Source organism: Streptomyces odontomachicola (assembly GCF_039605595.1).
In the GTDB taxonomy this organism is placed as follows: domain Bacteria; phylum Actinomycetota; class Actinomycetes; order Streptomycetales; family Streptomycetaceae; genus Streptomyces.
Window position 1 is genome coordinate 1 of sequence record NZ_JBCFOK010000005.1, and the last position, 57,671, is coordinate 57,671.

Annotated in this window: 43 protein-coding genes and 4 tRNA genes (1 of these 47 running past the window's edge); 42 read left to right on the top strand and 5 right to left on the bottom strand. The window is 71.8% G+C overall.

The window, feature by feature from the left end:
* Positions 1 to 99: 99 nt before the first annotated feature.
* A tRNA-Gly gene (locus ABEE00_RS10090) sits at positions 100 to 173 on the bottom strand.
* Between the two features lie 127 nt (positions 174 to 300).
* Between ABEE00_RS10090 and ABEE00_RS10095 the strand changes: the two genes are divergently transcribed.
* The 5 genes from ABEE00_RS10095 to clpX all read left to right on the top strand — a co-directional run bounded on the left by ABEE00_RS10095 (position 301) and on the right by clpX (position 5,131).
* Positions 301 to 377, top strand: a tRNA-Pro gene (locus tag ABEE00_RS10095).
* Positions 378 to 512: 135 nt separating this feature from the next.
* Positions 513 to 1,937 carry a trigger factor gene (tig, locus tag ABEE00_RS10100; protein ID WP_345744998.1) on the top strand — a complete coding sequence of 475 codons (1,425 nt, stop codon included), beginning with the start codon at positions 513 to 515 and terminating at the stop codon, positions 1,935 to 1,937.
* A gap of 358 nt (positions 1,938 to 2,295) precedes the next feature.
* Complete coding sequence (locus ABEE00_RS10105) at positions 2,296 to 2,901, top strand: ATP-dependent Clp protease proteolytic subunit (RefSeq protein ID WP_345745412.1); 606 nt, start codon at positions 2,296 to 2,298, stop codon at positions 2,899 to 2,901.
* A 62-nt stretch (positions 2,902 to 2,963) separates the two neighbouring features.
* On the top strand, positions 2,964 to 3,647 hold the full coding sequence (locus tag ABEE00_RS10110; protein ID WP_345744999.1) for an ATP-dependent Clp protease proteolytic subunit: 684 nt from the start codon (positions 2,964 to 2,966) through the stop codon (positions 3,645 to 3,647).
* Between the two features lie 194 nt (positions 3,648 to 3,841).
* Entirely contained in the window at positions 3,842 to 5,131 is a 1,290-nt protein-coding gene (gene clpX / locus ABEE00_RS10115) for an ATP-dependent Clp protease ATP-binding subunit ClpX (protein ID WP_345745000.1), read from the top strand.
* 89 nt (positions 5,132 to 5,220) lie between these two features.
* On the opposite strand, the gene ABEE00_RS10120 is transcribed toward clpX, so the two are convergent.
* Positions 5,221 to 6,189: a hypothetical protein gene (locus ABEE00_RS10120; RefSeq protein WP_345745001.1), complete on the bottom strand. Its 969-nt coding sequence runs from the start codon at positions 6,187 to 6,189 to the stop codon at positions 5,221 to 5,223.
* A 156-nt stretch (positions 6,190 to 6,345) separates the two neighbouring features.
* Here ABEE00_RS10120 and ABEE00_RS10125 point away from each other — a divergent pair, with 156 nt between their 5' ends.
* The 17 genes from ABEE00_RS10125 (at position 6,346) to obgE (ending at position 31,935) form a co-directional block, all read left to right on the top strand.
* Positions 6,346 to 8,988: a valine--tRNA ligase gene (locus tag ABEE00_RS10125; RefSeq protein WP_345745002.1), complete on the top strand. Its 2,643-nt coding sequence runs from the start codon at positions 6,346 to 6,348 to the stop codon at positions 8,986 to 8,988.
* Between the two features lie 312 nt (positions 8,989 to 9,300).
* Positions 9,301 to 10,827, top strand: a complete 1,527-nt coding sequence (gene folC, locus ABEE00_RS10130) for a bifunctional tetrahydrofolate synthase/dihydrofolate synthase (protein WP_345745413.1) — start codon at positions 9,301 to 9,303, stop codon at positions 10,825 to 10,827.
* Positions 10,828 to 10,829: 2 nt separating this feature from the next.
* A complete protein-coding gene (locus ABEE00_RS10135) occupies positions 10,830 to 11,207 on the top strand; it encodes a DUF4233 domain-containing protein (RefSeq protein ID WP_345745003.1) in 378 nt (125 codons plus the stop codon).
* Positions 11,208 to 11,335: 128 nt separating this feature from the next.
* A complete protein-coding gene (ndk, locus tag ABEE00_RS10140) occupies positions 11,336 to 11,749 on the top strand; it encodes a nucleoside-diphosphate kinase (RefSeq protein ID WP_345745004.1) in 414 nt (137 codons plus the stop codon).
* A 315-nt stretch (positions 11,750 to 12,064) separates the two neighbouring features.
* A complete protein-coding gene (locus ABEE00_RS10145) occupies positions 12,065 to 13,084 on the top strand; it encodes a rod shape-determining protein (protein ID WP_345745414.1) in 1,020 nt (339 codons plus the stop codon).
* Positions 13,085 to 13,266: 182 nt separating this feature from the next.
* Positions 13,267 to 14,205: a rod shape-determining protein MreC gene (gene mreC / locus ABEE00_RS10150; protein ID WP_345745005.1), complete on the top strand. Its 939-nt coding sequence runs from the start codon at positions 13,267 to 13,269 to the stop codon at positions 14,203 to 14,205.
* Between the two features lie 2 nt (positions 14,206 to 14,207).
* The gene (gene mreD / locus ABEE00_RS10155) at positions 14,208 to 14,981 is read left to right on the top strand and encodes a rod shape-determining protein MreD (RefSeq protein ID WP_345745006.1); all 774 of its coding nucleotides are present in this window, start codon (positions 14,208 to 14,210) and stop codon (positions 14,979 to 14,981) included.
* On the top strand, positions 14,978 to 17,149 hold the full coding sequence (mrdA, locus tag ABEE00_RS10160) for a penicillin-binding protein 2 (RefSeq protein ID WP_345745007.1): 2,172 nt from the start codon (positions 14,978 to 14,980) through the stop codon (positions 17,147 to 17,149). The genes mreD and mrdA overlap by 4 nt, the downstream gene beginning before the upstream one ends.
* A complete protein-coding gene (gene rodA / locus ABEE00_RS10165) occupies positions 17,146 to 18,339 on the top strand; it encodes a rod shape-determining protein RodA (RefSeq protein ID WP_345745008.1) in 1,194 nt (397 codons plus the stop codon). Before mrdA ends, rodA begins: the two co-directional genes overlap by 4 nt.
* A gap of 92 nt (positions 18,340 to 18,431) precedes the next feature.
* Positions 18,432 to 20,006: a CYTH and CHAD domain-containing protein gene (locus ABEE00_RS10170; protein WP_345745009.1), complete on the top strand. Its 1,575-nt coding sequence runs from the start codon at positions 18,432 to 18,434 to the stop codon at positions 20,004 to 20,006.
* Between the two features lie 89 nt (positions 20,007 to 20,095).
* Positions 20,096 to 22,021, top strand: a complete 1,926-nt coding sequence (locus ABEE00_RS10175) for a TIGR03960 family B12-binding radical SAM protein (protein ID WP_345745010.1) — start codon at positions 20,096 to 20,098, stop codon at positions 22,019 to 22,021.
* A gap of 91 nt (positions 22,022 to 22,112) precedes the next feature.
* A complete protein-coding gene (locus ABEE00_RS10180) occupies positions 22,113 to 23,342 on the top strand; it encodes a hypothetical protein (protein ID WP_345745011.1) in 1,230 nt (409 codons plus the stop codon).
* Positions 23,343 to 23,577: 235 nt separating this feature from the next.
* Complete coding sequence (locus tag ABEE00_RS10185) at positions 23,578 to 24,336, top strand: TIGR03936 family radical SAM-associated protein (RefSeq protein WP_345745012.1); 759 nt, start codon at positions 23,578 to 23,580, stop codon at positions 24,334 to 24,336.
* Between the two features lie 271 nt (positions 24,337 to 24,607).
* A complete protein-coding gene (locus ABEE00_RS10190) occupies positions 24,608 to 29,437 on the top strand; it encodes an Rne/Rng family ribonuclease (protein WP_345745013.1) in 4,830 nt (1,609 codons plus the stop codon).
* Positions 29,438 to 29,702: 265 nt separating this feature from the next.
* Positions 29,703 to 30,026, top strand: a complete 324-nt coding sequence (gene rplU, locus ABEE00_RS10195) for a 50S ribosomal protein L21 (RefSeq protein ID WP_345745014.1) — start codon at positions 29,703 to 29,705, stop codon at positions 30,024 to 30,026.
* A 14-nt stretch (positions 30,027 to 30,040) separates the two neighbouring features.
* Positions 30,041 to 30,301: a 50S ribosomal protein L27 gene (gene rpmA / locus ABEE00_RS10200; protein ID WP_345745015.1), complete on the top strand. Its 261-nt coding sequence runs from the start codon at positions 30,041 to 30,043 to the stop codon at positions 30,299 to 30,301.
* A 188-nt stretch (positions 30,302 to 30,489) separates the two neighbouring features.
* On the top strand, positions 30,490 to 31,935 hold the full coding sequence (obgE, locus tag ABEE00_RS10205) for a GTPase ObgE (protein WP_345745016.1): 1,446 nt from the start codon (positions 30,490 to 30,492) through the stop codon (positions 31,933 to 31,935).
* A 158-nt stretch (positions 31,936 to 32,093) separates the two neighbouring features.
* On the opposite strand, the gene ABEE00_RS10210 is transcribed toward obgE, so the two are convergent.
* Complete coding sequence (locus tag ABEE00_RS10210) at positions 32,094 to 34,223, bottom strand: hypothetical protein (RefSeq protein WP_345745017.1); 2,130 nt, start codon at positions 34,221 to 34,223, stop codon at positions 32,094 to 32,096.
* Between the two features lie 372 nt (positions 34,224 to 34,595).
* Here ABEE00_RS10210 and proB point away from each other — a divergent pair, with 372 nt between their 5' ends.
* The 5 genes from proB (at position 34,596) to ABEE00_RS10235 (ending at position 39,987) form a co-directional block, all read left to right on the top strand.
* Positions 34,596 to 35,699: a glutamate 5-kinase gene (proB, locus tag ABEE00_RS10215; protein WP_345745018.1), complete on the top strand. Its 1,104-nt coding sequence runs from the start codon at positions 34,596 to 34,598 to the stop codon at positions 35,697 to 35,699.
* Positions 35,700 to 36,049: 350 nt separating this feature from the next.
* Complete coding sequence (locus ABEE00_RS10220; protein WP_451918537.1) at positions 36,050 to 36,475, top strand: hypothetical protein; 426 nt, start codon at positions 36,050 to 36,052, stop codon at positions 36,473 to 36,475.
* Positions 36,476 to 36,569: 94 nt separating this feature from the next.
* Positions 36,570 to 37,859, top strand: a complete 1,290-nt coding sequence (locus tag ABEE00_RS10225; RefSeq protein ID WP_345745019.1) for a glutamate-5-semialdehyde dehydrogenase — start codon at positions 36,570 to 36,572, stop codon at positions 37,857 to 37,859.
* 102 nt (positions 37,860 to 37,961) lie between these two features.
* Positions 37,962 to 38,711 carry an SCO2584 family spore wall biosynthesis protein gene (locus tag ABEE00_RS10230; protein ID WP_345745020.1) on the top strand — a complete coding sequence of 250 codons (750 nt, stop codon included), beginning with the start codon at positions 37,962 to 37,964 and terminating at the stop codon, positions 38,709 to 38,711.
* Positions 38,712 to 38,823: 112 nt separating this feature from the next.
* Positions 38,824 to 39,987, top strand: coding sequence for an SCO2583 family membrane protein (locus tag ABEE00_RS10235; protein ID WP_345745021.1), 1,164 nt, complete (start codon positions 38,824 to 38,826; stop codon positions 39,985 to 39,987).
* Here the strand turns inward: ABEE00_RS10235 and ABEE00_RS10240 are convergent.
* The gene (locus ABEE00_RS10240) at positions 39,911 to 41,095 is read right to left on the bottom strand and encodes a M48 family metallopeptidase (protein WP_345745022.1); all 1,185 of its coding nucleotides are present in this window, start codon (positions 41,093 to 41,095) and stop codon (positions 39,911 to 39,913) included. The two genes, ABEE00_RS10235 and ABEE00_RS10240, sit on opposite strands and share 77 nt — an antisense overlap.
* A gap of 217 nt (positions 41,096 to 41,312) precedes the next feature.
* Here ABEE00_RS10240 and ABEE00_RS10245 point away from each other — a divergent pair, with 217 nt between their 5' ends.
* The 11 genes from ABEE00_RS10245 (at position 41,313) to ABEE00_RS10295 (ending at position 51,188) form a co-directional block, all read left to right on the top strand.
* The gene (locus ABEE00_RS10245; protein WP_345745023.1) at positions 41,313 to 41,729 is read left to right on the top strand and encodes an effector-associated constant component EACC1; all 417 of its coding nucleotides are present in this window, start codon (positions 41,313 to 41,315) and stop codon (positions 41,727 to 41,729) included.
* 3 nt (positions 41,730 to 41,732) lie between these two features.
* Positions 41,733 to 44,696 carry a hypothetical protein gene (locus ABEE00_RS10250; protein WP_345745024.1) on the top strand — a complete coding sequence of 988 codons (2,964 nt, stop codon included), beginning with the start codon at positions 41,733 to 41,735 and terminating at the stop codon, positions 44,694 to 44,696.
* On the top strand, positions 44,693 to 46,153 hold the full coding sequence (locus tag ABEE00_RS10255; protein ID WP_345745025.1) for an extracellular solute-binding protein: 1,461 nt from the start codon (positions 44,693 to 44,695) through the stop codon (positions 46,151 to 46,153). The genes ABEE00_RS10250 and ABEE00_RS10255 overlap by 4 nt, the downstream gene beginning before the upstream one ends.
* Before the next feature lie 216 nt (positions 46,154 to 46,369).
* Entirely contained in the window at positions 46,370 to 46,513 is a 144-nt protein-coding gene (locus ABEE00_RS10260) for a hypothetical protein (protein ID WP_345745026.1), read from the top strand.
* Between the two features lie 44 nt (positions 46,514 to 46,557).
* Positions 46,558 to 47,184 carry a nicotinate-nucleotide adenylyltransferase gene (gene nadD / locus ABEE00_RS10265; RefSeq protein WP_345745027.1) on the top strand — a complete coding sequence of 209 codons (627 nt, stop codon included), beginning with the start codon at positions 46,558 to 46,560 and terminating at the stop codon, positions 47,182 to 47,184.
* Positions 47,181 to 49,094, top strand: a complete 1,914-nt coding sequence (locus ABEE00_RS10270) for an LCP family protein (protein ID WP_345745028.1) — start codon at positions 47,181 to 47,183, stop codon at positions 49,092 to 49,094. The genes nadD and ABEE00_RS10270 overlap by 4 nt, the downstream gene beginning before the upstream one ends.
* A 156-nt stretch (positions 49,095 to 49,250) precedes the next feature.
* Positions 49,251 to 49,694, top strand: a complete 444-nt coding sequence (rsfS, locus tag ABEE00_RS10275; RefSeq protein ID WP_345745029.1) for a ribosome silencing factor — start codon at positions 49,251 to 49,253, stop codon at positions 49,692 to 49,694.
* A complete protein-coding gene (locus tag ABEE00_RS10280; protein WP_345745030.1) occupies positions 49,691 to 50,374 on the top strand; it encodes a histidine phosphatase family protein in 684 nt (227 codons plus the stop codon). Before rsfS ends, ABEE00_RS10280 begins: the two co-directional genes overlap by 4 nt.
* 87 nt (positions 50,375 to 50,461) lie before the next feature.
* Positions 50,462 to 50,534, top strand: a tRNA-Ala gene (locus tag ABEE00_RS10285).
* Between the two features lie 234 nt (positions 50,535 to 50,768).
* Positions 50,769 to 50,948: a hypothetical protein gene (locus ABEE00_RS10290; protein ID WP_345745031.1), complete on the top strand. Its 180-nt coding sequence runs from the start codon at positions 50,769 to 50,771 to the stop codon at positions 50,946 to 50,948.
* Between the two features lie 6 nt (positions 50,949 to 50,954).
* Entirely contained in the window at positions 50,955 to 51,188 is a 234-nt protein-coding gene (locus ABEE00_RS10295; protein WP_345745032.1) for a hypothetical protein, read from the top strand.
* Here the strand turns inward: ABEE00_RS10295 and ABEE00_RS10300 are convergent.
* Positions 51,167 to 52,774: a glycosyltransferase 87 family protein gene (locus tag ABEE00_RS10300; protein WP_345745033.1), complete on the bottom strand. Its 1,608-nt coding sequence runs from the start codon at positions 52,772 to 52,774 to the stop codon at positions 51,167 to 51,169. The two genes, ABEE00_RS10295 and ABEE00_RS10300, sit on opposite strands and share 22 nt — an antisense overlap.
* Here ABEE00_RS10300 and ABEE00_RS10305 point away from each other — a divergent pair.
* The 4 genes from ABEE00_RS10305 to ABEE00_RS10320 all read left to right on the top strand — a co-directional run.
* Positions 52,742 to 52,814 (top strand) — tRNA-Ala (locus ABEE00_RS10305). The genes ABEE00_RS10300 and ABEE00_RS10305 overlap by 33 nt on opposite strands.
* Positions 52,815 to 53,128: 314 nt before the next feature.
* Positions 53,129 to 56,032, top strand: coding sequence for a leucine--tRNA ligase (gene leuS / locus ABEE00_RS10310; protein ID WP_345745034.1), 2,904 nt, complete (start codon positions 53,129 to 53,131; stop codon positions 56,030 to 56,032).
* Between the two features lie 286 nt (positions 56,033 to 56,318).
* Positions 56,319 to 57,134, top strand: coding sequence for a hypothetical protein (locus tag ABEE00_RS10315; RefSeq protein ID WP_345745035.1), 816 nt, complete (start codon positions 56,319 to 56,321; stop codon positions 57,132 to 57,134).
* Positions 57,135 to 57,155: 21 nt separating this feature from the next.
* A protein-coding gene (locus ABEE00_RS10320; RefSeq protein WP_345745036.1) for a DegV family protein crosses the window boundary here: on the top strand, positions 57,156 to 57,671 show its 5' portion. Its footprint extends 330 nt past the window's final position; the window shows 516 of its 846 coding nt (coding positions 1-516); its start codon is at positions 57,156 to 57,158; its stop codon lies beyond the right edge, outside the window.

Here is a 57,671-nt window from a genome sequence, read left to right on the forward strand (position 1 = left end):
TTCATGAGCTCGATAGCGGACACTATCAACCAGATCAACTTCTGACCGCGCGCCCGCGCACGCACACGGCCGCACGCGCAGAACGGCCGCGGCCGTGTGTGGAGCGGGCGACGGGAATCGAACCCGCGTAGCTGGTTTGGAAGACCAGGGCTCTACCATTGAGCTACGCCCGCATGCGCCTCAGCCGACACGATCCCATGATCAGCACTCACTGGCACCCGCCAGAGCTCCGTCACAACAGGGGGCCGTCGGAGCGGCACGATGAGCATCGTACGGCATGTACTCTACGTGTCGCACCGACGGGGTGTGGCGCAGCTTGGTAGCGCGTCCGCTTTGGGAGCGGAAGGTCGTCGGTTCGAATCCGGCCACCCCGACCACGTACTATGAATGACGCGCGTGCCTGTGCCGTGTCCGCATACTCCTCGAGTTTCCTGCCGAGCCGCATATGGGGCGCCGCTCAAGCGTCTAACCGCAAACGTGTAATCCAGAAGTCAGCCCCAAGGAGACCGACCGTGAAGAGCGCCGTGGAGACCCTGAACCCCACCCGGGTTCGGCTCACTGTCGAGGTGCCCTTCGAGGAGCTCAAGCCCAGCCTCGACGCGGCGTACAAGAAGATCAACGAGCAGGTCTCGGTGCCTGGCTTCCGCAAGGGCAAGATCCCTGCGCGAGTCATCGACCAGCGGTTCGGCCGCGGCGCCGTCCTGGAGGAGGCCGTCAACGACGCGCTTCCCAAGCTCTACCAGTCCGCCGTCGAGGAGGGTGAGCTCAACCCGCTCGGCCAGCCCGACGTGGACATCACCGAGCTCAAGGACAACGAGCTGCTCGCCTTCACCGCCGAGGTGGACGTGCGTCCCGAGATCGAGATCCCGGACTACTCCGGCATCGAGGTCGAGGTGGACGCCACCGAGGTCTCCGACGAAGACGTGGACAAGGCCGTCGAGCAGCTCCGCGAGCGCTTCGCCTCCACCAACGCCGTGGAGCGCGCCGCCGCCGAGGGCGACGTCGTCAAGATCGACCTTGAGGCCAAGGTCGACGGCGAGGTGCTCGAGGACGGCGTCGCCGAGGGCGTCGACTACACCATCGGCTCCGGCGAGCTGCTGGACGGCATCGACGACGCCGTGACCGGCCTGGAGGCCGGCGGCAGCGCCACCTTCACCTCCGAGCTCAAGGGCGGCTCGGCCGCGGGCCAGGAGGCCGAGGTCACGGTCACCGTGCAGACCGTCTCGGCGCGTGAACTGCCCGAGCTGGACGACGAGTTCGCGCAGCTCGCCTCCGAGTTCGACACCCTCGAGGAGCTGAAGGCCGACAGCCGGACGCGCCTGGAGCAGCAGAAGAAGGGCGAGCAGGCCCAGCAGGCCCAGGAGAAGGTGCTGGACGCCCTCCTGGAGCTGGTCGAGGTCCCGATCCCGGAGAACCTCCTCCAGGACGAGGTCAACACCCGCAAGGACCAGCTGGTCAACCAGCAGCTCGCGCAGATGGGCCTGGACCTCGCCACGTACCTGAAGTTCCAGGACAAGACCGAGGAGGACTTCGACGCCGAGCTCAAGGAGCAGGCGGAGAAGGGCATCCGCACCCAGTTCGTGCTCGACGAGCTGGTCAACAAGGAGAGCCTGAACGTCAGCCAGGAGGAGCTCACCGAGCACCTCATGCGCCGTGCGCAGTCCTCCGGCATGAGCCCCGACCAGTTCGCGCAGGCGGTCGTCGAGGGCGGCCAGGTGCCGATGCTCGTGGGCGAGGTCGCCCGCGGCAAGGCCCTGTCCACCGTCGTGGAGAAGGCCACCGTGAAGGACACCAACGGCGAGACCGTCGAGCTGGACGACGAGGACGAGACCGCCGAGACGGTCGAGGCCGAGTCCGGTGAGGCCGCCGAGGGCGAGACCGCCGAGACCGAGGGCAAGGCCGACGAGGCCAAGTCCGAGGAGAAGTCCGAGGGCTGAGCCACCCGCTCACCCTCTCCGTACGGGGCTGCCCGGCGCCTTGCGCGCCGGAGCAGCCCTGTTCCGGTTTCCAGGGACCCGGACCGGAGCGCCGGACCGGCACGCTCCGCCACGGTGGAACCGGGGCGGAGTCGGGGCTCCCCGGCGGCCGCCGCGCGCCCCGCGCCGGCGCCCCCGCCACCCCCTCGCCGACCGGCGGACCTGCATCGCAGCCCCATGCGCTCACAGCGAACAGGTCAGAGACCGGGATGGCTATGTCCGACCCGCGCGTTAGGGTCCCAAGTACACGCAGACCCCAGTGACGGCCAGCCGACGAGCGACCGTCCGGATACGAGCAGGTGGACACGTGACGCTTCCGATGCCTTCCGCCGCCGCTGAGCCCAACATTGGTGGTGGCCTCGGCGACCAGGTCTACAACCGGCTGCTCAACGAGCGGATCATCTTCCTGGGCCAGCCCGTTGACGACGACATCGCCAACAAGATCACGGCGCAGCTTCTGCTCCTTGCCGCCGACCCGGACAAGGACATCTTCCTCTACATCAACAGCCCGGGCGGCTCGATCACGGCCGGCATGGCGATCTACGACACCATGCAGTACATCAAGAACGACGTGGTCACGATCGCCATGGGCCTCGCGGCGTCGATGGGTCAGTTCCTGCTCAGCGCCGGCACCCCCGGCAAGCGCTTCGCGCTGCCCAACTCCGAGATCCTGATCCACCAGCCGTCCGCCGGCCTCGCCGGCTCGGCCTCGGACATCAAGATCCACGCCGAGCAGCTGCTGCGCACCAAGAAGAAGATGGCCGAGCTCTCGGCACAGCACACCGGGCAGTCCGTCGAGCAGTGGACCCGCGACGCCGACCGCGACCGCTGGTTCTCCGCCCAGGAGGCCAAGGAGTACGGCCTGATCGACGAGGTCTACGGCTCCGCTGCCCAGGTTCCGGGCGGCGGCGGTACGGGCGCGTGAGCCCCGCCGGATTCGAGCTCCGCACCCCCACCGCACCCAGCCCTTCACAGGAGAGCCTGAAGATGAGCAACCTTCCGGAATTCCCCGGCGCGGCCGAGCAGTTCGGCGCCTCCGGGCGTTACACGGGCCCCACCCCCGAGTCCCGCTACATCGTTCCGCGCTTCGTCGAGCGCACCTCGCAGGGCGTGCGCGAGTACGACCCGTACGCGAAGCTCTTCGAGGAGCGGGTGATCTTCCTCGGCGTGCAGATCGACGACGCCTCGGCCAACGACATCATGGCGCAGCTCCTGTGCCTGGAGTCGATGGACCCGGACCGGGACATCTCCCTCTACATCAATTCGCCCGGCGGCTCGTTCACCGCGCTCACCGCGATCTACGACACGATGCAGTTCGTGAAGCCGGACATCCAGACCGTGTGCATGGGCCAGGCCGCCTCGGCCGCCGCCGTGCTCCTCGCCGCCGGCACCCCCGGCAAGCGGATGGCGCTGCCCAACGCCCGCGTCCTGATCCACCAGCCGTACAGCGAGACCGGCCGCGGCCAGGTCTCCGACCTGGAGATCGCCGCGAACGAGATCCAGCGGATGCGTACGCAGCTCGAGGAGATGCTCTCGCAGCACTCCACCAAGGACATCGAGCAGATCCGCGACGACATCGAGCGGGACAAGATCCTGACGGCCGAGGAGGCTCTGGAGTACGGTCTGGTCGATCAGATCGTCACGACCCGTAAGTCCTCTGTCGGAGTCTGAAGCAGTACGACGGGGACTGTCGGAGTCTGACGGACTGCGAAGTCCCGTGCCCCCTTGGGCCGATGGCGGGTTCAGCGCGTCGGTATCGAGTCGGCCCAAGGGGGGCCCATTCCGGCGGCCGGGCAAGGTACCGTCGGAGAGCACGTAGCTCGGTCCGTCCGGCCGACGGATCCCAGGCGAAGGGGAAGCTCCTCGTGGCACGCATCGGTGATGGCGGCGATCTGCTCAAGTGCTCGTTCTGCGGCAAGAGCCAGAAGCAGGTGAAGAAGCTCATCGCGGGCCCTGGCGTCTACATCTGTGACGAGTGCATCGACCTGTGCAACGAGATCATCGAGGAGGAGCTCGCCGAGTCCTCCGAGGTGCGCTGGGACGAACTCCCCAAGCCCCGCGAGATCTACGAATTCCTCGAGGGGTACGTCGTCGGCCAGGAGGCCGCGAAGAAGGCGCTCTCGGTCGCGGTCTACAACCACTACAAGCGGGTGCAGGCCGGGGAGAACGGCACCGCCGGCCGTGACGACGGCATCGAGCTGGCCAAGTCCAACATCCTGCTGCTCGGGCCCACCGGCTCCGGCAAGACGCTGCTCGCGCAGACCCTCGCGCGGATGCTCAACGTCCCGTTCGCCATCGCCGACGCGACGGCGCTGACGGAGGCCGGCTATGTCGGCGAGGACGTCGAGAACATCCTGCTCAAGCTGATCCAAGCGGCCGACTACGACGTCAAGAAGGCCGAGACCGGGATCATCTACATCGACGAGATCGACAAGGTCGCCAGAAAGAGCGAGAACCCGTCGATCACCCGCGACGTCTCCGGCGAGGGCGTCCAGCAGGCCCTGCTCAAGATCCTCGAAGGCACCACGGCCTCGGTGCCGCCGCAGGGCGGGCGCAAGCACCCGCATCAGGAGTTCATCCAGATCGACACGACGAACGTGCTGTTCATCGTGGGCGGCGCCTTCGCGGGCCTGGACAAGATCATCGAGTCCCGGGCCGGCACCAAGGGCATCGGCTTCGGCGCGGACATCCGCTCCAAGCGCGAGCTGGAGGCGACGAACCAGTTCGAGGAGGTCATGCCGGAGGACCTGGTGAAGTTCGGGATGATCCCGGAGTTCATCGGCCGCCTCCCGGTGCTCACCTCGGTGCACAACCTCGACCGCGAGGCGCTGCTCCAGATCCTGCTGGAGCCGCGCAACGCCCTGGTGAAGCAGTACCAGCGCCTGTTCGAACTCGACGGCGTCGAGCTCGACTTCGACCGCCCGGCCCTGGAGGCCATCGCCGACCAGGCGATCCTGCGGGGGACCGGAGCGCGAGGGCTCCGCGCGATCATGGAGGAGGTCCTCCAGTCGGTGATGTACGAGGTCCCGTCCCGCAAGGACGTGGAGCGCGTGGTCATCACGGAGGAAGCGGTCCACGACAACGTGAACCCGACCCTGGTGCCCCGCTCGCGCAACGCGGGCGACCAGAACACGCGGCACGAGAAGAGCGCGTAGGCGCCTTCGGCGCCTCCTGCACGACAGGTGCGCCGACTTCACGTCTGACGGCGGTCTGAGCGCGAGCTGCGCTCAGACCGCCGACGCGTTCAGCGCGGTTCCTGGGCCTCTTGGCGGATCTTGGCCGTCTTCTCCGAGAGCTCCTCGGCGCTCATGCCCGTGATGTTCGGGTTGCCCGGGGAGGCGGCGCCGATCTGCTCGACCAGGCCGACCGCGTACTCGTCCGCCCACGCGCAGCTGCTCACCGTGTTGCTGGCGGTGGTGGTGCCTATCGTCTTCGAGGACTTGTTGGTCTCGCACTTCATGACCGTGCCGTCGAAGCCGGACGGCGAGTAGGACTCCAGCGGCTTCGTGCGCTCGATCTCGGCCCCCTGCTCCTGGGCGTTCTTCTCCTGGCCCCTGTGCGCCTCGGCGAAGAGCTTGTCGACCGCCTGCTCCGGGTCCTGTACATCGCCGTTGACGCCGTAAAGCATCAGGCTCTCCCGCTTGATGCTGGTGTAACCGCCGCCCACGCCCTTGGCGTTGTCGACGCCGAGCATCCTGGCCTTGCCGTTCCGCGTCAGGTCCTTGCTACCCATGAGGTCCTGCTGGTTCTTGTCACGGGCCATGGAGTATTCGCCCGACAGCAGCGTCTTCGGCGTCGTCACGTTGTACGGGTCCGGGCCGCCGCCTCCCGCGAGGAAGACCACGCCGCCGCCTATGACCGCCACCGCCACGACCACCGCGGCGATGATGCCGACCGTCTTGCCGGTCTTGTTGCCGCCGTTCTGCGGGGCCATCGGCGGCATGCCGGGCTGCTGGCCGTAGCCGTAGGGCCCGGGCTGCTGTCCGTACGGGCCCGGCTGGGCGAACCCGCCCTGCTGCGGCGGCTGTTGCTGGCCGAAGCCGCCCTGCTGCGGCGCCTGCGGGTAGCCGTAACCGGGCTGTCCCTGCGCACCGCCGTAAGGATTCGGCGCGCCCTGCGGCTGCCCCGGCGGAGGCGGCGGGGGCGGCGTCTGGCCGTACGGGCCGGGCTGGCCCGGCTGCTGGCCGTACGGTCCCGGTTGGTTGAAACTCACGGCGGTGTTCCCTCCCGTTGGCGGCCCGGCTCCCTGCTGGGCATGTGCATGCACGCTTATGCGCGTCCTACATCCTGTCGGATGGGTCACAGGGCCGCCGCACCCCCCTCCAAACCGATTCGAGACCGCCACATTCGCGCCCGTACACTGGCCCCCGTGACCGAGAACACTCAGCAGCGCCCGGACACCGACGGGCCCATCGCAGCCGCCCCCGCAGATCTGCCGACCCAGTACACGCCGGCCGAGGTAGAGGGGAAGCTGTACGAGCGCTGGGTAGAGCGGGGCTATTTCGAGGCCGACGCGAAGAGCGAGCGCGATCCGTACACGATCGTCATCCCCCCGCCGAACGTCACCGGTTCCCTGCACCTCGGGCACGCCTTCCAGCACACGCTGATGGACGCGCTCACCCGCCGTAAGCGCATGCTGGGCTACGAGTCGCTGTGGCTCCCCGGCATGGACCACGCGGGCATCGCCACGCAGAACAAGGTCGAGCAGCAGCTCGCCGAAGAGGGCAAGTCCCGCCAGGACTTGGGCCGCGAGGCGTTCACCGACCGCGTCTGGCAGTGGAAGGAGGAGTACGGCGGCAAGATCCTCGGCCAGATGCGTCGGCTCGGCGACGGCGTCGACTGGAGCCGCGAGCGCTTCACCATGGACGAGGGCCTCTCGCGCGCCGTCCAGACCGTCTTCAAGCGGATGTACGAGGACGGGCTGATCTATCAGGCCGAGCGCATCATCAACTGGTGCCCGCGCTGCCTGACGGCCATCTCCGACATCGAGGTGGACTACCAGGAGGACAACGGCGAGCTCGTCTCGATCCGTTACGGCGAGGGCGAGGACTCCCTGGTCGTCGCCACCACCCGCGCCGAGACGATGCTCGGCGACACCGCGGTCGCGGTCCACCCCGAGGACGAGCGGTACGCGCACCTCGTCGGCCGCACCATCAAGCTCCCGCTCACCGACCGCGAGATCCCGGTCGTCGCGGACGAGCACGTGGACCCGGAGTTCGGCTCCGGCGCGGTCAAGGTCACCCCGGCACACGACCCCAACGACTTCGCCATCGGCCAGCGGCACGGCCTGCCCATGCTGACCGTCATGGACGAGCGCGGCGTGATCACCGCGCACGGCCCGTTCGAGGGCCTGGACCGCTTCGAGGCCCGCTCCTCGATCGTGGCCGCGCTGCGCGCCCAGGGCCGCATCACCGCCGAGAAGCGCCCGTACGTCCACAGCGTCGGGCACTGCTCGCGCTGCGCCACCACCATCGAGCCCCGGCTGTCGATGCAGTGGTGGGTCAACGTGGGCCCGCTCGCGCAGGCGGCCGGCGACGCGGTGCGCGACGGCCGCGTCCAGATCCACCCGTCGGACATGGCGTACCGCTACTTCGACTGGGTCGACAACATGCACGACTGGTGCATCTCGCGCCAGCTCTGGTGGGGCCACCGCATTCCGGTCTGGTACGGACCCGAAGGCGAGGTCCGCTGCCTCGGCCCGGACGAGGAGCCGCCGACGGGGGAGGGCTGGTACCAGGATCCGGACGTCCTGGACACCTGGTTCTCCTCGGGGCTGTGGCCGTTCTCCACGCTCGGCTGGCCGGACGACACGGCGGACCTGCGCAAGTTCTATCCGACCGACGTGCTGCTGACCGGCCACGACATCATCTTCTTCTGGGTGGCCCGGATGATGATGTTCGGTCTGTACGCGATGGACGGCGTCGCCCCGTTCCACACGATCGCGCTGACCGGACTCGTCCGCGACGAGCACGGCAAGAAGATGTCCAAGTCCTTCGGGAACGTGGTCGACCCGCTGGACTGGATGGAGGCGTACGGCTCGGACGCGCTCCGCTTCACCCTCGCCTCCGGCGCCAACCCCGGTACGGACGTGCCGATCGGCGAGGACTGGGTCAAGGCGTCCCGCAACTTCGCCAACAAGATCTGGAACGCCACCCGCTTCGCGCTGATGAACGGCGCGACGGTCGAGGGCCCGCTGCCGTCCCCCGAGGAGATGGGCGCGGCCGACCGCTGGATCCTCTCCCGGCTCAACTCGGTGGTCTCCGAAGTGGACGGGCACTACGAGGACTTCCAGTTCGCGAAGCTCTCGGATGCGCTGTACCACTTCGCCTGGGACGAGGTCTTCGACTGGTACGTCGAGCTCTCCAAGACCACCTTCGCCGCGGGCGGCCGCGCCGCCGAGGTCTCGCAGCGCGTGCTCGGCGAGGTGCTGGACGTCATGCTGCGGCTGCTGCACCCGGTGGTCCCGTTCGTGACCGAGCAGCTCTGGACCACGCTCACCGGCGGTGAGTCGCTGGTGGTCGCCGACTGGCCGTCCGACTCCGGCTTCCGCGACGAGGAGGCCGAGCGGGAGATCGCCACGGTCCAGCAGGTCGTGACCGAGGTCCGCCGCTTCCGCGCCGACCAGGGCCTCCAGCCGGGCCAGAAGGTCCCGGCCCAACTCGCCCTGGACGGCACGCCGTTGGCCCCGCACGAGCCCGCGATCCGTCAGCTCCTGCGGCTCCAGCCCGCGGGCGAGGGCTTCCAGGCGACGGCCTCGCTCCCGGTGCAGGGCGCGACGGTCTCGCTGGACCTGTCCGGCGCGATCGACGTGGAGGCCGAGCGCAAGCGGCTGAACAAGGACCTGGCGGCGGCGGAGAAGGAGCTGAAGCAGACCACCGCCAAGCTGGGCAACGAGGGCTTCCTCGCGAAGGCCCCGGACCATGTGGTCGACAAGATCCGCACGCGCCAGTCCACCGCCGAGTCGGACATCGAGCGCATCAAGCGCCAGCTGGAGACGCTCCCGCAGGCGTGAGCACCGGCTCTTGAGCAGAGGCGACCGTACGGCGGTGGCAGCGCACCCCGCACCGCCACCGCCGTACGGCTCTCCGAGAGGGCCTGCGCGGGCGCCGTGTACGCCTCTCCGTGCACGGCGCGTACGCCTCTCCGCGGGCGAACGAGGGACGGTCCCGGCTTGTCGTAGCCGGTCCGTAGACTGGGACGCGTGAGCGACCAGCACCCGCACCCGCCCGAGCCCGACGACCCGCGCGACGAGACCGGAGACGACGGCGACGACCTCGCCGTGCCGGACATCACCAGCTTCGAGGACGACTCGGACGAGGCCGGGCTGTCCGACAGCCTCTCCGACCTCACCGGCATCCCCGACCCCTCCGAGTTCGACGGCATCGTCGGCGAGGAGACGGAGCGGGACGCCGATCTCGCCGTGATCGAGGCGGGCAGCCGCACCCTGCGCGCCCAGTCGGGGCCGCCGCAGTCCGAGGTGCCCGCGCGCCCCGAGGATCCGGAGACCGACAAGGCGCTGCGCGCGGTCGAGGCCGAGCTGGCCACCCGCTGGGGCGAGACCAAGCTGGAGCCCTCCAAGGACCGCATCAGCGCCCTGATGGACGTGCTCGGCGACCCCCAGCGGTCGTACGAGACCATCCACATCACCGGCACCAACGGCAAGACCAGCACGGCCCGCATGGTCGAGGCCCTGCTCGGCGCCCTGGACCTGCGCACCGGGCGGTACAGCTCGCCGCACGTCCAGTCGATCACCGAGCGGATCAGCATCGACGGCGCCCCGGTCCCGGCCGAGAAGTTCATCGAGACGTATGAGGACATCAAGCCGTACATCGGCATGGTCGACGACAGCCAGGACTACCGGCTGTCCTTCTTCGAGGTCCTCACCGGCATGGCGTACGCGGCCTTCGCCGACGCCCCGGTCGACGTCGGCGTCGTCGAGGTCGGCATGGGCGGCACCTGGGACGCCACCAACGTGATCGACGCGGGCGTCTCCGTGATCACCCCCATCTCGCTGGACCACACCGACAGGCTCGGCGACTCCCCGGAGAAGATCGCCGTGGAGAAGGCCGGAGTGATCAAGCCGGGCGCCACCGTGGTGCTGGCCCAGCAGCCGGTCGAGGCCGCCTCGGTGATCCTCAAGAAGGCCGTCGAGGTGGACGCCACGGTGGCCCGCGAGGGCATGGAGTTCGGCGTGGTCTCCCGCGAGGTCGCCGTCGGCGGGCAGCTCCTCACACTGCGCGGCCTCGGCGGTGAGTACGGGGAGGTCTTCCTCCCCATGCACGGCGCGCACATGGCGCACAACGCGGCGGTCGCGCTGGCCGCCGTCGAGGCGTTCCTCGGGGTGGGCCGCGAGCCGGGCCGCACCCTGGACGCCGAGGTCGTCCGTACGGCGTTCTCGCAGGTCACCTCGCCCGGCAGGCTGGAGCTCGTGCGCGCGTCGCCGAGCGTGCTGCTGGACGCGGCGCACAATCCGGCGGGCGCGAGCGCGACGGCCGAGGCGGTGAGCGAGGCCTTCGACTTCAGCCGCCTGATCGGCGTGGTCGGCCCGAGCGGCGACAAGGACGTGCGCGGTCTCCTGGAGGCTTTCGAGCCAATCTTCGCCGAGGTCGTGCTCACCCGTAACTCCACCGCCCGCTCCATGGACGTGGACGAGCTCGCCGGCATCGCCGTCGAGGTCTTCGGCGAGGACCGGGTGCAGGTGGAGCCGCGTCTCGACGCCGCGATCGAGGAGGCCATCACGCTCGCCGAGGAGGAGGACGAGTACTCCGGGGCGGGCGTCCTGGTGACCGGTTCGGTCATCACGGTCGGAGAGGCCCGGCTGCTGCTCGGCGGCGCGGGAAGGAAGAAGTAGCCATGCGGACCCTGTGCGCCTCCACCCTGATCGGGGAGTTCTTCATCATCGGCTTCGCGGGCCTGGTCGCCATGCGGACCACCGATGTCGGTACGGGCACCATCTGGGCGGTCAGCGGCACCGCCATGCTGCTGTGCGTGCTGCTCAGCGGAATGCTGACCCGTCCGGGCGGCATACAGCTCGGCTGGGCGCTCCAACTCGCCCTGATCGCCTCGGGGTTCGTGGTCCCGATGATGTTCATCCTGGGTGTCTGCTTCGCCGGTCTGTGGTGGTGCTCGGTGCACTTCGGCCGGAAGATCGACGAGGCGAAGGCGCGCTTCGCGGCGCAGAGCGAGCAGAGTGCGCCGGGCGCGTCGGGCGCCGAGCCGGGCACGGCGTAGGCGCCCGCGCCGCCGGCCGGTGGCCGGGACGAGCACGGTCCGGGTGCGGGCGGCTCCCGCCGACCCGATAGCCTCTGGCACTCGTATACATCCTGACCTGCACATCCTGACCCGCTAGGAGTCGCACCATGTCCGAGCGCACTCTCGTTCTCCTCAAGCCGGACGCCGTCCGGCGTTCCCTCATCGGCGAGATCATCGGCCGGATCGAGAGCAAGGCGGGGTGGCGGATCACCGCCCTCGACCTGCGCACCCTGGAGCGCAGCGTCCTGGAGACCCACTACGGCGAGCACGAGGGCAAGCCCTTCTACGAGCCGCTGGTGGAGTTCATGGCCTCGGGCCCGTCCGTGGTGATGGTCGTGGAGGGCGAGCGCGTGATCGAGGGGGTGCGCGCGCTGGCCGGGCCCACCGATCCGATCGCCGCCGCTCCCGGTTCGGTGCGGGGGGACTACGGCACGATCGTGCGCGAGAATCTCATGCACGCGTCGGATTCCCCCGAGTCGGCGGAACGCGAGCTGAAGATTTTCTTCCCGGATGCGGGCTGATAACCACAGGGCGGACAACTGACGGGGCGTCACAGCCCGCGCCCGTGTTGACCTGGGGCGACCGACGTGATTCGGTCGCCCTTCAGCATATGCACGGCTGTTCGGGGGAACGCTTCACCCCGACACGACGTCACAACTGTCGAGGACGACCGGTGTTCCGCTGACAATGGCGGAGGAACCCTCGCTACGTGTTCGAGCGACCGCGTCTACGATGGAACCTCGCGCCGGGCAGCCCATGCGCGTTCACATCTCCTGCCGTCCTCCTACACACCATCGCTCCAGTTGGAAGGCCAGACGCATCCTATGGCGAACAACATGTCGTTCATCGGCCGTGATATGGCTGTCGACCTCGGGACCGCCAACACGCTGGTGTACGTCAGGGGTCGCGGGATCGTCCTCAACGAGCCGTCCGTGGTCGCCATCAACACCAACACCGGCGGCATCCTCGCGGTCGGAGCCGAGGCGAAGAAGATGATCGGCCGGACCCCCGGCAACATCGTGGCGGTACGTCCTCTCAAGGACGGTGTGATCGCCGACTTCGAAATCACGGAGCGGATGCTCCGCTACTTCATCCTCAAGATTCACAAGCGCCGCTGGATGGCCCGTCCGCGCGTCGTGGTGTGCGTGCCCTCCGGGATCACCGGAGTCGAGCGCCGCGCCGTGATCGAGGCGTCCACCCAGGCCGGTGCCCGACAAGTGCACATCATCGAGGAGCCGATGGCGGCCGCGATCGGCTCGGGCCTCCCGGTCCACGAGGCCACCGGCAACATGGTCGTCGACATCGGCGGCGGCACCACCGAGGTCGCCGTCATCTCGCTCGGCGGCATCGTCACCGCCCAGTCGATCCGGGTGGCCGGCGACGAGCTGGACAACGCGATCATCCAGCACATCAAGAAGGAGTACAGCCTCCTGCTCGGCGAGCGCACCGCCGAGAGCATCAAGATCACCATCGGTTCGGCGTACGACCTGGACAAGGACGAGCACACCGAGATCCGCGGCCGGGACCTGGTCAGCGGGCTCCCCAAGACGGTGGTCATCTCCGCGGCCGAGGTGCGCAAGGCCATGGAGGAGCCGGTCAACGCGATCGTCGACGCGGTCAAGACCACCCTCGACAAGTGCCCGCCCGAGCTGTCCGGGGACGTCATGGACCGGGGGATCGTGCTCACCGGCGGCGGCGCCCTGCTGCGCGGCCTGGACGAGCGGCTGCGGCGTGAGACCGGAATGCCGATCCACATCGCCGAGGACCCGCTCGACTCGGTGGCACTGGGATCCGGAAAGTGCGTGGAGGAGTTCGAGGCACTCCAGCAGGTGCTCGACGCGCAGCCGCGACGATGACCTGAATTCAACGATCCGCCGCCGGATGGCTACCCATCCGCGCGGCGGATCGTTAACTGTTCCGGAAAACGGCACCTTCGATACAGCAGCACAGAGCCAGCGCAGCACCGAAGCAGCAGCACCGAGGCAGCACCGCACCGAGACCGCACTTTCCGACAGCAGAAAGGGCACGGCCGCCGCACGTGAGGGACACACGAGAAAGCCGGCTGCTGCTCGTCCTCCTGATCGCCATCGCGTTCGCACTGATCACGGTGGATCTCAGGGGAGGCGAGCGGACCCCGCTCGACAGTGCGCGGCAGGGGGCCGCGTCCGTATTCGGTCCTGTGGAGAACGGCGTCTCCTCCGCGGTCGACCCCGTGGGGAATGCGATCGACGCCGTACGGGATTCCGGTGAGCGGCACGGCCGCATAAGCCGACTGGAGCAGGAGAACGCCTCCCTGCGGCAGAAGCTCGGCTCCAGCGACCGGACCCGTGCCCGTGCCAAGGAGCTGGACAAACTGATGAAGACCGCCGGTTCAGGCGGTTACGGCATCAAGGGCGCCCAGGTCATCGGCATCGGCGCGGCCCAGGGCTTCTCCTGGACGGTCACCATCGACGCGGGCAGCGAGGACGGGCTGGCCCGCGACATGACCGTCATAAACGGTGACGGACTGGTCGGCAGGGTCACCACCGTGGGGCCCTCCACCTCGACCGTGCTGCTCGCCACCGACCCGGACTTCACCGTCGGCACCCGCATGGAGAAGAGCAGCGAGCTGGGCTTCGCCACCGGACGCGGCAGCGACGGGCTCAACGTCCAGCTCCTCAACGGCAAGGCCGAGGTCAAGCGCGGCGAGCGCCTGGTGACCTTCGGGTCGCAGGACGACAAGCCGTTCGTGCCCGGCGTCCCGGTCGGCAAGGTCAGCCGGGTGGACAACGCCGGCGACCTGACCCGTTCCGTCGACGTCAAGCCGTATGTGGGCTTCAGCAAGCTCGACGTGGTCGGCGTCGTCGTCGAGGCGCCGAAGAAGGACCCGCGGAACGAGGTGCTGCGCCCGGAGAAGCCGAAGAAGCCCAAGCCCGCACCCACGGTGACCGTCACCAAGACGCCCGGCGCCTCCGACGCACCGTCCCCCAGGAGCTGATCATGCGCCTCAACCGGATGCTTCTCTCGACGTGCCTGGTGATCGTCGCCCTGATCCTCCAGGTGAGCGTGCTCGCCAGACTCCATCTCCCGGGCGCCGTCCCCGACTTGCTGCTGCTGGTCGTGCTCGGCCTCGCGATGGTCTACGGACACATGGCGGGCGCGCTGATCGGCTTCGGCGCCGGACTGCTCGCCGACCTCGCGCCGCCGGCCGACCACGCGGTGGGCCGCTACGCGCTCGTGCTCTGCGTCGTCGGGTACGCGGCGGGGCTGGCCAAGCCCGACGGCGGACACCAGCACCGCTCGGTGACCGTTCCCATGCTGGTGGTCGCCAGCGGGGCGATCGGCTCCACGCTGCTGTACGCGGGCGTCGGCTCCCTCGTGGGGGACACCGCCGCCGGCGAAGTGGGGCTGCTGGGGCTCGTGTTCACGGCGACGCTGTACGACCTGCTGCTCGCCCCGTTCACGGTGCCGCTGATCATGTCGCTGGCCCGCCGCGGCGAGCCGGACCCGCTGGGCGGGGCCGAGGCCTCGGGCGGCGGCAGCGCCTCCACGGGCGGCCGTGAGTACGGCTGGCTCACCGGCGGCACCGGGCTCACGGTCGGCGGCGTCGGCAAGAGCGGCGGGCTGTTCGGCAAGGGCAGCCGCACCTCGAAGAACGGCAAGGCGGCGGCCAAGTCCGTCAAGGAACCGCACATCGGCACCCAGCGCGGCTCCCTCCTGGGCCGCTCGGGGCGCAAGGGCCCGGGCAAGCTGAAGGGGGTCAAGCGGCTGTGAAGGGTGCGGACAGCACGGGCGGCCGCGGCGCGCGGGTCTCGATCCGCCTGATCGTTCTCCAGGTGCTGGTGCTCTCCCTGCTGCTGACCCTCGGCGGCAGGCTCTGGTACCTCCAGGTGCGCAACGGCGAGCAGTACCAGAAGGAGGCGTCGGGCAACCACGTACAGCAGGTCGTGCAGCCCGCGACCCGCGGCTCGATCCTCGACTCGCGTGGCGTGCCCATCGCGGACAACGAGACCCGTCTGGTGGTCTCCGCCTCGCGCACCGAGCTGATGAAGATGGACGACGGCGGGGACAAGGTGCTCACCCGCCTCGCGCACGTACTGCGGATGAAGCCGGACGAGGTCAAGAAGAAGGTCCGGCTGTGCAACGCGCACACGCCGCAGCCCTGCTGGAACGGCTCGCCCTTCCAGCCCATCCCGGTCAGCGACGAGGCCACCACGCAGCAGGGCCTCCAGATCCGCGAGCGCTCCGAGGACTTCCCCGGCATCACCGCGCAGCCCACGGCGGTGCGCCGCTATCCGGCGCCGTACGGCGCGGAGACCTCGCAGGTGCTGGGCTACCTCTCGCCGGTCACCGATGAAGAGGTCAAGAAGTCGGAGAAGACGAACTCGCCGTTCCTGCGCTCCGACGAGATCGGCCGCTCGGGTCTGGAGAGCGAGTACGACCCGAAGCTGCGCGGCTCCTCGGGCGTCACCCGCTACGAGGTGGACAACCTCGGACGGGTCATGGGCGAGGGCCACAAGGACGAGGCCACGCCGGGCTCCAACCTGGTGACGAGCATAGATTCACGGGTCCAGTCGGTGACCGAGAAGGAACTCGACAAGGCCATGAAGGCGGCCCGCAAACAGCACGACAAGAACACGGGCACCAACTACAAGGCCGACGCCGGCGCCGCGGTCGTGATGGAGAACAAGACCGGCCGGATCGTGTCGATGGCCTCCCAGCCGCAGTACGACCCCAACGACTGGGTCGGCGGCATCGACCCCGCCCAGTACAAGAAGCTCACCGGCAAGAACTCGCACTACCCCCTGCTGAACCGGGCCATCCAGGGCCAGGCGGCGCCCGGCTCGATCTTCAAGGTGATCTCCACGGGGGCCGCGGTCCGCGCGGGGTACGACTTCAACGGCCGCTACAACTGCGGGTCCTCGTACAACGTGGGCGGGCAGGTCTTCAAGAACTTCGAGTCCGAGAGCCACGGGCCGATCAGCCTCGGGCGCGCGCTGGAGGTCTCCTGCGACACCGTCTTCTACGACCTGGCGTACAAGCAGTGGAAGAAGGACGGCGGGAACAAGCCGAAGAACCCGAAGGACTGGTTCTACCGCACCGCGCACGACTACGGCCTCGGCAAGAAGACCGGCATCGACCTGCCGAACGAGGTCCCCGGCCGGGTCCCCGACCGCAAGTGGAAGCGGGACTACTACGAGGCCAACAAGGACGCCTGGTGCAAGCAGGGCAAGGACCCCAAGTCCTACGCCGACAAGATCGCCAAGGAGAACTGCGTCTCCGGCATGAAGATGCGCGCCGGTGACAGCGTCAACTACTCCATCGGCCAGGGCGACACCCAGGTGACCCCGATCCAGATGGCCACCATCTACTCGGCCATCGCCAACGGCGGCACGCTCTACGACCCGACCCTCGGCAAGGCGGTCATCAGCCCCGACGGCAAGCACACCAAGGAGATCCAGCCGAAGGCGCACGGCAAGCTGCCGGTCAGCCCGCACACCATCAAGCAGATCGACGGCGCGCTCGCGGGCGTGGCCGAACGGGGCACGGCCGCCTGGCGGTTCGGGCAGGCCGGCTGGCCGCAGAAGAAGATCAAGATGCACGCCAAGACGGGTACCGCCGAGGTCGCGGGCAAGCAGACCACGTCCTGGTTCGCCACGTACACCAAGGACTACACGGTCGTCATGACGATCTCCCAGGGCGGTACGGGCTCCGGGGCCTCCGGGCCCGCCGTGCGGAAGATCTACGACGCGATGTACGGCGTCGGCAAGAAGGGCGGGGTCGACCCGAAGAAGGCCCTGCTGCCGCACCCGGAGAAGAACCTCCCGAAGATCAACAAGGACGGCACCATCCAGGCGCAGCGCGACAAGCGGATGGACATCGGCGACGGCGGCAAGTCCAAGCCGGACGCCGGCAAGACCCCGGCGGGAGGCGAAGGTTGAGCACCCACTCCTACTCCCTCGGCGGCTACGGGCCGCGGCGCCGGACTGCCTGGCAGCGGCTGGTCGCACGGGACTCCGCCGTCTGGCGGCTGGACTGGGTGATAGTGCTCTCCGGGGTCCTGCTGTCGGTGATCGGCACCATGCTGGTGTTCTCCGCCACCAGGAACCGCAGCGACATCAACAACGGCGACCCCTACTACTTCCTCACCCGCCATCTGCTGAGCCTGGTGGTCGGGGTCGTGCTGATGGCCGGCACCGTGTGGCTGGGGCACCGCAGGCTGCGCGGCGCGGCGCCGGTGCTGTACGGGGTCGCGATACTGCTCGGCCTGATGGTGCTCACCCCGCTGGGCGCGACCATCAACGGGCAGCGCGCGTGGCTGCACCTGGGGGCGGGGATCTCGCTCCAGCCCGCCGAGTTCATGAAGATCACCGTGATCCTCGGCATGGCGATGCTGCTGTCCTCCAAGGTGGACTCGGACGAGTACCCCTCGCACCGCACCGTGCTCAAGGCCCTGGGCCTGGCGGCAGCGCCGATCGTGGTGATCATGCTGATGCCGGACCTCGGCTCGGTGATGGTGCTCGGCGTGATCGTGCTCGGGGTCCTGATGGCCTCCGGCGCCTCCAACCGCTGGGTGCTCGGGCTGTGCTTGGCGGGGGCCGTCGGCGCGGTGTCGGTGTGGGCGTTCGGGCTGCTGGACGAGTATCAGATCGACCGGTTCGCGGCCTTCGCCAACCCGGCGCTCGACCCCTCGGGCGTCGGCTACAACACCAACCAGGCCCGGATCGCGATCGGTTCGGGCGGGCTGTTCGGCAAGGGGCTCTTCCAAGGCGACCAGACGACCGGGCAGTTCGTGCCGGAGCAGCAGACCGACTTCGTGTTCACGGTCGCCGGCGAGGAGCTGGGCTTCCTCGGCGCCGGGCTCATCATCCTGCTGCTCGGCGTGCTGATCTGGCGCGCGTGCAAGATCGCCCGCGAGGCCGGCGACCTGTACAGCACGATCGTCGCCGCGGGCATCATCGCCTGGTTCGCCTTCCAGTCCTTCGAGAACATCGGGATGACGCTCGGCATCATGCCGGTCGCGGGGCTTCCGCTGCCCTTTGTGTCCTACGGCGGTACGTCGATGTTCGCGACCTGGATCGCGCTGGGGCTCCTGCAGTCGATCACGACCAGGAGACCGGTCTCCGCATAGCGTGCGCCGCGCCGCCGCCGTTCCCCGATGCCCCTGCACGGTCTCCGTGCAGGGGCATTGCGGTGAGGTGGGGCCGACATTACGTTCCGGGCATGGCGGGCGTTGTGCGGGAAATCGAGCGGAAATACCAGGCGGCGGACGGCGCGGACGGAGCGCGCGCGGCCGCGCCGCCGCTGCCGGAACTGGGCGTGCCGGGCGTCCACCGGGTCGTGGACGCGGGCACCGTCGACCTCGACGCGGTCTACTACGACACCGAGGACCAGCGGCTCGCGGCCGACGGCGTCACGCTGCGCCGCAGGACCGGCGGCGAGGACGCGGGCTGGCACCTGAAGCTGCCGGTCGAGCCGGGCGTACGGGACGAGGTCCAGGCACCCCCGGGGCGGGACGCCGAGGTCCCGCGCACCCTGCTCTCCCTGGTCCGCTCGCGGCTGCGCGGGGAACCCCTGGTGCCCACGATGCGGCTGCGCCAGGAGCGGCAGCGGCGCCGTCTGCTGGGCCCCGAGGGCGAGCTGCTGGTCGAGGTGGTGCGGGACCGGGTCTCCGCCGAGCGCTTCGGCCCCTCGGGCGGCACGGCGAAGTGGACCGAGACCGAGTGCGAGCTCGCCGAGGGGCGGGACCCCGTACTGCTGGACCGCGTCGAGGAGCGGCTGCTCGCGGCGGGCTACACCCGTGCAGGGCACGCGTCGAAGCTGGCCCGCGCGCTGGAGGAGACGGCGTTCCCGGCGGAGAGGAAGGACAAGCGGGCCAAGTCCGCCAAGAAGCACAGGAAGACGCAGCAGCCCTCCCTCACCGCCGCCGACGTCGTGCTGGGCTACGCGGACGAGCAGGTGCGGGCGCTGGTCGCGCTGGACCCCGCCGTGCGCCGCGACGTGCCGGACTCGGTGCACCGGATGCGGGTCGCCACCCGCCGCCTGCGGAGCTGCTTCCGCTCGTACGGAAAGGTGCTGGACCGCGCCGTCACCGGGCCCCTCGGCGACGAACTGAAGTGGCTGGCCGCCGAGTTGGGCGTGGACCGCGACCAGGAGGTGCTGGCCGAGCGGCTGCACACACGGGTCGGCGAGCTGCCCCGCGGGCTCCAGCTCGGACCCGTACGGGGGCGGCTGCGGACGTTCTCGCACGCGCGGCGCGGCGGCTCGCGGCGGCGGCTGATCGCGGTGCTGGACGGCAGGCGCTACATGGAGCTGCTGACGGCGCTGCACGCGCTGCTGGAGCGTCCCCCGCTGCTCGGGAAGGCCGCCGAGTCGCCGCCGGACAAGGTGGTGGCCGCCGCCGTGCGCAGGGACTTCGACCGCCTCGCCGGACACATCGGGGAGGCGCTGGCCGCACCGCCGGGGGAGACCCGCGATCTCGCGCTGCACGAGGCGCGCAAGGCGGCCAAGCGCACCCGGTACTCGGCCGAGGCGGCCCGCGCGGTGTTCGGGCGGCGTGCCAGGGAGTACGCGGTGCGCATGACCGCGCTCCAGGACCTGCTGGGCGAGCACCAGGACAGCGTGGTCGCGCGCGAGGCGCTGCGGGAGATCGCCGTGCAGGCGCACGCCGCGGGGGAGCCGTCCTTCACGTACGGAGTGCTCTACGAGCGCGAGTGCGGGCTGGCGCGGGAGTGCGAGCGCGAGCTGCCCGTGCTGTGGCGCAGCGTGGCCTCGGAGGAGCACCGGAGGCTGGGCTGAGCCCCGGCCGGACCGGGGCACGGGCCGGTGGCGTTACGCTGGATGGTCACCTCTGTACGAGAGATACACCTGCCCCGAGGACACCACCCATGCCTGTCGAGTCGGTCTTCCCGCGCCTGGAGGCCCTCCTCCCGCACGTATCGAAGCCGATCCAGTACGTCGGCGGCGAGCTCAACTCCACGGTCAAGGACTGGGACGAGTGCGACGTCCGCTGGGCGCTCATGTACCCGGACGCCTACGAGGTGGGCCTGCCCAACCAGGGCGTCATGATCCTCTACGAGGTGCTCAACGAGCGCCAGGGCGTGCTGGCCGAGCGCACCTACAGCGTCTGGCCGGACCTGGAGAAGCTGATGCGGGAGAACGACGTCCCGCAGTTCACCGTGGACGCGCACCGCCCCGTGGGCGAGTTCGACGTGCTCGGCGTCTCCTTCTCCACCGAGCTCGGCTACACCAACCTGCTCACCGCGCTCGACCTCTCCGGCGTGCCGCTGGAGGCCAAGGACCGCACCGAGGACCACCCGGTCGTGCTGGCCGGCGGGCACGCCGCGTTCAACCCGGAGCCGATCGCGGACTTCCTGGACTGCGCGGTCGTCGGCGACGGCGAGCAGGCGGTGCTGGAGATCACCGAGATCATCCGCGCCTGGAAGGCCGAGGGCCGCCCCGGCGGCCGGGACGAGCTGCTGCTCCGCCTCGCCAAGACCGGCGAGGTGTACGTGCCCAAGTTCTACGACGTGGAGTATCTGGCGGACGGCCGCATCTCCCGCGTCGTGCCGAACCGTTCGGGCGTCCCGTGGCGGGTCTCCAAGCGCACCGTCATGGACCTCGACGAGTGGCCGTACCCGAAGCAGCCGCTGGTCCCGCTCGCCGAGACCGTGCACGAGCGGATGTCCGTGGAGATCTTCCGCGGGTGCACGCGCGGCTGCCGGTTCTGCCAGGCGGGCATGATCACCCGGCCCGTGCGCGAGCGCTCCATCACCGGCATCGGCGAGATGGTCGACAAGGGCCTGAAGAACACCGGCTTCGAGGAGGTCGGCCTGCTCTCCCTCTCCTCCGCCGACCACTCCGAGATCGGCGACATCGCCAAGGGCCTCGCCGACCGGTACGAGGAGGACAAGGTCGGCCTCTCGCTGCCCTCCACCCGCGTCGACGCCTTCAACATCGACCTGGCCAACGAGCTGACCAGGAACGGCCGCCGCTCCGGCCTCACCTTCGCGCCCGAGGGCGGCTCGGAGCGCATCCGCAAGGTCATCAACAAGATGGTCTCGGAAGAGGACCTGATCAGGACCGTGGCCACCGCGTACGGCAACGGCTGGCGGCAGGTGAAGCTCTACTTCATGGCGGGGCTGCCCACCGAGACCGACGAGGACGTGCTGCAGATCGGCGACATGGCGATCAACGTGATCGCCAAGGGCCGCGAGGTCGCGCAGTCCAACGACATCCGCTGCACGGTGTCCATCGGCGGCTTCGTGCCCAAGCCGCACACCCCGTTCCAGTGGGCGCCGCAGCTCTCCGCGGAGGAGACGGACGCGCGGCTCGGCAAGCTGCGCGACAAGATCCGCGGCGACAAGAAGTACGGCCGCAACATCGGCTTCCGGTACCACGACGGCAAGCCCGGCATCGTCGAGGGCCTGCTCTCCCGCGGCGACCGCCGCGTCGGCGCGGTGATCCGCGAGGTGTACGAGCGGGGCGGCCGCTTCGACGGCTGGCGCGAGTACTTCAGCTACGACCTGTGGATGGAGAGCGCGGACAAGACCCTTCCCCCGTACGGCGTGGACGTCGACTGGTACACCACCCGCGAGCGGTCGTACGAGGAGGTCCTGCCCTGGGACCACCTCGACTCCGGCCTCGACAAGGAGTGGCTGTGGGAGGACTGGCAGGACGCCCTGGATGAGACCGAGGTGCCGGACTGCCGCTGGGACCCCTGCTTCGACTGCGGTGTCTGTCCTCAGATGGACACCGACATCCAGATCGGCCCGACGGGCAAGAAGCTGCTGCCGCTGAGCGTCGTGAAGTGACGCCCGGCGTCCGGTAGTTGAGCTGGTGCCCCGCCCTCCTGGGCGGGGCATTAGTGTGTCCGGCGCCGATTCCGTGAAGGTGCCGGCCGTCGTGAACCAGCGAGCAGAGGGAAACGTCCCGGCCGGTATGAGCAGCCCGCACGCCCCGCAGCAGTCACCGGTGTCCCTCGCGAAGACACCGCCACGCACCACCGCTCAGGACGGCGAGGGCTGCCTGGTGGTCGCCTTGCGCCTGCCCGTACGGATCATCACGCTCGTCCTCGTGGTGCCCGTCCGCCTCCTGTGGGACGCGCTGTGCGCGTGCGGCCGCGCGCTGGACCGGGTGCTGTGGCGCCCCTTCGCGCGTGCGGCGGAGTGGCTGTGGAAACGGCTGCTCGCACCCGTCCTGTACGCCGTCCTCGCCTGGCCCTTCATCGCCCTGTGGCGATACGTCCTCGCCCCGGTCGGCCGCGCCCTCGCGTGGCTGGCGTCGGTGGCGGGCCGCGGCCTGGCCGCCGTGGGCGGGGGCTTCGCCGCCGCCGGCCGGGGCATCGCCGCAGGGGTACGGGGTCTCGGCGCGGGCCTCGCGTGGCTGGGCCGCGTCCTGTTCGTGGTCCCGGCGGTCGCCGTCTACCGCCATGTGCTGACGCCGGTCGGCCACGTACTGCGCGCGGCCGTACGGGGCTTCGGTGCCGGAATGGGGTGGCTGGGGCGGTATCTGCTGGTGGTGCCCGCGGTGTCGGTGTGGGCCGGGCTGGTCTGGACGGGCCGGTATCTGCTGGTGATCCCGGCGGTCGCCGTCTACCGTCATGTGCTGACGCCGGTCGGCCACGTACTGCGCGCCGCCGTGCTGGGCTTCGGTACGGCGATGGCATGGCTGGGGCGGTATCTGCTGGTCGTCCCCGCCGTCGCGGTATGGACCGCGCTGGTCCGGCTCGTCCGCGTCCTCCTCGTCGTTCCCGCCGTGGCCGTCCACCGCCACGTGCTGGCCCCGCTGGGACGCGGCATCGCCCTCGTCGTACGCGAAACCGCCACCGCGCTCGGCCACGCCTGGCGGGTCGCCGGCTACATCTCGCGCGCGGTCTTCGGCTTCCTCGGCCGCGTGCTGCGGCTGCTCCTCGTGTCGCCCTTCGTGTGGGTCTGGCAGTACGCCCTGGCACCGGCGGGCCGCGGCGTACGGGATCACCTCTGGCGGCCCGTCGCGCGCGGCGTCCGCGAGGCGGCGCGTGGAGTGCGCCAGGCGCTCCGCGCGGCGCGCGCCTCGGTGCGGGAGACCAGGGCGGAGATCAGGAAGGCGCTGTTCGGTGCCCCGCGGAAGGAGGAGCGGGGGCCGCAGCCGTGAGCGCGGCGCGTACCCTGGACGGAAGGATCATCCGTACAACCGCACAACGGCGCGGCCCAGGAGCAGCGCGCGCAGTGCGCGGCGTGCGGACTTCCGCCCCCTTCGACCGGGTAAGGCCCGGCCGACCGACATCGATACCGAGGGCGCCCGCGTAGCAGCGGAGGCGCCCCGCAGCACCGAGGAGAGAGAAGCTCTGGGCAAGCGACAGCCCGAAGGCCCGCCGCCCGCACCCGCGGTGCAGCGCATCCGCTTGCGCTACACCAAGCGCGGCCGCCTCCGGTTCACCAGCCACCGCGACTTCCAGCGCGCCTTCGAGCGGGCGCTGCGCCGGGCCGAGGTGCCCATGGCGTACTCCGCGGGCTTCACCCCGCACCCGAAGGTCTCCTACGCCAACGCCGCACCCACCGGCACCGGCAGCGAGGCCGAGTACCTCGAGGTCGCCCTCACCCACAGGCGCGACCCGGGCGAGCTCAGGGACCTGCTCGATGAGTACATGCCGAACGACCTCGACATCGTGGACGCCGTCGAGGCCCGCACCTCCGACTTCACCGACAGGCTGCAGGCCTCCGCGTGGGAGCTGCGGCTCGACGGGGTCACCCAGGAGGAGGCGGCCCGCGCGGTCGACGCCTTCCTCGCGGCGGAGTCGGTCGAGGTGCAGCGGCAGACCAAGAAGGGCATCCGCACCTTCGACGCACGCGCCGCCGTGACGTCGCTGACCTTGGCCGGAGCGGATGCACCGGCCGGGGGCGATAGGCCCGGCGGCGGTCCTTGTGCGATACTGCGCCTGGTAGTTCGGCACTTGACACCTGCCGTACGACCCGACGACGTCCTGTCCGGTCTCCGCGCTACGGCCGACCTGGCGCCGCCGGTCGCCGCAGCGGTGACCAGGCTGGCGCAGGGGCCGCTCGATGAGGAGACCGGCGCGGTGACCGACCCGTTGGCGCCCGACCGCGACGCAACCCCCGTCGCGACGGCGCCGGGAGTCGGCGCGTAGCCCAGAGCCCACGGGTTCTGGACGCCAGGAGCGCCGTCGAAGCGCCACCGCCGACGCACACGCCAGGGAGCCACCCGGGTCAGCCGGCAGGCGAGCGCATTGACCAGGAGACTTTCGCCGTAGCCGTTCCACGCGATGGGCCGGAACCGGCGAGTGAGACAACAGCTCCCGCGCGGCGCCCGCGCCCCGGAGAGCGGCCCCGACGAGAGACCGGGCCGCACCGGTACGAACGAGGCGCGGCGCCCGGGAGCGTGACGGGAGAACCGCCCGCATGCTCGAAGCGAACGAATCCGCAGCAGCGGAGAGCAACGAGAATTCCACAACCGCGCCGCAGGCCGCCGCCAGGGGAGCCGAGCAGGACAGCAGCTCCCCGAGCGACACCCTGCCCCCGCGCCGCAGGCGTCGCGCCGCCTCCCGCCCGGCGGGACCGCCGAGCGGGACGGCCGAAGCGCCCGCCGCGCGGGACACGGCCGACGCTCAGGACACGACAGGCACGGCCGGCACGACCGGCGCCCAGGACACACGGGACGCCGCGGGCACCACCGCCGCATCCGGAACTTCCGGCGCCGTTGCCGCATCCGCCGCTGAGCAGCCCGCGGAGCAGCCGTCCTCCGCCGCCGCCATACGAGACGAGGACCAGGCCCCCGCGCGCACCCGCCGCCGGGCCACCCGCAAGGTCTCGGCCCCCGCTGGGTCGCCGCAGGCCGCCGCCGAGGACACCCGGGAGAGTGCAGTGGCCGAGGCGCCGGACGCCGGTACGCAGACCGACGAGGCCGGCGAGGGCGCCGCTCCCTCCGCACCGGCACGCAAGCGCCGCAGGGCGACCCGCGCGGCGGGCTCGGCCGAGGCCGGGAACGGCGCGGCGCAGCAGGAGACCGCCGGCGCCACCGGTGCCGCCGACTCCGCCGAGGCCCCGGCGACCGGGGAGGCGGAGGCCCCGGCACGCACGCGCCGCCGCAGCACCCGCAAGACGGCCGCTTCGGCTGAGGGCACCGCGAGCACGGAGAACGCCGCGGACACCAAGGGCGCCGCGGACACCAAGGACACCAAGGGCGCAGAGGCCGCCGAGAGCGCCGCGCCCGCCGGTGCCCAGGGCGCCGGTGAGGACGCGGAGAAGCCCGCGGCCCCGGCCCGTACCCGCCGCCGCGCCTCCCGCAAGGCCGGCGCGGCCGAGGGCGCGGACAAGGCCGAGAGCGCCACGTCGGAGCAGCACGCCACGTCGGCGCAGCAGGAGCAGCCGGAGAAGGCCGAGGCCGCTGCCGCCGGCACGCAGGAGCCGGGCGACAAGCAGGAGCCGGCCGAGCAGGACGCCGGGCAGGGCAAGGCCGCCAAGGGCACCCGGTCCAGGAAGTCCGCGAAGTCGGCGAAGTCCGCCAGGTCCGAGGCGAAGCCGGAGACCGGGGGCGAGTCCGCCGCCGCCGGGTCCGGCGCCGAGGAGGCCCCCGCTTCGCGGAAGAAGTCGGGCGTGCCGCCGGTGGCGATGTTCCAGGCGCCGGTGTTCACCGAGCCCGCCTTCCAGACGCCGCAGAGCGCCGCCGCGGCTGCCGCTGCCGCCGCCGAGCAGGACGAGGCGGAGGACGAGGAGGAGACCGGGGCCGAGGCCGCGCACGAGCCGGCGGCCGCCTCAGGCTCCGGCCAGCGCCGTCGCCGCCGTCGCCGCCCGGACGCACAGGGCGGCGCCGAGAGCGCCCGTAACGGCGGGGAGGCCGAGGAGCGCGGGAGTGCCGTCGCCGAGGCCGACGAGGCCGAAGAGGACGCGGGCGAGGACGAGGCGCAGACGCAGGCCGAGGGCGCCGAGGAGACCGGCGAGCGCCCGGCGCGCCGCCGTCGCCGCGGCGGCCGTCGCCGCAGGCGCGGGGAGAACGCCGAGGCGGCCGAGTCCGCCGAGCGCGAGGGCTCGGAGGACGAGAAGGGCGCGGGCCGCGGCCAGGCGCGGGACGCCGAGGACGGCTCGGGCGCCGAGGACGCGGCCGGTGACGAGGACGCGGCCGGTGACGAGGAGGGCGACGAGCAGGAGAACGGCGGTTCCGCCGGCTCCTCCAGCAGCTCGCGCCGCCGTCGCCGCCGTCGGCGCCGCAGCGGTGACGCGGGCCAGCAGGACGGCGGCAGCGGCGAGGCGTCCACCGGCGACGACCCGGAGCGGACCGTCGTCAAGATCCGCGAGCCGCGCAAGAAGAAGGAGAGCGAGCCCACCGACGAGGTCCAGGCCATCAAGGGCTCGACCCGTCTGGAGGCGAAGAAGCAGCGCCGCCGCGAGGGGCGCGAGCAGGGCCGCCGCCGGGTGCCGATCATCACCGAGGCCGAGTTCCTGGCGCGCCGCGAGGCGGTCAAGCGGGAGATGGTCGTCCGGCAGAACGGCGACCGCACCCAGATCGGGATCCTGGAAGACGACGTGCTGGTCGAGCACTTCGTCAACAAGGAGCAGTCGACCTCGTACGTCGGCAACGTCTACCTCGGCAAGGTGCAGAACGTCCTGCCCTCGATGGAGGCCGCCTTCGTCGACATCGGCAAGGGCCGCAACGCCGTGCTGTATGCGGGCGAGGTCAACTTCGAGGCGCTCGGCATGGCCAACGGGCCGCGCCGCATCGAGACCGCGCTGAAGTCAGGGCAGTCCGTGCTGGTCCAGGTCACCAAGGACCCGATCGGCCACAAGGGCGCCCGCCTGACCAGCCAGGTCTCGCTGCCGGGCCGCTATCTGGTGTACGTGCCCGAGGGCTCCATGACCGGCATCAGCCGCAAGCTCCCGGACACCGAGCGCTCCCGCCTGAAGCAGATCCTCAAGAAGATCGTTCCCGAGGACGCGGGCGTGATCGTGCGCACCGCGGCCGAGGGCGCCAGCGAGGACGAGCTGCGCCGGGACGTCGAGCGTCTGCAGGCGCAGTGGGAGGACATCCAGAAGAAGGCCAAGAAGGGCAACGCGCCGACGCTGCTCTACGGCGAGCCCGACATGACCGTCCGGGTCGTCCGGGACATCTTCAACGAGGACTTCTCCAAGGTCATCGTCAGCGGCGACGAGGCGTGGGAGACCATCCATAGCTATGTCTCGCACGTCGCGCCCGACCTCCAGGACCGGCTCCAGAAGTGGACCTCGGAGACCGACGTCTTCGCCACGTACCGGATCGACGAGCAGCTTCTGAAGGCGCTGGACCGCAAGGTGTGGCTGCCCAGCGGCGGTTCGCTGGTGATCGACAGGACCGAGGCGATGATCGTCGTCGACGTCAACACCGGCAAGTTCACCGGCCAGGGCGGCAACCTGGAGGAGACGGTCACCAGGAACAACCTGGAGGCGGCCGAGGAGATCGTGCGCCAGCTCCGGCTGCGCGACCTCGGCGGCATCATCGTGATCGACTTCATCGACATGGTGCTGGAGTCCAACCGGGACCTGGTGCTGCGGCGCCTGCTGGAGTGCCTGGGCAGGGACCGTACGAAGCACCAGGTCGCCGAGGTCACCTCGCTCGGCCTCGTACAGATGACCCGTAAGCGGGTCGGTCAGGGCCTGCTGGAGTCCTTCTCCGAGCCGTGCGTGCACTGCAACGGCCGCGGCATCCACGTCCACATGGACGTGCCCACCGCTGTCGGCGGTGGCGGCAAGAAGAGCAAGAAGAAGGGCAAGGGCGGCGGCGAGCGCCAGGCCGAGCCCGAGGCCAAGCAGGAGCCGAAGTCCGAGTCCAAGCCCGAGGGCAAGGGCGAGCCCAAGTCCGGTGACAAGGCCGGTGGCGGCAAGGCGGCCGAGCCCGTCGAGGCGGGGGAGACCCCGCCGGAGGACGAGTTCTACAGCAGCGCCGCAGAGGCGGAGGCCGCCGTCGGCGGCAGCCGTCGCAGCCGTCGCCGCGCCTCCCGCAGGGCCAGTGCGCCGGCCGGTGCGCCCGGCGAGCGGAACGAGGCGGAGGCGCGGACCGAGGCCGACTCCGAGAAGGCCGAGAAGGCCGAGCAGGCCGAGAAGGCTGAGCAGGCCGGCAAGCCCGAGCAGGCCGAGAAGGCCGAGAGGTCCGGGAACGACGCGGCGGGCAAGGACAACAAGTCCGGCAAGGGCAGGGACAAGCGCGGCAGGGGCCAGGCGCCCGAGCCGCAGTCGCAGCCCGAGCCGCAGCCCGAGCCCGAGCCGGTGCGGGAGGCCGCCGCGGTCGAGGCCGAGGCGTCGGCCGAGTCCGCGGACTCCGGGCGTACGCGTCCGGGACGCCGTCGCCGCCGCGCGGTGTCGGTGCCCGCGGGCTCGCCCTCGGCGGGCACGCAGGACGCGGGCGTCACCGTGATCTCCGCCGCCGAGGAGAGCGCGGCCGAGGCCGCGCCCGCTCCGGCGGCCGAGCCCGCAGCGGCGCAGCCGGCGCCGGAGGCGGCACCGCCCGCCCGCCGTCGCCGCGCGGTGTCGGTGCCCGCGGGGTCCCCGAAGGACTCGGAGGACTCGGTGGTCACCGTGGTCGCCCCCGACCGCGCCGCGCAGCAGCCCGAGCCCGAGCCGGTGGCGCAGGCCGCCGCCGAGCCCGTCGCCGAGCCCGCGGCGCCGGCGCGCAGCCGCCGCAGGGTGGAGCGCCAGGTGTCGGCCCCGGTGACGGACGAGGGCGGCGCCGCGGTGCTGACCGTCCCCGCGAACGGGAACGGCGAGGCCGCGGCCGACGGCAGCGCCCCCGCTCCGGAGTCCGGACCGGCCGCCGAGGCCGCGTCCGAGGAGGCACCGGCCGCACCCGCCAAGAAGACGGCGAAGAAGGCAGCGGCCAAGAAGTCGGCGGCCAAGAAGACGGCCGCGAAGAAGACCGCTTCCACGGCGAAGAAGTCGACCGCCAAGAAGTCCGCGGCGAAGAAGTCGGCGGCGAAGGCGGAGGACGAATCCGCCGGAGCGGCCGACGGCACGGCCGGTGCTCAGGCGGACGGCGCGGAAGGCGCCGAAGCGGAAAAGGCGGAGAAGCCCGCCAAGAAGACCGCGGCGAAGAAGTCGACGGCCAAGAAGGCGGCGGCCAAGAAGACCACCGCCAAGAAGGCCGCGGCGAAGAAGTCAGCGAGCAAGTCGGCGTCCTCGTCCGAGGAGGCCCCGGCGGCCTCCGGCAGGACGGCGGCCGCCGAGCAGCAGCAGCCGCCCTCCGTCTCGGCGTCGGCCGAGGACTGAGCGGTACGAGCGGCAGCGGGCCCTGCGCCCGGCCCGCCCCGGGTACGCCCGGGGCGGGCGCCGTTTGACCAGGGATACGGCGCCCCCGTAACCTTGCCCTTCGGTGTGTCGTCGAAGCTTCGGTGACATGCCCGCTTCTGAGCAACTACCTCCCGCCCCGCGTGGGAGAGGCCGCTCGATCCATTCGGATAAGCCCGCGGACCCTGTTCCGCGCTGGGCGGCTGGCATCAGAGGTTCCCGTCGCGAGTTAGAGAGAGAGCTGTACGTGTACGCGATCGTGCGCACCGGCGGCCGCCAGCAGAAGGTTGCTGTCGGCGACGTCATTGAGGTTGACCGTCTTTCGGAGAGCAAGGTCGGCGACACCGTCGAGCTCTCGACCCTGCTCGTGGTCGATGGCGACGCGGTCACCAGCGACCCGTGGGTGCTGGCCGGCGTCAAGGTCTCGGCCGAGGTGGTGGACCACCACAAGGGCGACAAGATCCGGATCCAGAAGTACAAGAACAAGACCGGTTACAAGAAGCGGATCGGTCACCGTCAGCTGCACACCGCGCTGAAGGTCACCGACATCCCCGCCCCGGCCAAGAAGTAAGGGACTGAGGAGACATGGCACACAAGAAGGGCGCATCGTCCACTCGGAACGGTCGCGATTCCAACCCGCAGCACCTCGGTGTGAAGCGCTTCGGCGGTCAGCGCGTGAACGCCGGTGAGATCCTGGTCCGCCAGCGCGGCACCCACTTCCACCCGGGCAACGGCGTGGGCCGCGGCGGCGACGACACGCTGTTCGCGCTGGACGCGGGCTCGGTGCAGTTCGGCACCCGCCGCGGCCGCAAGGTCGTCAACATCGTTCCGGCAGTCGCTGAGTAATCAGCCGCCGGTTCGGCAGCATCTCTCCGAGGGCGGACCGCGCCTTCTCCCCGCGCACGGGCTCCGATGGGGCCCGGGCGCACGGGAGAGCGGGTCCGCCCTCGGCGTGTTAAGACACAGAAACCGCGTCGCACAGATACCGACGCAGCAGTACAGACAGCTTTCGTAGCTCGCCGGGAGGCATCCTCATGACCACCTTCGTGGACCGCGTCGAACTGCATATCGCCGCGGGTAACGGAGGCCACGGCTGTGCCTCCGTGCACCGCGAGAAGTTCAAGCCGCTGGGCGGCCCGGACGGCGGCAACGGCGGGCGCGGCGGCGACGTTGTCCTCACCGTCGACCCGGACGTGACGACGCTGCTGGACTACCACCACAGCCCGCACCGCAAGGCCACCAACGGCCGCCCCGGCGAGGGCGGGCTGCGCGCCGGGGCCGCCGGCACCGACCTGGTGCTGCCGGTCCCCGAGGGCACCGTCGTGCTGGACACCAAGGGCAACGTGCTGGCCGACATGGTCGGGCGGGGCACCACCTTCGTCGCCGGACAGGGCGGCCGCGGCGGGCTCGGCAACGCGGCGCTGGCCTCCGCGCGGCGCAAGGCTCCCGGCTTCGCGCTGCTCGGCGAGCCGGGGGAGACCCGGGACGTGGTGCTGGAGCTCAAGACCGTCGCCGACGTGGCGCTGGTCGGCTACCCCAGCGCGGGCAAGTCCTCGCTGATCTCGGCGCTCTCCGCGGCCAAGCCGAAGATCGCGGACTACCCCTTCACGACGCTGGTGCCCAACCTCGGCGTGGTGACGGCGGGTTCGAGCGTGTTCACCATCGCCGACGTGCCGGGGCTGATCCCGGGCGCGAGCGAGGGCAAGGGCCTGGGCCTGGAGTTCCTGCGCCACGTGGAGCGGTGCTCGGTCCTCGTACACGTGCTGGACTGCGCCACGCTGGAGTCTGACCGCGACCCGGTCTCCGACCTCGACGTGATCGAGCGGGAGCTCGCGCAGTACGGGCACGGGCTGGAGGACAGGCCGCGGCTCGTGGTGCTCAACAAGACCGACATCCCGGACGGCAAGGACCTGGCCGACATCATCCGGCCCGACCTGGAGCAGCGCGGCTTCCCCGTGCTGGAGGTCTCCGCTGTCTCGCACCAGGGCCTGAAGGAGCTGTCGTACGCGCTGGCGAAGATCGTGGACGAGGCGCGGGCCGCGAACCCGGCGCCGGAGGCGCAGCGCGTGGTGATCCGTCCCAAGGCGGTGGACGACACCGGCTTCACGGTCACCAAGGAGGGCGAGGAGTTCTTCCGGGTGCGCGGCGAGAAGCCGGAGCGCTGGGTGCGGCAGACCGACTTCAACAACGAGGAGGCCGTGGGCTATCTCGCCGACAGGCTCAACCGCCTCGGCGTGGAGGACGAGCTGCTCAAGGCCGGTGCGCGGGAGGGCGACGGCGTGGCCATCGGGCCCGAGGACAATGCCGTGGTCTTCGACTGGGAGCCGACCATGGCGGCCGGCGCCGAGATGCTCGGGCGCCGTGGCGAGGACCACCGCATGGACGCGCCGCGCCCCGCCGCGCAGCGCCGCCGCGACCGGCAGGCGGAGCGCGACGACGAGGCGGCGGGCGAGTACGAGGCGTTCGACCCCTTCGAGTGAGCGTGGCCCCGTACGGGATCCGGCGCGGGGTCCCGTACGGAATCCCGCGCGGGAACCCGTAAGGGCGTTCCCTGTCAGGGCAAGCCCCGTAAGGGCAAGCAAGTGGCCCCGGAAGTCCTGGACTTCCGGGGCCACTCGTGTGCCGGGTGCGGGGAGGGTCAGAGCTCCTGGCCGCCGCCCGTCGCGGTCAGCGGCTCGCCGGACTCGTCGAACTCGGCCGCGTCGGCGGACTCCGAGGCGACCTGGGCGTCCTTGCCCAGCTCGGGAGCCGTCTCGTTGCGCTCCTCCGCGCGCCGGGCGACCCGCGCGTTGCGCCGGTCGGTCTCGGCGCGCAGCTCGACGGACGCCGCGTTGAAGCGGCTCAGCGACGGCGGGTCCGAGGGGCCCAGCAGGTGCACCTTCAGCTCGGCGCGCTCGCCGGCGAGGGTGTCGCGCTCCGGGTTGCGCACCGAGTCCAGCAGCGCCGGGACCTCGGTGGCCTCCGGCGAGAGGATGGTGGCCGCGCGCACGGTCGGGAAGCCCTCGCGGAAGGCGTCCTCGCTCAGCCCGCTGGTGTTGGCCACCGCGTACGGCTTCTCGCTGCTCAGGTAGTCCGAGACCACCGAGGAGACGTCGGAGATGAGCAGGTCGGCCTCGTTGAAGCAGGCGTAGATCGCCGGGCGCGGCTTCGTGATGATCTGGTGCTCCCACTCCGGGAAGGACGCCCAGTAGGCGCGCTGCCACGCGGCGGTGGCCTCCTCGACGCGCTCCGTGCGGCCGCCCTCGGGGGTGCCCTGGAGCAGCATCCGCTCGACCTCGTCGGCGCCCTTGCGGAACGCGGTCGTGGTGAGCTGGTTCAACGCCTCGGTGCAGCGCTCCAGTTCGGCCGCGGCCTCGGGCCCGGGGCGCTGGGCGCCGGGCTGCGCGGCGCGCTCCGCGTTGGCCTCGCGGATCATGGCCTGAATGGCGCGGTTGGCCTCCTTGGCCCGGGGGTCAACGGACCCCGTCATCGGGTGCGGCTTGTAGAGCAGCCGCACCGAGGGGTCGGCGAGGAGGGCCCGCACGATGTTCTCGCCGGCCAGGATGATCGAGGTGTTGCCCGGGTCGTTGGTCCAGCCCTCCCAGGTGGGGGCGTAGAGGACCGTGGTGAACTCGCCCTTCGGCGGGCCCGCGTAGGGCTCGATGGGCGCGAGCTGGGGCCTGCCGACCTCGACCACGTCGCGGTCGTCCACGCCGATGTCGGCGAGCTGGTAGCGCTCGCGCGCGGCGGGCCCCGCGACCCAGATCTCGTCGTACGCCTTGGCGTACGGGTTGCACGAGGAGAGCTTGTCGCTCTCGCCGTGGTTGATGAACGCGTGCTTGATGGTGGGGATCCGCAGCACCTGCGAGGTCTTGCCCGAGTTCGCGGGGTGCAGCAGCACCTGGAGCGTGGAGTGCTCCAGCGCCATCAGGTGCGAGACCTTCGGAATGCACACGATGGGGATGTCGGTCGCGTCGATCTTCTGCACCATGAACCGCTCGCGGAGCACGATGATCGGGTTCCCGTCGAGCTTGTCGAGGGTGGAGAGCCACATATTGGCCTGGTACGCCGAGGTCGTACCGCCCGAGAAGTACATGCCGGTCGTCGGCCGGTAGTCGGCGAGCCACTGCTCCAGCCACTCCAGCGCGCGGCGCTCGTCGGCGATGCGCTTCCTGGGGAGCAGCCAGCCGCCGAGGTACACGGCGCTGCCGAAGGACAGCAGCAGGCTGAGGCCGACGCCGGTCAGGCCCCACACCTCGTTGCCCAGGCCCGCGGTGAGCATCAGCCCGGCGGTGCCGGGGAGCGAGAAGCGCAGCAGGCGGCGGCTCGGCTGGCGGGAGAGCAGCCGCGGCGGCGCGGGGCTCAGGTGCAGCGGCGAGGCGTCGATGTTGCGCGTGAGGATCGGCAGCGTGCGGCGGCGGCGCACGAGCTGGGCCACGGCCTGGCACAGGAAGTGCGCGGCGAGCGCGGCCAGCAGCAGGAGGGTCAGCGGGCGCTCGAAGTCCGGCGGCACGTCGGGCAGCCTGACCAGACCGATCACGATCAGCATGTCCCGCAGGAGCTGTCGCGCGGTCACGTCGAAGCGGACCTTGCCCAGCAGGGCCAGCAGGCGGGGCTGTTTGTGGGTCAGATAAATGTCGAGCGCGAGGCCCGCTGAAGAGGCCGCGATGAACGTCGGAACGTTCGGCAGCAGTGCGCCCACGAGCTGTGCGGTGAAACACACCACGAGGGTGAGCAGCGCGGCCAGCTGAACAGCGCGGCGGGAGGAGAGTCGTCCGGCAGAGGGCACGAGCTGGGCTCCTGGAAGGAGGTCGAAGCGGAATGGACGGGGACGGCCTGGTCTAGGGGGGAGGGCCGTGGTCGACCACTGACCGTATGACGGCCGCGGGCCAAGTGACAATCTTCCGAGGTACGCCTCACTGCATAACCGCGTCAAACGGAATTTTCCCCGGTGTTCTCCGGACGCCTTCACCGCAGAACTGATGGCCGGGAATCCGCGGCCTTGGCGTAGATTGCTGCCGTCGGAATTCCGGCACCCGACAGGTGACCGGGACGAAAAGCGAGTGGCGGGAGACACAACGTCGTGGCGCGGACAGCGGGCGAATCGGTACCGGGCGAATCAGTACCGGGCGAATCGGAACACCGCCTCGGCCGGCGGGAGGTGCTGGAAGCGCGCCGGATCGTGGTCAAGGTCGGCTCGTCCTCGCTGACCACGGCGGCCGGCGGCCTGGACGCCGACCGCGTGGACGCCCTCGTCGACGTGCTGGCCAAGCACGGCGAGCAGGCCGACAAGGAGATCGTGCTGGTCTCCTCCGGCGCCATCGCCGCCGGGCTCGCGCCGCTCGGCCTGGAGAGGCGCCCGCGCGACCTCGCGGGCCAGCAGGCGGCGGCGAGCGTGGGCCAGGGCCTGCTGGTCGCCCGCTACACCGCGTCCTTCGCGCGGTACGGCCGCCGGGTCGGCCAGGTGCTGCTCACCACGGACGACACCAGCCGGCGCGCGCACTACAGGAACGCGTACCGGACGCTGGAGCAGCTCCTGAGCATGGGCGCCGTGCCGGTGGTGAACGAGAACGACACCGTCGCCACCGACGAGATCCGCTTCGGCGACAACGACAGGCTCGCCGCCCTCGTCGCCCACCTCGTACGGGCCGACCTGCTCGTGCTGCTGTCCGACGTGGACGGCCTGTACGACGGCAACCCGAGCACTCCGGGCACCTCCCGCATCGAGGAGGTCGCGGGGCCCGAGGACCTCGCGGGCGTGGAGATCGGCAGCGTGGGCAGCGCAGGGGTGGGCACCGGCGGCATGGTGACCAAGGTGGAGGCCGCCAGGATCGCGGCGGCCGCCGGGGTCCCCGTGGTGCTGACCTCCGCGATACACGCGGCCGACGCGCTGGCCGGGCGCGACACCGGCACCCTCTTCAAGAGCACGGGACGGCGTACGGCGGGGCGGCTGCTGTGGCTGGCGCACGCCTCCACGCCGCGCGGCGCGCTGGTCCTGGACGAGGGCGCGGTCCGGGCCGTGACCGAGGGCCGGAAGTCGCTGCTGCCCGCCGGGATCGCGCGGGTGGAGGGCGAGTTCACCGCGGGCGACCCGGTCGAGCTGCGGGACGAGCGGGGCACCGCGGTCGCGCGCGGTCTTGTCAGCTTCGACGCGAAGGAGATCCCCCAGCTCCTGGGCCGCTCCACCCGCGACCTGGCCCGCGAGCTCGGGCCCGCGTACGAGCGCGAGGTCGTGCACCGGGACGATCTGGTGCTGCTGGACTGAGGTCCGCGTGCGGGGCTCGATCACGGGGTCCGCGTACGGGGTCGTCGCCGGGCTCGGGGCCCGCCTCGGGTCCGGCCCGCTCACGGGGTCGCGCGCGTGTGGGGCTCGGCGCGCGCACGGGCGCGTGCGGGGATGAGCGGGTGTGCGGGGCACCGGCGGGTGTGCGACCGCACAGCCGGGAGGCTTCGGACAAACTGCGGAGTCAACCCGCACACCTTCCGGAAAACCGCCACGCGATCGTCGCTCGGCTGGTCAACTTTGTTGCGGGGCCCGTTCCGCCGAGCGGCCCCGGGGAGCGCGCACGGCGCGATGGCACCGCACGACTTGAGCAGCACAACAGGAGGCCACCGGTGAGGCGACTGGCCAGCGTCGACATGGGGTCCTCTGCGTCTCCGGAGGAGAGAGAGGAGACGGAAGGGCATCCCACGGCGGGAAGACCGCGGCTGTGGCACGTCACGCTCAGCGTTTCCGGACCCGCGGCGCCGCTGCCCGAGATCAGGCGCGGGCTCGAACAGCTCGCGCACGACCACCCCTTCCTCCTCACCAGCAGGTACGCCACCGACCACGCCGAGATCAGGTACTGGGAGGAGGCCCGTGACCTGCACGACGCCGCCGCGGTCGCGCTGCGGCTGTGGGGCGAGCACCGCTCCACGGCGCAGCTCCCGCCCTGGGAGATCGTCGGCCTCGAGGTGATCGGCAGGGAGACCTACCACCAGAGGATCGCCGAGGGCTACGGGCCGCCGCCGGCCACACCGGTGGGCGTGCACCCCTTCTGAGGCAGCGGGGCTTCCTCCGAGGTTCCGGACCGTTGAGGTTCCGGACCGTGGACGGCCCGCCGGGGGCGCCGGGGCTGCGGCTATGCTGCGCGGCATGACCGCCGCCCAGCATTCCCAGGACACGGACACCGCCGTCACCGCGACCGCACGCCGCGCGAAGGAGGCGGCAGCGGACCTCGCGCCGCTGCCGCGCACGGCGCGGGACGGTGCCCTGCTCGCCGTCGCCGACGCGCTCGTCGCCCGTACCGAGGAGATCGTCGCGGCGAACGCGCAGGACGTCGCGCGGGCGCGGGCGGCGGGCACTCCCGAGTCGATCGTGGACCGGCTGACGCTGACCCCGGACCGGATCGCCGGGATCGCCGCCGACGTACGGGACGTGGCCGCGCTGCCCGACCCGGTCGGCGAGGTGGTGCGCGGCAGCACCCTGCCCAACGGGCTCGAACTGCGCCAGGTCCGCGTCCCGCTCGGCGTCATCGGCATCATCTACGAGGCCAGGCCCAATGTGACCGTCGACGCCGCCGCGCTCTGCCTCAAGTCCGGCAACGCGGTCCTCCTGCGCGGCTCCTCCTCCGCGTACTCCTCGAACACCGCGCTGGTGGACGTCCTGCGCGACGCCGTCGAGGGCGCGGGCCTCCCGGCCGACGCGGTGCAGCTCGTGCCGGGCGAGAGCCGGGACAGCGTGCGCGAGCTGATGCGGGCGCGCGGCCTGGTGGACGTGCTGATCCCGCGCGGCGGCGCCTCGCTGATCCGCACGGTGGTGGAGGAGTCCACGGTCCCGGTGATCGAGACCGGCGTGGGCAACTGCCATGTGTACGTGGACGAGGCGGCCGACCTGGACATGGCCGCCGACATCCTGGTCAACGCGAAGGCCCAGCGCCCCAGCGTGTGCAACGCGGCGGAGACGGTGCTGGTCCACGAGGGCATCGCGGACGCCTTCCTGCCGCGCGCCCTGGAGGCGCTGTCCAAGGCCGGCGTGAAGGTGCACGGCGACGCGGCGTGGCAGGCGGCCGGCGCCGCCGCGGGCACCGAGGTGGTCCCGGCGACCGACGAGGACTGGGGCGCCGAGTACCTCTCGTACGACATCGCGGCCGCCGTCGTCCCCTCGCTGGACGAGGCCGTGCGGCACATCAGGCGCTGGAGCTCCGGACACACCGAGGCCGTGATCACCCGGGACACCGCGGCGGCGAAGCGCTTCACGGCGCTGGTGGACGCGACGACGGTGGCGGTGAACGCCTCGACCCGCTTCACCGACGGCAGCCAGTTCGGCTTCGGCGCCGAGATCGGCATCTCCACGCAGAAGCTGCACGCGCGCGGCCCGATGGGGCTGCCCGAGCTCACCTCGACCAAGTACGTGGTGACCGGCGAGGGCCACATCCGCGAGTGAGCCGGGTGGGGCCGGTACCCGTGCGGGCCGGCCCCCCGATCGGGCCCGTCGGATTCCGGCGGGCCCTGCCCAAATCGACCGTGCGGGTCTACGCTGGAGCGCGTGCCGGACGACGTGGGGGGCCAGCCGTTCGAGGGCGGCGAGGAGCCCGACAACCGCCACCACGGTGACGCGGACGAGGAGTTCGCGGCCGTGGTGTTCGACGAGGACTTCGTGCGCGCTGCCGCGGTGCACGAACCGACCGCGACCGAGCGCATGCTGGCCGCCGCGCAGTCGCGCGCCGAGCGCGAGGCGGCCCGGCGGCGCGATGCGCGGGACGAGGGCCACCGCGGACAGCCGGGCGCCGACGGGGAGTTCGGCGACGACGAGGGCCTCGACGAATTCGGCGACTACGACGGATTCGGCGATGACGACGACGAGCGCCGCTATGACCGCTCCGGCTATCCCGACGGGTATGGCCCCGACTTCGACGGCCCCGACCCCGATCCGTACTCCCCGGGCTATGGGTACGGCTATGGCGTCGACCCCGCCTTCGAGCACGGCAGCGACTACGGCTACGGCGGTGCGCGCGGCGCCTACCGCGGCGGCCGCCCCTACCCGCACGGCGGCTCGCTCCGCCCCTACCGAGGCCACGCGCGCTGGCAGCGCCCTGTGGCCTGGGTGCTGGCCGTGGTCATGGGGATAGGCATGGTCGCGCTGGCGCTCAGCGCGGTGCGCGGCGCCGGAGGGCAGCGCGAGGAGCCCGCGCCGCCGCCCGCGACGACCGGCGTGGGCGCGGGGCAGACCGCGCGGCCCGCCGCCTCGGCCTCCGCGGAGACGGCTCCGCCGGCGGCCTCGGCCGCACCCCGCTGACCGCTTCCGCCGCACCCCGCTGGCCGGGGAGTACGCCGGGTTGGGGGCGTAGAACGGAAGTTGTGGGGTACCGGGGCGTTTACGATCGCGCCGGTCGACCTACCCTGTTCCTATGGCCGGGCGAGGAGATCCTCCCGAGGGCGCGAGCGACGGGGTCCCGGGAGGCGATGACGAATTCCGGGACGAGTACCGTTCCGTCGTCTTTGACGAGTCGTTCATCGAGGCTGCGCGGCTCCAGGAGTTCTCGGCACGGGAGCGCCTGGAGGACGAGGCGCATGCCGCGGTGCGCAGCCGCCCGCCCGAGCCGGAGCCGGACAAAACGGGTATCGGGGCATCGAAGCAGGGAATCGTGCTGGTCCTGCTGATAGTTCTCGCCTTCGGCACCGCGATCTACATGGGCATCCGCAACCCCTACCAGTCGCCGGCCGAGCCGCCCACCGAGCCGATGCGGCTCACCCTGCTGCCCCTCGCGCCCCGCGAGCCGGTGCCGGGCGCCAAGCCCGCCGACCTCTATGAGCACAGCCCCGCCGCGCAGTTCCGCACCGGCGCGGCCGGTGTGACGCTGCCGCCGGTGCGGCGCACTCCGCACTTCTCGGAGAGCCAGGTGCTGGCCGCGCTCACCAGCGCCAAGGAGTACGTGACCGAGTCCTCGCTCAATCCGGACGTGCTGACCGGCAACGGCGAGCGCGGGCTGCGGGTGATGCTCGACCCGGCGCAGCACGGGCAGTTCGACCAGAGCCTGGAGCACCCGCGCGGCGACGGGCGGCACGCGGCGACCGGCTGGATGATCCGCTTCGACCCCGCCAAGGTGGCGCTCGCCGACCCGCGGGTACGGGTCAGCGGCACGCTCTCGGTGCGCGAGTCGGGCGCGGACGCGCTGGAGGTCGTCGCCGACCACGTCTTCGTCTACGCGGTGAAGCGCGCCGACGCGGGCAACAGCGAGAAGGCGAAGGAGAACTCCTCGCTCTTCACCGTGCGGCGCGAGGTGCACTTCCGCTTCGACCGCTCCGACCTGCGCGAGCAGCAGGTCAGCGTGCAGCAGGTCGCCATGCGGGCCGGGCCCATGCCCTGCTCGGCGGATGCCTCGGGGGCGATGGCGCCGCTGCTGTCGGGGCAGCGCGCCAAGGACGACCAGCAGGCGGGGACCGACCCCTTCGCGAGGGGCCGGTCCACCCAGTCGATGTGCGGCGTGCTGGCGGCTAGCTCCCAGCCGAGTCCGGCCCATCCGGCCCAGTCGGACCAGCCGGCCCACCGGGCTCACTCGTCCCACCACTAGCGCCGGGGTCCTGGCCAGGACCGGCCTTGCCGCCCTGGCCCTGGCCGCTCTGGCCCTGGGCGCCGCGCCCCGTGAAGGTGTCCCGCAGCCTGCCGCCGAGGTCGCCGGCGCCGCCCGCTATGTCCCGCACGAGCCCCATCAGGGGGTCCTTGCTCGTGCGGTAGGACTCCGAATAGTGGTCGGCCGACTGCTGGAAGGAGTCGCGGACCGAGGTGTTCCGGTCGTCCTCGCGCTTCTCGTAGTGCCCGTCCATGATCCGCTGGAAGTCGCGGCTCTCCGCCCACTTCTTCAGCTCGGCGGCGCGCACCGTGGTGAAGGGGTGGGTGCGCGGGAGCACGTTCATGATCTTGAGGACGGAGTCGCGGAGGTCGCCGCCCTGCTCGTACTCCTCGGCCTGCTCCAGGAAGGCGTCCACGTTCATCTGGTGCAGGTGGTTGCCGCCCGCGAGCTTCATCAGGCCGCGCATGGACGCCTTGAGGTCCTGGCCCACCAGCAGTCCCGCGCGGTCGGCCGACAGCTCGGACTTGCGGAACCACTCGCGCAGCGCGGTCACGATCGCCATGATCGCCACATTGCCCAGCGGGATCCACGCGACCTTGAGCGCGAGGTTGGTGAGGAACAGCAGGATCGTGCGATACACCGAGTGGCCCGAGAGCGCGTGGCCGACCTCGTGCCCGACGACTGCGCGCATCTCCTCCTCGTCGAGCAGCTCCACCAGGCCCGTGGACACGACGATGATCGGCTCGTCGAGGCCGATGCACATGGCGTTGGGCTGCGGGTCCTGATTGACGTACATCGGCGGGACCTTCTCCAGGTCCAGGATCCGGCAGGCGTCCTGCAGCATGGCGTCCAGGTGCGGGAACTGCCGGTCCGAGACGCGCACGGAGTCGGAGAGGAACAGCAGCCGCAGGCTCCGCTCGGGCAGCATCGCGCTCAGCGCCTTGAACACGGTGTCGAAGCCGCTCAGTTTGCGCAGCGCCACCAGCGCCGAGCGGTCGGCGGGGTGCTCATACGTGCGCGAGGAGATGCCGGGGAAGCGCCGCCTCTCGCGGCCCGGCAGTCGCTCGCCCTCCCCGGCGCCGCCCGTCCCGTGGTTCTCATCGGTCATGGCTGTGATCCCCCTCGATGCCTCGTCGGCCCGCGCGGGCCGTTCTCGGTCGGCTGGTGACCCAGCCTAGACGCAGCCGCCGACAGTGGGAGGGAGCGAGCGGCGCTGTAACAGCTTCGGGCAACTCCCGCCACCGGGGGTGTGGTTGACCCCCGCTCTCCGTATTCTGACCGACAGCGCGCATGCCGAATGCGGCGATTGCGGGGGGTGGGGCAGCGTGGGCGAGTACGTCCGGATCGCGGTGGACTCGGGGGATCGGCCTGGCGAGGTGGCGGCGGCCACCGAGGTGCTGCGGCGCAGGCTCGCGCGGTTCGCCCTGCGCAGCGACGGCACGTGGGAGGAGCCGCGGGTGGAGCCGCGCCCCGGCGCCCCCGGCACCCAGGGCCCGGTGAGCGACCTGCTGCTGAACTTCGCCGTGGACCATGTGGCGCCCGACGCCGCCATGCTGGCGGTGCAGCACCTGGTGCGGGCCGTCGTGGCGCACTTCCGCGCCCAGCCCGACCAGAGCCAGCGCGTCACGGTCACGGCGGGCGGCACGACGGTCGAGCTGCGCGCCGAGGGGATGCCCCCCGAGGAGGTCGCGCGGCTCGAACTGCTCATCGTCCAAGGGCTCCTGGACCGCCTCGAGGAGTGAGCCGTGGCGGACACCGGGGGACGGCGCCGCACCGCGGTGTGCGTGCTGGCCGGGGTCGACGTCTTCGAGGACGAGCGGCACTTCCCCTCGTTCGCCGGGGGCAAGGCGCGCGGCAACGTCAACGGCCTGGCCGCCGCGCTGCGTTCGGGCGGCGGCGACTGGCACGTCCGCTGCGTCCCGTTGATCAACCCGGCCTCGGCGGAGCAGATCCGGGAGCGTCTGCGGGACTTGAGCACCCCGCCCGACCTGCTGTTCTTCTACTACTTCGGGCACGGCTACCTGGATCCCGCGCCGCACGACCCTGATCGCGGCGACCGGCTGTACCTGGTGCTGCGCGAGAGCCGCGCCGAGGCGATGCCGCACACCGCGCCGTCCTTCTCCGAACTGGTGGGAATGCTGGGCGAGGTGCGGGCCGAGCGCACGGTGATCGTGCTGGACTGCTGCTTCTCCGGGGACGCGGTGGACGTGCAGCTCCCGATGGAGCGCTCCTTCGGGCTGCTCACCTCCTCGTACCGGGGGATGCTCATCTCGCCCGGCGCGGAGTCCGATCCGATGACGCCGTTCACCGCGAACCTGGTCAGGGCGCTGCGCGAGGAGCCGCGCACGCTGATCGCGCTGGGCATCCGGATGAACAGGCTCGCCCGCGACAAGGCCAACCAGCCGCCCCCGCCCTATCTGCCGTGGCAGCCGGTGCAGTACGCGATGCAGGAGGCGGGCGACACGGTGCTGCCGCCCGCCTCCGCTCCGGGCGCGCGCCCCGGACCGGACCCCGAGGAGCAGGTCCCGTCTTCTCAGGGGAGCGCTCAGGGCAGCTCTCAGGGGACTTCTCGGGGGACTCCTCAGGGGCGCGGCCCCCGGTGGCCGTTCGCCGGTGCGGCGTCCGGGTTCCCGCGCGCGCTCCGCGGCCTGGCGGAGCGCCGGAGATCACGCCCGCTGCGCGCCGGGGGAGGGGTACGCGGATGGTGGCGGCGCCAGGGCGGCCGTGCGCCGGGCCAGGGGAGACGGCCCCCTGATGAGCCCGTTCGCGGACCCGGCACCAGCCCCGGCACCGACGTCCGCCGCGCCCGCCGCCGCAGGCTGGTCGTCGTCTGCGCGCTGGCCGCCGCGCTGGTCGGCGGCGGGACCGCCGGTGTGGTGGCCCTCTTCGGCGGCGGGGGCCCGGGGCGCTGCCCGCCGCCGCTGGAACTGCGCCTGGCGACCGCGCCCGAGGAGGTCTCCGGGGTCAGCACGCTGGTCCGCGCCTTCGAGCGCGCGCCGGAGAACCACCACGAGGCCGGCGGGGAGAGCTGCAGGACCGCCGGGTTCACGGTGTACGGCGCCAGCCTCGACGGCCTCTCCACGGCCTTCGCCTCGGCGGGGAGCTGGGCCACCGGGTCCTCGCTCGCCGAAGTGGGCCCGCAGCCCGATCTGTGGGTCGCGCAGACGAGCGCCGAAGTCGCGCGCGTACGGGGCGAGATGGTGCCGCCCGAGGGCGTGCGCAACGAGGACTTCCTGACCGCGCCGCAGTCCCTCATGAGCGACCGCCCGGTGCTCGTCCTCACCGAGAAGGCGCGCGGCGAACTGGGCCTGCCGAGCGCGTACGGACAGGTGGGCCGGACCGACTGGCGCACCCTGCGGGCCCGCTTCGAGCAGTTGCAGAAGCGGCAGGACCAGCAGAGACAGCAGAAACAGCAGCAGGCGAAGCAGGCGGCGGCGAAGGGCGGCCAGGGGAGGTCCGGCGGCCGGGCGACGTCCGGCAAGCAGGGGCAGGCCGCCGGGCGGCTCCCGCGCCTGCTGCGGCCGAATCCGATGGTCTCGGGCGCAGGGCTCGCGCACGCGCTGGGGATGTACGCGAGCCGCGGCACCGGCGCGTTCGACGCGGGCAGCGGCCAGTTGTCCGACGCCGAGATCGGGCGGCTGGAGAACGGGCTGATCAGCCAGGGACGGTCCACGGCCGGCAGCGACCGCGCGCTGTGCGGGGTCGTGCGGGGCGACGCCGAGGGCGCGCTGGTCACCGAGCGGCAGGCGCGCCGCTACGAGGCCGACCCGTACGGGTACTGCCTGCCCGACGGCGGGGGCGCGCAGGGGGCGGACACCGGGCAGTCGGGAGCCGGGGGCCAGGGGAGCGGCGGCGCCGGTGCCACCGGGGTGCCGCTGCATCGGTACGTACTCGGCGGCGGCCCCGTACTGGACTACCCGCTGGTCAAGGTGCGCTGGCCCGGCGACGACAGGGACGCGCGCGGCGCGGCCGTCGACGCGCTCCTGCGCTGGTCACGCGGCCGCGACGGCGCGCGGCTGCTGGACGAGACCGGCTACAGGCCCGCCGCCGCGCACTCCTTCCCGCTCTCCGACCGCGAGGTGGAGGACCGGCTCGCGCTGTTCCGCAGCGCGCATCCGACGCTGCGGCTGACCGTGCTCTTCGACCGCTCGGGCTCGCTGCGCGAGCGCGGCAGGTTCAAGGCGGCCGACCGCGCCGTCGAGACCGCCCTCAGCAGGCTCGCCGACGCCGACAGGTACCGACTGATCACCTTCCCCGGCGCCGGCGACCCGGCCGCGCGCCAGGATCGTACGAACGGCTGGCGCGCGGCGACAGGCAAGGGCGGGGTGTCCGGAGTGCTCACCGAGAACGACCTGCTGCCGTCCGGCGACCGGGAGGCCGACCTCTACGGGGTGCTGAAGGCCGAGACCGCGGGACTGCCCGAGGGCGGGGCCGGCGAGCAGGACGCCGTGCTGGTGGTCACCGACGGCGACTACCGCAAGGGGCAGCCGCCGCAGACCGGGAAGCTGCGCGCGCTCGGCGGCCAACTGGGCCGCGGCGGCGTGCCGTTGATCGTCGCCTCGCTGCGCCCCTACGGGTGCGCGGCGGGCCGGGACACCGGCGCGCTGGCCGGCGGATCGACCGGGGTCTGCGCCTCCCTCACCGGAGACCTGGAGGCGACACTCTCCCGCGAGGTCGCGGCCCTGACGGAGGGGAGGCGGCCCGGATGAGGGGTGCACCGGAGCGCGTACCGGAGAGCACGTCGGGGGCGCGGAGGCCCGCTCGTCCCCGGCTGCGGCCGAGGCCGGCGCACTCCCTCCCCGCCCTGCTGGCCGCCCTGGCCGCGCTCCTGCTGTCCTGCCTCGCGGCGGCCTGCGGCCCGGGACGCGCGGGCGCCCCCGAGAGCGCTCAGGAGCGCCCCTTCCGGGTCGCGGTGGGCCAGGACCTCACCGCCAGCGGGGTGCGCCAGGAGCTGATCCGCGAGGCGGCGCGGGACGCCGGGGCCCGCCAGGTGGAGATCGTGGAGCTGCCGGACGACACCGACCGGCAGCGCGGCCAGCTCGTCGCCGCGCTCCAGGGCGGCGACCGCGCCGGGTACGACCTGGTCGTGCTGGACGTGACATGGACCGCCGAGTTCGCCGAGCTGGGCCTGATCGAGCCGCTGACCGGCGACCTCGACGTCCAGCGCGCGAAGCAGTACGCGGATGTGTGGCCGGCGGTGCGCGAGACCGTGCGGCACGACGGCAGGAGCTGGGGCGTCCCGTGGAACACCGATGTGGGCCTGCTCTTCTACCGCGCCGACCTGCTGGACGCCGACCCGGCGCTGCGCACCTGGCAGGGCCTCACCCGCGTCGTGCACGGTCAGCGCCCAGGACACGGGCTGAGCGCCGGAATGATCACCCAGCTCATGACGTACGAGGGGCTGACGGTGAACGCGCACGAGGCGGTCTGGCGCGACGGCGGCGATCTGGTGGACGCCGCCGGACGCGTGCGGGCCGGCGAGAGCAGGGCCAGGCAGGGGCTCGGCGAGCTGCGGGCAGGGTTCACCGCGCCGCCCGGCAGGCTGCCGATGTTCGACGGCGGCTCGCTGGTCTCCGACGAGACCGCCTCGGTGGAGCGCTTCCTTGCGGGCGAGGCCCTGACCATGCGCAACTGGCCGTTCGCCCGCTTCCCGCTGGAGGAGCACCTGAAGAAGGTGCGGGACGGCACCGCGTACGGGGTCACCGCGCTGCCCGCGGGCGATCCGGACGGCGACGGCACGGGCCCGGAGACCGGCGGCCCCGCTGTGCTCGGCGGCCAGAACCTGGCGGTCGCCGCCGGCACCCCGAACGGCGCGCTCGCCCGCGAAGTGATCCGCAGGCTCACCAGCAAGGACATGGCGGGACGGCTGTACGCGAAGGGCTTCGTCCCCGCCCACCGCGACGCGGTCGGCGCGGGCGGCTGCGACGCGGGCTCGGGCTCCTGGTCGCTGCCCGAACGGCCGCCCCAGGAGCCCTCGTTGGCCGCGCAGTACCACGAGGCGCTGTGCTGGTCGATGGAGCACGCCAGGGCACGCCCGGCGACCCCGTACTACGCGGCCGTCACCCGGGACATCCAGGAGGTGACGGCCCAGGGGCTCGCGGAGGAGGCCGGCATGGACACCGGGGAGCTCCAGCGGCGCCTGGAGAGGTCGCTGCGCGGGGAGTGAGGACGGGTGGGACGCGCGCCCCTTGCGGGTACCCGTAAGGGGCGTGGCGGGATGCGCATCGCGCGCGGCTCGGGACGCGCTTGCGCGCGCGGCTGCTGAGTCGGCGTGAGACGCCGGAGGCCCGCCGCTTACGATTGCCTGCACACGCGTGCTCCGGCACGGCGACACCGCACACGGTGACGAACACCGACGACACACGGGAGAGGTCCTGCCGCCATGACTCTTGCCAGCTCCGCGCACGCCCTGACGACGCTCGCCGCCGAGGAAGGGCACATCAACCCGCTGCTCACCGGCGGCGGCGCGTTCGTCGGCCTGCTCCTGCTGCTCTGGATCACCACCCGGTTCAACCGGGACCGCTGAGCCGCGGGCACGGCCGCGCGGCGCAGCGGTTAGGGTCGGCTCGCATGGGAGAGGACATAGTGCCCGGCAGCGGCAAGCGGCGGCTCGGAGTGATGGGCGGGACCTTCGATCCGATCCACCACGGCCACCTGGTCGCCGCGAGCGAGGTGGCGGCGCGGTTCCACCTCGACGAGGTGGTGTTCGTGCCGACCGGGCAGCCGTGGCAGAAGAGCCACAAGCGGGTGTCGCCCGCCGAGGACCGCTATCTGATGACGGTCATCGCGACCGCCTCCAACCCGCAGTTCTCGGTGAGCCGCATCGACATCGACCGCGGCGGCAAGACGTACACCATCGACACCCTGCGGGACCTGCGCGCCGCCAACCCGGACACCGACCTCTTCTTCATAACCGGCGCCGACGCGCTCGCCCAGATCCTCGGCTGGCGCGACGCCGAGGAGCTGTTCTCCCTCGCGCACTTCATCGGGGTCACCCGCCCGGGGCACGCGCTCGCCGACCCCGGGCTCCCGGACGGCGGTGTGTCCCTGGTGGAGGTCCCGGCGCTCGCCATCTCCTCCACGGACTGCCGGGAGCGGGTGGAGCGGGACGACCCGGTCTGGTATCTCGTTCCGGACGGCGTCGTGCGCTACATCAACAAGCGGGCGCTGTATCGGGAGGAGGGCCCGCACGCGTGAACCAGGGCTACGGACACGACCCGTACGGGCACCAGCCGCCGCCGCAGCCGGAGATCCTCGGCTACGACGAGTACGGCCGCCCCATCTACCGCCAGGAGCCGGAGCACGGCTATCCCGGCTACCGCCCCCAGGGCACCCCTCAGGGCCAGGACCCCTACGGGACCTCCTACGACCCCTACGGGTCCGCCCCGTACGACCCCGACGCGGCCGACCCGTACGCCGGTTACGCCGCCCAGCAGCAGGCCCCCTTCCAGCAGGTCCAGCAGCCGCAGCAGACCCAGCAGCAGGACTGGATCCCGCAACAGCAGGGCTACGGCGGGCAGTACGGCTATGAGCAGCAGCCTTACGCGTACGACCCGCAGCAGGCCGGGTACGGGGAGCAGCAGGGCCCGCAGGAGACCGCGTACGGACAGCAGCAGGCGTACGCGCCCCAGCAGGAGCAGCAGCACGCGCAGGCTCCGAACGCCCAGGCTCCGAACGCCCAGGCTCCGAACGCCCAGGCTCCGAACGCCCAGGCTCCGAACGTGCAGGCCCAGCACGCGCAGCAGGCCCAACAGACCCGGGAGCAGCCCCCGTTCCCCGGCCAGCGGCAGGGCGAGGGCGTTCCGGCGACGGGTGACGGCGCGCAGGGCGCGGGGCAGGCCGGCGCGCAGCGGGACGGCCAGGAGGAGTACCGCACCGAGCAGTTCGCCTTCGTCGAGGAGCCGGCCGAAGAGTCCGAAGACGTCATCGACTGGCTGAAGTTCACCGAGAGCCGCACCGAGCGCCGCGAGGAGGCCAAGCGCCGCGGCCGCAACCGCGTCACCGCGCTCGTGGTCGTGCTGGCCCTCGCCGTGGCGGGCGGCGGGGGGTACCTCTGGTACACCGGCTCGCTCCCCGGCGTCGACACCAAGGGCGGCAGCACCGCGCCGCAGGGGCAGCAGCGCGACGTGATCGCCGTGCATCTGCGCCCCACCGGCAGCAAGTCCAGCTCCACCGCGCTGCTCGTGGACAACGCCTCGACGGGCAAGGGCAACACCGTGCTGTTGCCCAACACCCTCGCGGTCAGCTCCGAGGACGGCACGGCCACCACCCTCGGCAAGTCCGTGGTGAGCGGCGGCGCCGCGCCCACCAGGGAGTCCCTGGGCAGCCTGCTCGGCGCCGACATCAAGGGCACCTGGCGCCTGGACACCCCCTTCCTGGAGAACCTCGTCGAGCTGGTCGGCGGCATCACCGTCGACACCGACGCCGCGGTCCCCGGCGAGAAGAAGGGCGATCCGGCGCAGGTGGAGCGCGGCAAGGGCCAGGAGCTCGACGGCAAGGACGCCGTCGCGTACGCCACGTACCGCGCGACCGGCGAGCGCGCCGACCGCCAGCTCCAGCGCTTCGGGCAGGTCATGCAGGCCACGCTGCGCAAGATCTCCAGCGATCCCAAGAGCGCCACCAGGACCGTGCAGTCGCTCGGCCAGATCCCCGACCCCTCGCTGTCGGAGTCCCAACTGGGCGCCTCGCTGGCCAAGTTGGCCGAGCGCGCCAAGAGCGGCGAGTACAGCACCGAGCTGCTCCCCGTGCAGGCCAACGGCAAGCTCGTGCACGGATCGGGGCAGAACCTGGTCAAGCAGGTGCTCGGCGGCACGGTCAAGGACTCGGGCGGCGGCACCCCGCGCGTCGCGCTCACCGACGCCACCGGCTCCAAGGGCAAGGAGAACGCCGCCTCGGCCGCGCTCACCAACGGCGGCTACACGGTCGTCGACGGCGGCTCGGGATCGGCCTCAGGCGGCTCCCGCGTGACCTACGGCACAGCGGCGCAGAAGGCCAAGGCCGCCGAGGTCGCCAAGACCCTGGGCCTGCCGGGGTCCGCGGTACGCCAGGGAAAGCCGCAGGCCAACGCCGATGTGGGCGTGGTGCTCGGCCGCGACTACCGCGGCTGAGCACCCGTCCGGCGCGCCCCGTCCGGTGCGCGGGCGTGTCCCGCGCACCGGGGCGCCCGCCTGCGGCCGTGAGACCCTTGAGGCTGATGCCCACGCGGCACCCCGCGCGCCGCCACGCGCACCGTCCGACCCGTTCCTGACCCGAAAGCCTTGCCTGTGACCGCCACGGACCGTTCCCTCGAGCTGATCAACACCGCCGCCCAGGCGGCGGCCGACAAGCTCGCGCACGACATCGTCGCCTACGACGTCGGCGACGTGCTCGCCATCACCGACGCCTTCCTGCTCGCCTCCGCTCCCAACGACCGCCAGGTCAAGGCCGTCGTCGACGAGATCGAGGAGCGCCTGCTGAAGGAGAAGGGCGCGAAGCCGGTGCGCCGCGAGGGCGAGCGCGACGGCCGCTGGGTGCTGCTCGACTACGTCGACATCGTGGTGCACGTCCAGCACAGCGAGGAGCGCGTCTTCTACGCCCTGGAGCGGCTGTGGAAGGACTGCCCCGAGCTGGACCTCCCCGAGGACGCCAAGGCCACCCGCGGCCGCGCCGCCGAGTACGCGGCCGAGAACGGCGAGGCCACCGAGGAGGAGACCGGAGGCGCCAGGTGAGCACCGCCTCGGCGCAGGGCGGCCCGGCGCACGGCGCCCTCGCGCACCGCGACCGCAGGATCGTGCTGTGGCGGCACGGCCAGACCGCGTGGAATCTGGAGCGCCGCTTCCAGGGCACCACCGACATCGAGCTGACCGACACCGGCGTGCGCCAGGCCAAGCGCGCCGCGCGGCTGCTGGCCGCGCTCAGGCCGGACGCCATCGTCGCCTCCGACCTGCGCCGCGCCGCCAGGACGGCCGCCGAACTCGCCGCCCTCACCGGCCTGGAGGTCACCCACGACGACGCGCTCCGCGAGACCTACGCCGGCGCGTGGCAGGGCCTGACCCACGAGGAGATCGTCGAGCGGTACGGGGAGCAGTACGCGGCGTGGAAGCGCGGCGAGCCCGTCCGGCGCGGCGGCGGCGAGCTGGAGACCGAGGTCGCCGACCGCGCGGCCCCGCTCGTGGAGCGCAGCGCTGACAAGCTGCCGGACGGCGGCACCCTGGTCGTGGTCAGCCACGGCGGCACCATCCGCACCACCATCGGCCGCCTGCTGGGCCTGCCGGCGGGAAGCTGGGAGTCCCTCGGCGGGCTCTCCAACTGCTGCTGGTCGGTGCTGGGCGAGGGGGCGCGCGGCTGGCGGCTGACCGAGCACAACGCCGGCACCCTCCCCGAGCCGGTGCTCGGCGACGACACCTGAGCGCCCGGGCCGGGAGCCGGATTTCCCATCCGGGCAGGTCCCCGGGTAAAGTTCTACTCGTTCACGGCGCGAGAGCGCCGGGAGCGCGGGGCTATAGCTCAGTTGGTAGAGCGCTTGCATGGCATGCAAGAGGTCAGGAGTTCGATTCTCCTTAGCTCCACAGTCCACTCCGTGTGGTGATCCCGTCCCCGTTGGGGGCGGGATTTTTGCTGTGCCAACAGGGCGTTCGTACGCGGCAGTTCGCTTTCGCGCGCCGCCCGGGCCCGCGCCGGTACGCTCCTGGTGCCACGGCCGCCCTCCTCCGTCGAGATCGTTGACCGGGGCTCCTGGGAAGGCGGCTAACGTGGCAGAATCGTGACGGCTGGAAGGGGGCCCGAGGGGAGGGACGTGTGCGATGTCAGCGAGTGTCCTCGCGGAGGACGAGCGAGCGGCCTGCCCGCGCACGACCCCGCAGCCCCAGGGAGTCTCCGCCCTCCAGTGCCCGGCTTGCGGGTCCTCGAACGTCGCTCAGGTGCTCGGTGACAATGGAGGTATTTCCTACGTGTGCACGGCGTGCGGCCACAGCTGGAGCTGATGACTGATGGGTGCACACAGCCGGAAATGCGACTGGTGCGGCAGCGGCACGCCCATCGTCCGCGACATGGAGCCGCCCAACCCCGCGTATCAGTACTGGTGCGCCGACTGCGCGCTCGCGCTGATCATAAAGGGCGACCCCATCGAGACCTACCGTGAGCTGGACGGGGAGCCCATCTACGGGCGGCTGTTGGACGAGCACTGCACCCTCAAGCGGTTCTATTCGTTCGTGACGGCCTGAGCCCCGCGCGCTGGTGACGGCGCGTTCCCCCGGTGTGGCGGCCCCTCCGCCGTGCCGCCCCGCAGCGCGCGTACCGACACCACCGCCGTCAGCAGCAGGAAGCCCGCGCCCAGCAGCGGGTAGACCGCCGAAAGCGCCATCTGCCCCGCGTTCTGGTGCAGTTCGGGCGGCAGCTCGACGCCCGGCCGGTGCGGCACCCACCACAGCGCGTACGAGCAGAAGAGCACCCCCGCCACGGCGGTGCCGGCCCACCACGGCGCGCTGCCGCGGCGCAGAGCCTCGGCCCCCAGCAGCAGCAGGAGCGGAACGCACCAAACCCAGTGGTGCGACCAGGAGATGGGGCTCACCAGCAGCGCCGTGACCGCGCAGGCCAGCGCCGACCAGGCGCGGGCGTGCGGCATGCCGCGGTGCCCGGCGAGCGCGGCGGCGACCGCGGCGCCCAGCCCCGCAACCAGCACCAGGGCGGCGGCCAAGACCCATGCGGCACCCGGGTGTTGGACGTGCAGCAGCCGGGCGAGCACGCCGCTCAGCGCCTGGTTGTCGGTGATCACGGTGTGGCCGACCCGGTCGGAGCGGAACACCGCGTCCGTCCAGAAACGCCGCGAATCGCCGGGCAGCAGCACCGCGGAGACCAGCACGGTGCCGAGGAACGCCAGCGCGGCGACGGCGGATTGGCGCAGCGGCGCGTTCCACAGCGCCTTGATGCCGGGCCCCGGCGCGTCTGCTCCCCGTGCGCCGTCGCCGTACCGCATCCGCCGTGCGCCGAGCACGGTCCCGTACAGCGCGAGGAAGACCGCGAAGAGCGCGGGCGTCAGCTTGATGCCGGCGGCGATCCCGATCCCGGCGCCCGCCCAGCGGTGTCCGGCGCGGCGCGAGAGGTCCCACAGCACCAGCACCGCGAGGAGCAGGTTGACCTGCCCGTACCGCAGCGTCGTCCACACCGGCTCGCACCACACGGCGAGCGCGGAGAGCAGCAGCGTGGCCGCGGGGCGCGGCAGTCGCAGCGGGCGGCCGGTCAGTCGCAGCGCGAAGTGCACCAGGGCGACGAGCAGCGCGAGGTTGCCGGCCGTGGCCAGGGTGCGCAGCGCCGGTTCGCCGAGCAGCGTGAGCGGCAGGAAGAGGAGGGCCGCGAAGGGCGGGTACGTGGTCGGGAGCTGGGCGTGGGTGGCGCGCATCGCGTAGAGGTCCTGGCCGTCGCGCACCGCCCAGCCCTCGGCCCGGTACACCAGCAGGTCGATCATCGAGACCTGGGCCGCGCGCTGCGCCGCCCAGAAGGCGGCGAAGGAGAGCAGGCACGCCAGTGAGGACAGCAGCACGGGGCGGCGCAGGGCGTACGCGGTGACCGCGGTCCGCACGGCGGTCGCCGTCCTGCGTCCCGCGGCCTGCGGCAGCGTGCTCACGGATGCGGCTCCCGGGGCTGAGGTGACGGGCACGGAGGGCCGACAGTACCGGGCGGCGGGAAGGCGCCCGTAGAACGGATTTGGCGAAAGCGGGTGGTGGCCGTGTAATGTTGGCGAAGCCGCTGCGGGGAAAACCCCGGCGGACCAGATCCCGGGGCTATAGCTCAGTTGGTAGAGCGCTTGCATGGCATGCAAGAGGTCAGGAGTTCGATTCTCCTTAGCTCCACAGTGAAAGAGCGGGTCTCCCTCGAGGGGAGGCCCGCTCTTTTTCGTTGATCATGCAGCGTCGTCGATCATGCGGCGCCGATCACGCAGGCGCTGATCGTGTCCGTTCCGTGGACTCCGTGCGGGCGGCTTTCGCCCCTGCGGTACTCTGGCCCCATGCGTGCCGTACGCCTTCTGCTTAGCGGGCCGCGCTGATCAGTCCCCGGCTCCCGAAGAGACCATCCCCGGAGCCGGGAATCGGCGCGGCGTCCCCTCCTGTGCGAGGGGATTTTTCATTTCCCGCCCGGCAGAGACGACCGATGGAGCTTTGAGGACATGAGCCAGACGACGACCGCCGCCGAGAGCGCGGCACCCCATCGCTACACGGCGGCCCTGGCCGCCGACATCGAGGCGCGCTGGCAGGACTTCTGGGACAAGCACGGCACCTTCGAGGCGCCGAACCCCGGCACCGGCGACCTGGCGGGCGACGCCGAACAGGTCGACCGGCCCAAGCAGTTCATCATGGACATGTTCCCGTACCCCTCCGGCGCCGGCCTGCACGTGGGCCACCCGCTGGGGTACATCGCCACCGACGCGTACGCCCGCTTCCAGCGGATGACCGGGTACAACGTTCTGCACACCCTGGGCTTCGACGCCTTCGGGCTGCCCGCCGAGCAGTACGCGGTGCAGACCGGCGCGCACCCGCGGGAGACCACGAACGCCAACATCGCCGGGATGAAGGCCCAGCTGCGCCGCCTGGGCCTGGGCCACGACCAGCGCCGCAGCTTCGCGACGATCGACCCGGACTACTACAAGTGGACCCAGTGGATCTTCGTCCAGATCTTCAACTCCTGGTACGACGCCGAGGCGAAGCGCGCGCGCCCGATCGACGAGCTGATCGCGCAGTTCGCCTCCGGTGAGCGGGAGACCCCCGAGGGCTGGGGCCCGTGGGCGGGGATGACCGAGCTGGAGCGCGCCGAGCTGCTGGGCCACTACCGCCTGGCGTACGCCTCGGACGCGCCGGTCAACTGGTGCCCCGGGCTGGGCACCGTGCTGGCGAACGAGGAGGTCACCGCCGAGGGCCGCTCCGAGCGCGGCAACTTCCCGGTCTTCAAGGCCAAGCTGCGCCAGTGGAACATGCGCATCACCGCGTACGCCGACCGGCTGCTGGAGGACCTGGACGCGCTGGACTGGCCCGAGGCCATCAAGCTGCAGCAGCGGAACTGGATCGGCCGCAGCGAGGGCGCCCGCATCGACTTCCCCGTCGACGGGGCGGACGAGAGCGGCAAGCAGCGCGCGATCGAGGTCTTCACCACCCGCCAGGACACCCTGTTCGGCGCGACGTACATGGTGCTGGCGCCCGAGCACCCGCTGGTCGACGCGATGGTGCCGGAGCAGTGGCCGGAGGGCACGCACGACGTGTGGACCGGGGGGCACGGCACGCCGGGCGAGGCCGTCGCCGCGTACCGCGCGCAGGCCGCCGCCAAGTCGGACGTCGAGCGGCAGGCCGAGGCCAAGGACAAGACCGGCGTCTTCACCGGCGCGTACGCGACCAACCCGGTCAGCGGCGAGGCCGTGCCGGTCTTCATCGCCGACTACGTGCTGATGGGCTACGGCACCGGCGCGATCATGGCCGTCCCGGCGCACGACCACCGCGACTTCGCCTTCGCGCGCGCCTTCGAGCTGCCGATGCGCTGCGTGGTCGAGCCGAGCGACGACCGCGGCCTGGACACCACGACCTGGGACGACGCCTTCGTCTCGTACGACGCGAAGATCGTCAACTCCACGAGCTCCGCGCACGGCGGCCTGGCGCTGGACGGCCTGGACGTGGCGGCCGCCAAGGAGCGCGCCTCGCAGTGGCTGGAGGAGCACGGCATCGGCGCCGGCACGGTCAACTACCGGCTGCGCGACTGGCTGTTCAGCCGCCAGCGGTACTGGGGCGAGCCCTTCCCGATCGTCTACGACGAGGAGGGCGTCGCGCACGCGCTGCCCGAGTCGATGCTGCCGCTGGAGCTGCCCGAGGTCGAGAACTACTCGCCGCGCACCTTCGACCCGGATGACGCCGACACCGAGCCGGAGACGCCGCTGTCGCGCAACGAGGACTGGGTGTACGTCGATCTGGACCTGGGCGACGGCAAGGGCACCCGGCGCTTCCGCCGGGAGACCAACACCATGCCGAACTGGGCGGGTTCGTGCTGGTACGAGCTGCGCTACCTGGACCCGCACAACGACCAGCAGCTGGTCGACCCCGAGGTCGAGCAGTACTGGATGGGCCCGCGGGACGGCCAGCGCTGCGGCGGCGTGGACCTGTACGTGGGCGGCGCCGAGCACGCGGTGCTGCACCTGCTGTACGCGCGCTTCTGGTCGAAGATCCTGTTCGACCTGGGCCACATCTCGTCCTGCGAGCCGTTCCACAAGCTGTACAACCAGGGCATGATCCAGGCGTACGTCTACCGCGACGCGCGCGGCATCGCCGTCCCCGCCGCCGAGGTGGAGGAGCGCGACGGCGCCTTCTACTACGAGGGCGAGAAGGTCTCCCGCGTCCTGGGCAAGATGGGCAAGTCCCTGAAGAACGCCGTGACTCCGGACGAGATCTGCGAGGAGTACGGCGCGGATACGCTGCGCCTGTACGAGATGGCGATGGGCCCCCTGGACGTCTCGCGGCCGTGGGACACCCGCGCCGTGGTCGGCCAGTACCGGCTGCTGCAGCGCCTGTGGCGGAACGTGGTGGACGAGTCGACCGGCGAGGTGTCCGTGGTGGACGCGGCGCCGGACGAGGACACGCTGCGCGCCCTGCACAAGGCCATCGACGGGGTGCGGCAGGACATGGCCGCGCTGCGCTTCAACACCGCCATCGCCAAGATGACGGAGCTGAACAACCACATCACCAAGCTGCGCGAGGTGCCGCGCTCGGTGGTCGAGCCGCTGCTGCTGATGATCGCGCCGCTGGCCCCGCACGTCGCCGAGGAGCTGTGGCGCAGGCTGGGCCACACCGAGACGGTGGTGCACGAGGACTTCCCGCACGCCGACCCGGCGTACGTGGTGGACGAGACCGTGACCTGCGTGGTCCAGGTGAAGGGCAAGGTCAAGGCCCGGCTGGAGGTCTCGCCCTCGATCGCCGACGCCGACCTGGAGCAGCAGGCGCTGGCCGACCCCGCGGTGGTCGCCGCGCTGGGCGACGCGGGCATCCGCAAGGTGATCGTGCGGGCGCCGAAGCTGGTGAACGTCGTGCCGGCGTGAGGCTGCCGGGCTGGTGAGTGAGAGTCCCCGAGGGCTGAGCCCTCGGGGATTTCTCGTGGGGTAATCCCTCTGGAGGGCGGTTTTCCGCCGGTTTTCCGGCGGCGTCCCCTAGGGGACATCTGGGGGTGCGGTCCGGGTCCCGAGGGAACCGCGGGGCGTCTCCGGCCGTTTACGCTGGGGTGGAGGGAGTCGGGAGCGGGGCTGTCGCGGAGGCCCGGCTCGAGGCTCGGAGCACGGTCCTGCGGGGCCGGGACGACGGTTCGGTCAACCGGTGAAGGAGCACGGCGTGGGAGAGGCGATCGCGGTGATTGCGCTGCTCATCGTGCTGTTCGTGGCGGCCGGCGTCTTCGTGACGGTGAAGGCCGTCCGCGCTCTCCAGCGCGGCGTGGAGCGCACCGGCACACAGGTGCGGCGGTCCGTCGAGGACACGACGCTGCGCGCCAAGAGCTACCAGCCAGGACCGGTCGGCGAGGTCGCGCGCACCCGCCTCGAGCTGCGCTCCTCCATAGACAACACCCGGCGCGCCCTGGAGGCGGGGGTCGCCTCCGACCCCTCGCTGCGAGAGGCGCTGGGACTGCTGGACCGGCTGCACGACCACGCCCGCCACCTGGATCGCGAGCTCGGCACGCTGATGGACCGCGAGCCGGACAAGGCGCGCATCGCACAGCGGCTGCCCGAGGCGCGGGAGCAGGTCGCCGGGATCAAGGAGTCCGCCGACTCCCTGCGGCACGCGGCCCAGGACCGCTCGCGGCAGTACGACCAGGAGGGCCTGGAGTCGCTGCGGCGCCAGATCGAGATCGAGTCGGGTGCGTTGCGGCACTGGGAGAGCGTGCGGGATTCGGGGTCGGGCGCGGGTGCGTCCGAGCCGCAGTCCTCCGGGGCTTCCGGAGTTTCCGGGTCTTCCGGGGCTTCCGGAGTGGACCGTGCCGCGGCGGAGCAGGCTGCCGCGCAGGGCTCGGGCGCCGAGCCCGGGGAGCGGGCCGAGGAGCGGCCCAAGTTGGAGAAGCCGCAGGAGCAGCAGTCGCCCTGGGGCTCGCAGCAGGCGGACCCGCGGGCTGGTTTCTCCCGCCTCGACAAGGGGCGTCCGCAGAGCGCACCGTGAGTCGGCGGTAGCCTCCTGTGCATGTCCCGCCATGTCGCGATCGTTACTGATTCCACGGCCTACTTGCCGCAGGCGGCGCTGCACCGGCACCGCATCGAGGCCGTGCCACTGACCGTGGTGCTCGGCGACCAGGCGCTGGAGGAGGGCAGCGAGATCTCGGCCCGTTCGCTGGCCGACGCGCTGCGCGAGCGCCGCCCCGTCACCACTTCGCGGCCCAGCCCGCAGACCTTCGCCGACGCCTATCGGGCCGCCGCCGGCGCGGGCGCCGAGGGCGTGGTGTCCCTCCACCTCTCGTCGGAGATCTCCGGTACGTACGACGCCGCGCTGGTGGCGGCGCGCGACGCACCCGTACCGGTGCGGGTGGTGGACACCGGGATGGTCGCCATGGCCCTGGGCTTCTGTGCGCTGGCGGCGGCCGAGGCCGCGGAGGCGGGCGGCTCCCTGGACGAGGCCGTCGCGGCGGCGGAGAAGCGCGCGGAGGGGACCTCCGCGTATTTCTATGTCGACACCCTCGACTATCTGCGCCGGGGCGGCCGC

Coding starts and splice junctions, on each gene's coding strand:
- ABEE00_RS10190 (WP_345745013.1), top strand. CDS start 24,608: ATGCTCGAAGCGAACGAATCCGCAGCAGCGGAGAGCAACGAGAATTCC.
- ABEE00_RS10135 (WP_345745003.1), top strand. CDS start 10,830: ATGCGGACCCTGTGCGCCTCCACCCTGATCGGGGAGTTCTTCATCATC.
- obgE (WP_345745016.1), top strand. CDS start 30,490: ATGACCACCTTCGTGGACCGCGTCGAACTGCATATCGCCGCGGGTAAC.
- rpmA (WP_345745015.1), top strand. CDS start 30,041: ATGGCACACAAGAAGGGCGCATCGTCCACTCGGAACGGTCGCGATTCC.
- ABEE00_RS10260 (WP_345745026.1), top strand. CDS start 46,370: ATGACTCTTGCCAGCTCCGCGCACGCCCTGACGACGCTCGCCGCCGAG.
- ABEE00_RS10255 (WP_345745025.1), top strand. CDS start 44,693: ATGAGGGGTGCACCGGAGCGCGTACCGGAGAGCACGTCGGGGGCGCGG.
- ndk (WP_345745004.1), top strand. CDS start 11,336: ATGTCCGAGCGCACTCTCGTTCTCCTCAAGCCGGACGCCGTCCGGCGT.
- ABEE00_RS10295 (WP_345745032.1), top strand. CDS start 50,955: ATGGGTGCACACAGCCGGAAATGCGACTGGTGCGGCAGCGGCACGCCC.
- ABEE00_RS10240 (WP_345745022.1), bottom strand. CDS start 41,095: ATGACCGATGAGAACCACGGGACGGGCGGCGCCGGGGAGGGCGAGCGA.
- ABEE00_RS10145 (WP_345745414.1), top strand. CDS start 12,065: ATGTCGTTCATCGGCCGTGATATGGCTGTCGACCTCGGGACCGCCAAC.
- ABEE00_RS10225 (WP_345745019.1), top strand. CDS start 36,570: ATGACCGCCGCCCAGCATTCCCAGGACACGGACACCGCCGTCACCGCG.
- ABEE00_RS10175 (WP_345745010.1), top strand. CDS start 20,096: ATGCCTGTCGAGTCGGTCTTCCCGCGCCTGGAGGCCCTCCTCCCGCAC.
- nadD (WP_345745027.1), top strand. CDS start 46,558: ATGGGAGAGGACATAGTGCCCGGCAGCGGCAAGCGGCGGCTCGGAGTG.
- ABEE00_RS10110 (WP_345744999.1), top strand. CDS start 2,964: ATGAGCAACCTTCCGGAATTCCCCGGCGCGGCCGAGCAGTTCGGCGCC.
- ABEE00_RS10235 (WP_345745021.1), top strand. CDS start 38,824: ATGGCCGGGCGAGGAGATCCTCCCGAGGGCGCGAGCGACGGGGTCCCG.
- mreD (WP_345745006.1), top strand. CDS start 14,208: ATGCGCCTCAACCGGATGCTTCTCTCGACGTGCCTGGTGATCGTCGCC.
- ABEE00_RS10290 (WP_345745031.1), top strand. CDS start 50,769: ATGTCAGCGAGTGTCCTCGCGGAGGACGAGCGAGCGGCCTGCCCGCGC.
- ABEE00_RS10170 (WP_345745009.1), top strand. CDS start 18,432: ATGGCGGGCGTTGTGCGGGAAATCGAGCGGAAATACCAGGCGGCGGAC.
- ABEE00_RS10105 (WP_345745412.1), top strand. CDS start 2,296: ATGCCTTCCGCCGCCGCTGAGCCCAACATTGGTGGTGGCCTCGGCGAC.
- ABEE00_RS10300 (WP_345745033.1), bottom strand. CDS start 52,774: ATGCAAGCGCTCTACCAACTGAGCTATAGCCCCGGGATCTGGTCCGCC.
- leuS (WP_345745034.1), top strand. CDS start 53,129: ATGAGCCAGACGACGACCGCCGCCGAGAGCGCGGCACCCCATCGCTAC.